The following is a 53,826-nucleotide window of genomic DNA, read 5'->3' as shown; positions in this document are numbered from 1 at the left end:
GGCCTGCAAAGCCTGGCGTTCAGCGCCCTGCTGGACCCGACGCTGAGCAGTGTCAACGCCGAGATCCGCTTGCGCATGGTCACCGCCCTGGCCGTCGCCGCTGGCCCCGCCGGGATGGTCGGCGGTCAAGCCATCGACCTCGGTTCGGTCGGCCAGAAGCTGGATCAACAGGCCCTGGAATACATGCACCGCCACAAGACCGGCGCACTGATCGAAGCCGCCGTGCACCTCGGCGCCCTGGCCAGTGGCCGCGCTGAGGCCGAACAGCTGGCGGCGCTGAAGACGTATTCCCGCGCCATCGGCCTGGCGTTCCAGGTGCAGGACGACATCCTCGACGTCGAAAGTGACACCGCCACCCTGGGCAAACGCCAGGGCGCCGACATCGCACGGGACAAACCGACTTATCCGGCATTGCTCGGGCTTGAAGCCGCCAAGGCCTATGCCCTGGAACTGCGCGACCTGGCCCTGGACGCCCTGCGACCTTTCGACGCGGCGGCCGAGCCACTGCGCGACCTGGCGCGGTATATCGTCGAACGCCGGCACTGATCAGGGCGGCCATTGCAGCCGCATATCAGCCAAGTTCGGCGCTCTGCGTGGGCAGTTTGCGATGCTTGAGGTAAACTGCCGCCTCTTCTTATACCTATAACGATTCGCCTGATGCCCACGACGTTTCAAGAGATTCCCCGCAAGCGCCCGTCCACGCCCCTGCTCGACCGTGCTGCCACGCCGGCCGGCCTGCGTCGTCTGGGTGAAGCCGAGCTGGAAACCCTGGCCGATGAGTTGCGCCTGGAATTGCTCTACACGGTCGGCCAGACCGGTGGGCATTTCGGTGCCGGCCTGGGCGTCATAGAGCTGACTATCGCCCTGCATTACGTCTTCGACACCCCGGACGACCGGCTGGTGTGGGACGTGGGCCATCAGGCGTATCCGCATAAAATCCTCACCGGCCGCCGTGAACAAATGGGCAGCCTGCGCCAGAAGGACGGCATTGCCGCCTTCCCGCGTCGCTCCGAGAGCGAGTACGACACCTTTGGCGTCGGCCACTCCAGCACCTCCATCAGCGCCGCGCTGGGCATGGCCATCGCCGCCCGCCTGCAAGGCAGTGATCGCAAGGCGATTGCGGTGATCGGCGATGGCGCGCTGACCGCCGGCATGGCCTTCGAAGCGCTGAACCATGCGCCGGAAGTGGACGCCAACATGTTGGTGATCCTCAACGACAACGACATGTCGATCTCGCGCAACGTCGGGGGCCTGTCCAATTACCTGGCCAAGATCCTCTCCAGCCGCACCTACGCCAGCATGCGTGAAGGCAGCAAGAAGGTGCTCTCGCGTCTGCCTGGCGCGTGGGAAATTGCCCGGCGTACCGAAGAATATGCCAAGGGCATGCTGGTGCCCGGCACCCTGTTCGAAGAGCTGGGCTGGAACTACATCGGCCCGATCGACGGCCACGACCTGCCCACCCTGATCGCCACGCTGCGCAACATGCGTGACCTCAAGGGCCCGCAGTTCCTGCACATCGTCACCAAAAAAGGCAAAGGCTTCGCCCCGGCGGAAGTCGACCCGATTGGCTACCACGCCATCACCAAGCTGGAACCCGTGGACGCCCCCGCCGCCGCGCCGAAAAAGGCCAGCGGACCGAAGTATTCCGGTGTGTTCGGCGAATGGCTGTGCGACATGGCCGCCGCCGACCCGCGCCTGGTGGGCATTACCCCGGCGATGAAGGAAGGCTCCGACCTGGTGGCGTTCAGCGAGCGTTTCCCGCTGCGTTACTTCGACGTGGCGATTGCCGAACAACATGCGGTCACGTTCGCGGCGGGCATGGCCTGTGAAGGCGCCAAGCCGGTAGTGGCGATCTACTCCACCTTCCTGCAACGCGGCTACGACCAGTTGGTGCATGACGTCGCGGTACAGAACCTCGACGTCCTGTTCGCCATCGACCGTGCAGGCCTGGTGGGCGAAGACGGCCCGACTCACGCCGGCAGCTTCGACCTGTCCTACCTGCGCTGCATCCCCGGCATGCTGGTGATGACACCGAGTGACGAAAACGAACTGCGCAAGATGCTCAGCACCGGCCACCTGTACAACGGCCCGGCCGCCGTGCGCTACCCGCGCGGCAATGGCCCGAATGCGGTGATCGAGAAGGACCTGGAGCCTATCGAGATCGGCAAGGGCATCGTGCGCCGCCAAGGCAGCAAGACCGCCTTCCTGGTGTTTGGCGTACAACTGGCCGAAGCCTTGAAAGTCGCCGAGAAGCTCGACGCCACCGTGGTCGATATGCGCTTCGTCAAACCGCTGGATGAAGCCCTCGTACGCGAAATCGCCGCCGGCCACGAGCTGCTGGTGACGGTCGAAGAAAACGCCATCATGGGTGGTGCGGGCGCGGCAGTCAGCGAATTCCTGGCGCGGGAGAACATCCTCAAGTCGGTGTTGCACCTGGGCTTGCCGGATGTGTACGTCGAACACGCCAAGCCGGCGCAGATGCTGGCGGAATGCGGGCTGGATGAAGCCGGGATTGAAGCGTCGGTCCGCGAGCGCATGGCGCTGCTGGGCCTGTAACCCAATCCCCCGGCAGAAACCGGATCTAAAATGTGGGAGCGGGCTTGCTCGCGAAGACGGAGTGTCAGTCACTGGAGTTGTCGACTGACCCACCGCCTTCGCGAGCAAGCCCGCTCCCACATTTGTTTTGTGTCGCCTTCAAACTCTATGGACAGACCATGAAACGCCTGCACCTCGCCCTGCTGCTTCTACCCGCCCCCGAACTGCTCGCCGACACCCTCGACCAAGCCCTGAACCTCCCCGACGTTGTCATAAGCGCCAACCGCCAGGTCCAGGCGCGCAACGACAGCAGCGCCGCCAACACAGTTTTCACCCGCGACGACATCGACCGTCTGCAGCCCACCAGCCTTACGGACCTGCTCAGCCGTGTGCCTGGCGTGCAAATCGCCCCCACCGGCGGGCGTGGCAGTTTGCCCGGGGTTTATATTCGCGGCACAAAATCCGCCCAGAGCCTGGTGCTGGTGGACGGTCAGCGCATCGCCAACACCACCTCCGGCGACAGCGGCCTGCAATACCTGAATGTCGATCAGATCGAACGGGTGGAAGTCTTGCGCGGCTCACGCTCGGTGATCTACGGCAGCGACGCGATTGGCGGGGTGATCCAGGTCTTCACCCGGCGCAATGCCGAGCAAGGTGTACAGCCGCGCTTGAAGCTGGGCTTTGGCAGCAACCAGACCTGGGAGCGCAGCCTCGGGCTGTCCGGGGGTGATGAACGCACGCGGTTCAACCTGGGCGCGAGCCTGGATGAAACGGCGGGCATCAACTCGACACATACGTCATTCCCCAGCGATGGCGACCATGATGCCTATCGCAACCAGTCCATCAGCTTGAACCTCAGCCACGCCTTCAGCGATGAGTTGGCGGTGGGCTTCAACCTGCTGGATAGCCGTGGCAAGTCCGAATACGACAACAGCTTCGGCCGCTATGACTTCGCCAGCGGGCAAAGCGTTGGGCAAAAACCCTACACCGACTACACCGTGAGCAGCGCCAGCGGCTATATCGATGCGAGCCTCAGTAAGCGCTGGCAATCGCGCCTGGAACTGGGCCACAGCGAGAACCGCGACACCAAGCGCGACACCCTCAGCGATGAGTTCAGCGTGTTCAACACCTACCGCGACTCGGTCAACTGGCAGAACGACCTGACCCTGAACGAGCAGAACAGCCTGATACTCGGTGCAGACTGGTACGAAGACCGTTTCCATGGCTCCACCACTTTTACCGAAAACAGCCGCTGGAATCGCGCCGCGTTTGTGCAGCATCGCTTCCACGGCGCGTGGTTCTCGACGGAGTTGGGCCTGCGCCGTGACCAGAACCAGCAGTTCGGCGGGCAGAACAGCTGGAGCGGCACCCTGACCTTGCCGCTCAACCCCGATAACGACCTTCTGCTGAGCTACAGCGAGGGCTTTCGCGCGCCGACCTTCAACGACCTGTATTACCCGGACACGAAGTACAGCAACCCCAACCTGCAGCCCGAAACCTCGAAGAGCTATGAGCTGCAATGGCGTAGCCAATTGAGCGACAGCACGCGGCTGGAAGCCTCGCTGTACCGCACCGACCTGCGCGATGCGATCATCCTCGACAGCGCCAGCAAGCCGCAAAACGTCGCGTCGGCACGTATCAATGGTTTTGAGGCCGCGCTCAAGCAAGAGCTGTTTGGCTGGCAAGGCAACCTTGGGCTATCGCTTATCGACCCGCGTGACCGCGACAGCGGCCACACCTTGGCCCGTCGGGCACGACGTACGTTGAGCCTGGACCTGGACCGGCAGTTCGACCGGCTGGGCGTGGGCGCCAGCTGGCAGGCAATCAGCGGCAGCTATGACGCGCAGGACAACACACAGCGCCTGGGCGGCTATGCGCTGCTGGGGTTGCGCAGCAGTTGGGCATTGAATCGGGAAGTGGCGTTGTCGCTGAAGGTCGATAACCTATTGGACAAGTCGTTTGCGCGGGCGATGTACAGCTATGACGATATGGACTTCAAGAACAATCAGGCTTATCGGGAAGAAGGTCGGGTATGGATGGTTGGGGTGACCTGGACACCTGAGATTTGATCGGCGCCTGTACTGGCCTCTTCGCGAGCAAGCCCGCTCCCACATTTTGAAAGTATTCGCAAATCAAAGTGTGGGAGCGGGCTTGCTCGCGAAAGCGGTCTCACAGGTCAGGCGATATCACCTGACACAACCGCGCCACCGCCTCCACCATCTGCCCACTGGGCCGCTCCAGCCCTTTATCCGGCACCAACCGCACGCGCGCGGCCATGTTTGGCCAGACACGCCAGGCATCCTTCTGCGCCTGATCGCCCACCAGAATCACCTCGGGATCACGCTGCAACACCGACTCGATGCTCACCTGTGGCGCGGGCAATATGAGGTCATCAAACACATTACGTGCGCCGCAAACGCTTAGCGCATCGCTGATGATCTGCCCGCCACCCACGGTGTACAGCGGCTGGTTCCACACTTGATAAAACACCCGCAGCGGCTCATCCCGATGGTAGCGCTGGCGCAGTTCGCCCAAGCGCTGGCGCAACTGCGCGGCCAGTTGGCTACCGGCATCGGCACGGCCCAACCGATCTGCAATGGCCTGGACCTGGCTGGCGAGCTGTTCAAGGCTGTGAGGTTCGGCGACATAGACCGGGATATTCAAGCGCCGCAACTGCTCACGCTGAGCCGGGCCGACGCTGCCGGGCCAGAGCAGGATCAGGTCGGGCTTGAGGCTGAGCAGGCCCTCGATGTTCAACTGACCGTAGTGCCCGACCGACGGCAGCGTCGCCAGGGCTGGTGGGCGTTCGCCGCCATCGAGCACGCCCACCAGCAAGTCGGCAGCGCCCAGTTCAACCACGATTTCAGAAAGGGATGGCGCCAGGCTGACCACGCGTTCGGCCGCCAGCGCCTGGACGCTGCATGCCAGCAGCAGGAGCGCCAGCCAGCGATGCCTCATCCCAGTTGACGGGGGATGCGATACAGGTAGAACAGCACCAGGGTCGACAGCGCCAATAGAAACAACGGCACCGCTTCCAGGCCGACAAATACCGCCAGCGCACCGATCCAGGCAGGCACGGCGGCAATCAACAATGCGGTACGCCGACGGGCCGCCAGGGTGATCCAGGCGGCCGGTTCTTCAGGAGTATCGAGGGCTTTCGAGGTGGCGATCAGCGCGTGTTTATAGCCATGAAAATAGCGCAGGCTCAGAAACATCGAGGCCACGCCGGCGATAAAGAACGGCATGGCCAGCACGGGCAGCAAGGATTCGGCTTGGCCGAACACCAGGTTGATCACAAACAAGGGCAGCAGTGCCAGGGCCAGGTACTGCCACCAGTTGAAGGACAGTCGCCGTTTCACCTGGCCACGGGTCACGCGCGGTCAACCTCGCCCTGATGCTCGTTGCCCATCATGTGGTCGAGCTTGCTGGCCTTGGTGGCCAGGTAGAGTTTGTTGTGCGGGTTGTGCCCGGTGTGCAGCGGCACTCGCTCGGCGACGGTGATGCCCATCTCGGTCAAGGCTTTGACCTTGCGCGGGTTGTTGGTCATCAGGCGCAGGGATTTGACCCCCAGGTGTTCGAGCATCGGCAGGCAGATCGCGTAGTCGCGCTGGTCGGCGGCAAAACCCAGGCGCTCATTGGCCTCGACGGTATCGGCGCCGCCATCTTGCAGCTCGTAGGCGCGGATCTTGTTCATCAGGCCAATGCCACGGCCTTCCTGACGCAAGTACAGCAGCACACCACGGCCTTCACGGGCGATGGCGCGCATCGCCGCTTCCAGTTGCGAACCGCAGTCGCAACGCTGGCTGAACAGTGCATCACCGGTCAGGCACTCGGAATGCACGCGGCCCAGCACCGGAGCGCCGTCAGCGATATCGCCGAGGCTGAGCACGACGTGCTCGCGCCCGGTGGCTTCTTCAAGAAAGCCGTTCATGGTGAACGTGGCAAAAGGGGTAGGCAGCTTGGAAGCGGCGACGAAAACGACGGGCACCGTGTGCTCCTGATTTCAGTTTTTACAAAGGCGGCCATTGTAACAGCACGTTCCTACAGACGCTTAAGCTGAATTATCGCTGATAAAGATCAATAGGTTCGATTGGCCTTCATCCTGGTTCTATGCAGGTCAGAACGGATACGGCTGGTTCCAGCGCTCGAAGATCGCCTTCAGTTCGCCGCTTTTCACCAAGGTTGCGACGCGCTGGTCGTACACGGCCATCAACGCTCGCCCTCGTTCGGTATCGGCAAAACCGATATACAGCGGCAGCTCGGCAATATGGGTGAGCTGGAACTTCGAGGGGTCGCTGGACTGGGCAAGGACGTACTTCGCTTCGGTCAACGCATCGATATAGAAGTCGGCCCGACCGTGTTGCAGCATCGGCAGAATGCCATCGCGGCGTTCGATCTGGTTGAAGCGGCGCACGTTGGGCAAGTACTCCTCGTACTTGTAGCCACGCACCCAGGCCAGGCGGTAATTGCCCAGCGTGGCCACGGTCGGCGCCGGCGTGCCGGCCAGGCCGAGGGCGTAGATGTGATCGGAGTCGAAATTCCAGTGGGGGTAGAGCACGCCAGTGGCTTCGTCCCGGTAGGAGCCGACCCAGCCATCTACCTCGCCGCGCTGGGCCAGGCCTACCGAGCGGGTATACGGCACAGTACGGGTTTGCAGCTTGATGCCGGCCGGCTCGAACACTAGGCGCAGCACGTCCCAGGCCAGGCCGCTGCCATCGGCGTTGGTGTAGTCGTTCCAGGCTTCACTGGCCAGCATGACCTTGCCCGGCGCCTCATCGGCGTGCACCAGAGGTGTGAGGGCGCACAGCAGGATCAACAGCCAGTGGCGCACATCCATGGTGACAAGCTCCTACTCCGGAATGACTTTGTAGAGGGTAGCGCAGGTCGCCGACTTACGGCGCTTCGCGAAAGTGCTGATAGCCACGCACGGCCGGGGTGATGTCCTGGCCGTTGGCGTCCAGCAGCGTCACGCCCTGCCCCGCCTCGACCCGGCCGATCACGTGGATCGGCCAACCGTCCGCCAGCAGCGGCGCCAGTTCGCCAGGCGGCAGGGTGAACGCCAGCACGTAGTCGTCGCCCCCGCTCAAGGCCGCCACGCGCGCGTCGTCGTCACCGACAAACGCCAGCAGCGCCTGGGACAATGGCAACCGCTGGCGTTCGATCAACAGGCTGACAGCCGACGCCTTGGCGATATGCCCGCAATCGGCCAGCAACCCGTCGGAGATATCCATCGCCGAGGTCGCCTTGCCCCGCAACGCCAGCCCCAACGCCAACTGCGGTTGCGGCGACCAATAGTGCGCCAGCAACGGTTCGGCAATCGCCGCCTCGGCGCTGCGCTGGCCCAAGACCAATGGCAAGGCGCCAGCGGCATTGCCCAACTCGCCGCCCACACACAATAAGTCGCCCGGCTGCGCCCCGCTGCGCGTCAACGCTTGCCCGGCGGGCACCCGACCAAACACGGTCAGGGTCAGGCTCAGCGGGCCGCGTGTGGTGTCACCGCCGACCAGGCACACGCCGCAGCTTTGCGCCATGGCGTTCAAACCCTGGGCATAGCGTTGCAGCCAATCGGCATCGACCGTCGGGGTGGTAAGGGCAAGGGTGAATGCAAGGGGATGGGCGCCCATGGCGGCCAGGTCGCTCACGGCCACGGCCAACGAGCGCTGGCCGAGCAGGAACGGGTCGCAGGGGTCGGAAAAATGCACCCCGGCCACCAAGGTATCGGTGGAGATTGCCAACTGCTCCCCGGCGGGGAGCGCCAGCAAGGCGCAGTCGTCGCCGATCCCCAGGGCAATGCCTTCGCCGCCCTGCGCACAAGGCGCGGCGGCGAAGTATTTGCGGATCAGCTCAAACTCGCCCATTGCGAACTCAAGCGCAGGTTAGCGCTTGTACGCCTTCACTTCGGCTTCACGCAGGCGCGGGGCCAGCTTGTCGAGCACGCCGTTGACGAACTTGTGACCGTCGGTCGAACCGTAGACTTTCGCCAGCTCGATGCCTTCGTTGATCACTACGCGGTACGGCACGTCGACGCGGTACAGCAGTTCCCAGGCAGACAGGCGCATCACGCACAGTTCAACCGGGTCCAGCTCTTCGATGGTCAGGTCCAGGCAAGGTGCCAGGGCCGTGTCGATCTCGGTCAGGTGCGCATGCACACCGTGCAGGATGTCGTGGAAGTACGGCAGGTCGGCGAAGGTAAAATCGTTGTCGACGCGAAACTGCGCTTCGATTTCGTTCAGCGAAGTACCGGCCAGGTGGCGCTGATACAGTGCCTGGGTCGCCAACTGACGAGCAGCGCGACGCTTCTCGTTCTTCGATGGCTTGCCAGCGTCGGCCGGACGCTCGTCACGCGGGTTGAAACGATCGCTCTCGTCGGAAATCACTTGGCCTCCAACTGCGACAGCAGGCTAACCATTTCCAGGGCGGACAAGGCAGCTTCAGCGCCTTTGTTGCCGGCCTTGGTGCCGGAACGCTCGATGGCTTGCTCGATGGAATCAACGGTCAGTACGCCGAACGCGACGGGTACGCCGAACTCCATGGACACCTGGGCCAAGCCCTTGGTGCATTCGCCTGCCACGTATTCGAAGTGCGGGGTACCGCCACGAATGACCGCGCCCAGGGCGATGATCGCCGCGTACTCACCCTGCTGAGCAACTTTTTGCGCAACCAGTGGAATTTCGAAGGCGCCAGGCGCACGGATAATGGTGATGTCGCTCTCGCTCACACCGTGGCGAACCAGGGCGTCCACGGCACCGCTTACCAGGCTTTCAACCACGAAGCTGTTGAAGCGGCCAACTACCAGGGCGTAGCGGCCTTTGGGGGCGATGAAGGTACCTTCGATGGTCTTCAGGGTCATTCGACAAATCTCTTAAAGAGCCGGGACGCACAAACGGCGTCCCTTAGTGATGATTTAACCGCGAACAAGGGGCAGGAATCGCCGGCCTTTATTCGGAGGGCACGTATTCTACTACTTCCAGGTCGAAACCGGATATGGCATTAAATTTCATGGGTGCACTCATCAGGCGCATTTTGCGCACACCGAGGTCACGCAGGATCTGCGAACCGGCACCGACAATGCTGTAGGTGGTCGGTTTTTTCACCGGCGCGTGGTCGGCGGTTTCGCGGATATGCGCCAGCAACACATCGCCATCCAGTGGGTGGCCGAGCAACAGCACCACGCCACTGCCTGCCTCGGAAACCGCAGCCATGGCGGCGCGCAGGCTCCAGCGGCCCGGCTGCTTGACCATCAGCAGGTCGCGCAGCGGGTCCATGTTGTGCACGCGCACCAGGGTCGGCTCTTCGGCGCAAATGGTGCCCAGGGTCAGGGCCATGTGCACGTCGCCTTCCACTGAATCACGGTAGGTCACCAAATTGAATTGGCCCAGTTCGCTATCCAGTGGCTGCTCGGCAATCCGCTGAACGGTACGTTCGTGGATCATCCGGTAGTGGATCAGGTCGGCAATGGTGCCGATCTTGAGGTTGTGTTCGGCGGCAAAGGTTTCCAGTTCCGGGCGACGGGCCATGGTGCCGTCGTCGTTCATCACTTCGCAGATCACGCCGCTTGGCTCGAAACCGGCCATGCGCGCGAGGTCGCAGGCGGCTTCGGTGTGGCCAGCGCGGGCCAGGGTTCCACCGGGCTGGGCCATCAGCGGGAAGATGTGACCGGGGCTGACGATGTCTTCAGCCTTGGCGTCCTTCGCGGAAGCGGCTTGCACGGTGCGCGCGCGGTCAGCGGCGGAGATACCGGTGGTAACACCCGTCGTGGCTTCGATGGACACGGTGAACTTGGTGCCAAACCCCGAACCATTGCGCGGTGCCATCAACGGCAGCTTGAGCAGTTCGCAGCGCTCGCGGCTCATGGGCATGCAGATCAGCCCGCGGGCGTGCTTGGCCATGAAGTTGATGTGCTCAGCCTGGCACGCTTCGGCGGCCATGATGATGTCGCCTTCGTTCTCGCGGTCTTCGTCATCCATCAGGATGACCATCTTGCCTTGGCGGATGTCTTCAACCAGTTCTTCGATGCTATTGAGCGCCACGCGGCACCCCCTTGGTCAGGATTTCAGGTAGCCGTTAGCGGCCAGAAAACTTTCGGTGATGTTCCCGGCACTCGGCTCTGCGGCCTTATCGCCCAACAACAGGCGCTCCAGGTAACGGGCAAGCAAGTCCACTTCCAGGTTCACCCGGCGACCAGGCTGGTAAGACGCCATGATGGTTTCGCTGAGGGTGTGGGGAATGATGGTCAGTTCGAATTCGGCGCCGTTCACGGCGTTCACGGTCAGGCTGGTGCCATCGACGGTGATCGAGCCTTTGTGGGCGATGTACTTGGCCAGCTCTTTGGGCGCGCGAATGCGGAATTCCACGGCCCGCGCGTTTTCGCTGCGCGCGACCACTTCGCCGACGCCATCCACGTGGCCGCTGACCAGGTGGCCGCCCAGACGGGTGGTCGGGGTCAGGGCTTTTTCCAGGTTCACCGGGCTGCCGGCCTTGAGGTCGTTCATCGCGGTGCAGTCCAGGGTTTCCCGGCTGACATCGGCGGCAAAACCGTTGCCTGGCAACTCGATGACGGTCAGGCACACGCCGTTGATGGCAATACTGTCGCCCAATTTGACGTCGCCGAGGTCCAGCTTGCCGGTTTCAACCGACAGGCGTACGTCGCCGCCTTTTGGGGTCATTGCACGGATGCTGCCGATGGATTCGATGATGCCGGTGAACATGGCCTTCTCCTGGAAAACGTTACCGCGCTGGGCGCAGGCAGAAAATTATACGCTCGCTGCAGGAACAGGGATGGCAGTGACTCGCCAGTCATCGCCTACAGCGCGCATTTCAGTGATCTTGAGTTGGGGGGCGTCTGCCAGTTTCTCAAGCGGCCAGTCCAGCAAAGGCCGCGCGGCGGAGCCGAGGAACTTGCCGGCGATGAAAATCACGTACTCATCCACCAGGCCTTGCTGGGCAAAGGCGCCCGCCAGGCTTGGCCCGGCTTCCACCAACACTTCGTTGACGCCACGGGCCGCCAGGGCGACCAGCGCCGAACGCAGGTCAACCTGGCCCTCGACGCCCGGCACCACCAGGCACTCGGGGCCACGGGGGAACTGGTTTTCCGCGGTCACGCAGGTGATGACCAACGCCGGGCCGGCCTTGAAGAACGGCGCGTTGAGCGGCACGCGCAGGCGGCCGTCGATGAGCACGCGCAACGGCGGGCGCGACATGGCGAGCGCGGTGGTTTCCGGGTCCAGGCCCAGCTCGGCGGCGCGTACGGTCAGGCGCGCACCATCGGCCAGCACCGTGTCGGCGCCGGTCAGCACCACGCTGGCCTCGGCACGCAGGCGCTGCACGGCGGCGCGGGCGGCGGGGCCGGTGATCCATTGGCTCTCGCCGCTGGCCATCGCGGTGCGGCCGTCCAGGCTCATCGCCAGCTTGACCCGCACAAACGGCAGGCCGTGCTCCATGCGCTTAAGGAAACCGGGGTTCAATGCGCGCGCTTCGCTTTCCAGCACGCCGCTGCGGATCTCGATCCCCGCCTGGGCCAGGCGCTGCATACCGCGCCCCGCCACTTCCGGGTTCGGGTCCTGCATGCCAGCCACCACGCGCGCCACGCCGGCACTCACCAGCGCATCGGCGCAGGGCGGCGTGCGGCCGTGGTGGCTGCACGGTTCGAGGGTCACGTACACCGTGGCGCCACGGGCCTTGTCACCGGCGGCGCGCAGGGCGTTGGGCTCAGCGTGGGGCTCGCCGGTGCGCTCATGCCAACCTTCGCCGACAACCTGCCCATCGCGCACGATCACGCAGCCGACCCGGGGGTTGGGATGGGTGGTGTACAGGCCTTTGCGCGCCAATTCGAGGGCGCGGGCCATGTAATGGGCGTCGAGGACAGCTTGTTCGGCAGACGGTGGGATCATTGTTTGGCAGGCTCACGGGCCAGGCGGTCGATTTCTTCGCGGAACTCGTTGAGGTCCTGGAAGCGTCGATACACCGAGGCGAAACGGATATAGGCGACTTCGTCGAGCTTTTGCAGCTCGCCCATCACCAACTCTCCAACCACCAGGCTCTTGACCTCGCGCTCGCCGGTCGCCCGCAGCTTGTGCTTGATATGCACCAGCGCGGCTTCCAGGCGCTCGACACTCACCGGGCGTTTTTCCAGGGCGCGCTGCATACCGGCGCGCAGTTTGTCTTCGTCGAAGGGCTGGCGGCTGCCGTCAGACTTGATCAGGCGCGGCAATACCAGTTCGGCGGTTTCGAAGGTGGTGAAACGCTCACCGCAGGCCAGGCATTCGCGCCGGCGACGCACTTGATCGCCCTCGGCGACCAGACGTGAGTCAATGACCTTGGTGTCGTTGGCACCGCAGAAGGGACAGTGCATGGTGGCAGGCAACAAAAAAAGGGAGGGCCATGGTAGCGCATCCCCGTGGCAAGACAAGCCATAGCCTTTACGGTATATAGACTGGCTATTATGTTTCTTGATTTTAACGCCACGGATTTTGCCCTTTCTGGAGCCGTACATGCAGTTACGACCACTTGTCTTGCTCACCGTGTTCAGTTTCCTGGTCGCCTGCAGCAGCGAAGCCCCCAAACCGTCCACGCCTCAGCCGGTGCCGGCGCAAGAGAAAAAGGTCCCGGGCATTGAAGACCTCGGCCCACTGCCCGCCTACCAGCGTGAAATCAACGGCAGCCTGACCAACGTGCCCGCTGGCGCCGAAGTCGAGATGGCCCTGCTGGTGATCGACGAGCGCTCGCGCCCGCAACAATTGCTCGCCAGCAGCGTGCTGACGGGCAACGGCAAGCCCCTGGCCTTCCGCCTGCGCTTCAACCCCGAGGCTTTTCCGGCCGGTGCCCGCGTTGAAGTGCGCGGCCGCGCCAGCCAGTCCGGCCAGTTGATCCTGCACCTGCCCGCCGTGCGTATCACCCAGGCGATCACCCAGACCACCGGCCCCCTGCAACTCGTCAAGGCACCATGACACCACCGCTGGCCCTGCAAGCGGCGCTGAGCGAGCTGATCGGCGACGCGCAACTGGTGCCCTGCCCACTGCCGGGCACCGCGTTGTCGTTGTGGCTGTTGGATGCGGACAACATGGACCGCGCTTTCAGCCCCGAAGAAACCCGGCGCATCCTGCATGAACCGCCCTACTGGAGCTTCTGCTGGGCCAGCGGCCTGGCGCTGGCGCGGTACCTGGCGGCGAACCCCGAGTGGGTGGCCTGCAAGCGCGTGCTGGATTTTGGCGCCGGCTCCGGCGTGGCCGGGATCGCTGCCGTCAAAGCCGGGGCGCTGGAGGTCGTGGCTTGCGATCTTGATCCCCTGGCGCTGGCGGCGTGCCGGGCGAATGCCGAACTCAACGGTGTGACGCTGGGTTATTCGGCGGACTTCTTTGCCGAGGCCGACCGCTTCGACCTGATCCTGGTGGCCGACGTCCTCTACGACCGCGCCAACCTGCCGTTGCTGGATCACTTCCTCACCCGTGGTCGTGAAGCGTTGGTGGCGGATTCGCGGGTAAGAGACTTTCAGCATGCGGATTATCAGCGGCTGGAGATCCTTGATGCGCTGACGCTGCCGGACCTGGCCGAGCCTTGGGAGTTTCGCAAGGTGAGCCTGTACCACTCGCGGCGTTCTTGAGGCCATCGCGGGCAAGCCCGCTCCCACATTCGGGCTGCATTGTCCTGTTGAAATGCACTCCCCTGTGGGAGCGGGCTTGCCCGCGATAGCGATCTTGAACCCGCCGCGCTTTCAGCCGCCAGCGCCAGCCCTTATAGTTGCCCCATTCCCGCTTTCTTCGAGACGCCCCATGAGTGAGCCCACGCCGTACATCTTCGATGCCACCACCGCCACGTTCGATCAAGCCGTCATCGAGAATTCGTTCCACAAGCCCGTGCTGGTGGATTTCTGGGCCGAGTGGTGTGCGCCGTGCAAGGCGTTGATGCCGCTGCTGGCGCAGATTGCCGAGAGTTATCAGGGCGAGTTGCTGTTGGCCAAGGTTGATTGCGAGGCCGAGCAGGACATTGTCGCGCGCTTTGGCATTCGCAGCCTGCCGACGGTGGTGCTGTTCAAGGATGGCCAGCCGGTGGACGGCTTTGCCGGGGCGCAACCGGAGTCAGCGGTGCGGGCGATGCTGGAGCCCCATGTACAGATGCCACCACCGGCAGCCGCAGATCCATTGGAGCAGGCCCAGGCGTTGTTTGCCGAAGGCCGCATCAGCGACGCCGAGGCCCTGTTGGTAGCGCTGCTGGGCGAGGACAACACCAACGCCGCCGCGCTGATCCTGTATGCACGCTGCCTGGCCGAGCGCGGCGAATTGGGTGAAGCCCAGACCGTACTCGACGCCGTGAAAAGCGACGAGCACAAAGCCGCCCTCGCCGGCGCCAAGGCGCAAATCACCTTCCTGCGCCAGGCCGCCGACCTGCCAGACGCCGCTGATCTGAAAAGCCTCCTGGCGCAAAACCCGCAGGACGACGAAGCGGCCTATCAATTGAGCATCCAGCAACTGGCGCGCCAGCAGTACGACGCAGCGCTGGAAGGTTTGCTCAAGTTGTTTATCCGCAACCGCAGCTACAGCGAAGGCTTGCCGCACAAGACCTTGCTACAGGTGTTCGAACTGCTGGGCAACGATCACCCGCTGGTCACGGTGTACCGCCGCAAGCTGTTCGCTGCGCTGTACTAATCACCGATCCAGCTGTACAGCGGCGTATCCCCGCCGCTGGCGACCTTGACCTTGGCACTATGGCGCAGGCGCACCAGCAGGCGCTTGCCCGCCGAGGCATCGCCGGCCAAACCTTCCAATTGATCGAGCAATTCCAGGCCGTTGAGCTGCCCGGCTTTGCGCAATAGATCCTGGGCGTTCTGCCACTGATCCTCATCCTGTTTGACCGGCGCCGCTGCCGGTGCGCTTGGCACCGGGGCTGCCTGCAATTGCGCGCCCAGGCGTGCCCAATCGCCGTCGTCCAGCTCCAGGGTCAAATCCACCGGCAGGTCGCCGACGGTTCCTCGAATTCGCAACATCGTCCGTACTCCTGCACTTTTCTGACAAGCATGCTCCCATGCGGCTTGCGCAACGCCAAGCAGGCGGTCAAACTCTCGCGACTATTGTTATAAGATCACATAACAAAACTTTCATGTCCTGGAGCCGCCCCATGCGCCGTCTGTTGCTTGCTTTGCCGTTTGCCCTGCTGCCACTGGCGGTTGCCCATGCTCATGAAGAGCACGACCACGAACACGGCAGCCTCGGCGCCCATGAACATGGTGTGGGTCGCCTCAACGCGGTGCTGGATGGCCAGGCCCTGGAGCTTGAACTGGACAGCCCGGCGATGAACCTGGTGGGTTTTGAACACGTCGCCACCACCGCCGCCGACAAAGCCAAGGTCGCCGCCGTGCGCAAACAGCTGGAAAACCCGCTGGCCCTGTTCAACCTGCCCAAAGGCGCGGGTTGCGTGGTCAGCAGCCAGGAACTCAACAGCCCGCTGTTCGGCGACAAGCCCGAAGCCGATCACGACGATGATGACGACCACGATCACGACGCCAAAGGTGGCGAGCATCATCACGACCACAGCGAAATCCACGCCCACTACCAATTCACCTGCGCCACGCCTACCGCGCTGAGCAACCTCGACCTGACCCAGGTGTTCAAGACCTTCCCCGCCACCCAGAAAATTCAGGTACAACTGATCGGGCCGAGCGGTCAGCAAGGTGTTGATGCGACCGCGTCGGCAGCCACCGTTAAATTCTGATGTGGCCCATGTGGGAGCTGGCTTGCCTGCGATTCAGACGCCGCGGTACAGCAGACACACCGCAGCGATGCCATCGCAGGCAAGCCAGCTCCCACAGGGGTCCAACCTAGCCAGCAGGCGACACTGATTTCCCATGACCCAAGCATTAATCGAACTGTCCGACCTGGGCTTCAACTGGCCCGGTCACCCGCAGTTGCTGGACATCCCCGCGTTCCGCCTGGAAGCGGGTGAAACCCTGTTCCTCAAGGGCCCCAGCGGCAGTGGCAAAACCACGCTGCTGGGCCTGCTTGGCGGTGTGCAGAAGCCCAGCCAGGGCAGCATTCGCCTGCTCGGCCAGGAACTCACCGAGCTGTCGGCCGGCGCCCGCGACCGTTTCCGCGTGGACCACACCGGCTATATCTTCCAGCAGTTCAACCTGCTGCCGTTCCTCTCGGTGCGTGAGAACGTCGAGTTGCCGTGCCACTTCTCCAAGCTGCGCGCACAACGGGCCAAGCAGCGCCACGGCAGTGTCGATCAAGCCGCCGCGACCTTGCTCGCGCACTTGGGCTTGAAGGACAAGGATTTGCTGGAGCGCCGCGCCGACTCACTGTCCATCGGCCAGCAACAACGGGTCGCTGCTGCCCGGGCGTTGATCGGCCAACCGGAACTGGTGATCGCCGACGAACCCACCTCGGCCCTGGACTACGACGCCCGCGAAGCTTTCCTTCAGTTGTTGTTCGCCGAATGCCGCGACGCCGGCGCCAGCCTGTTGTTTGTGAGCCATGACCAAAGCCTGGCTGCGCTGTTCGACCGCCACCTGTCGCTGGCCGAACTCAATCGCGCCGCCACGCCCGCAGAGGTTTGAGATGTATCTGTTCCGTCTAGCCATGGCCAGCCTGGCTAACCGCCGCTTTACCGCGATCCTCACCGCGTTCGCCATCGCGCTTTCGGTCTGTTTGTTACTGGCTGTGGAACGCGTACGCGTCGAGGCGCGCAACAGTTTTGCCAGCACCATCAGTGGCACCGACCTGATCGTCGGCGCCCGTTCCGGTTCGGTAAACCTGCTGCTCTACTCGGTGTTCCGCATCGGCAACGCCACCAACAATATCCGCTGGGACAGCTACGAGCACTTCGCCGCCAACCCGCAGGTGAAGTGGGCGATCCCGATTTCCCTCGGCGACTCCCATCGCGGCTACCGTGTGATGGGCACCAACGAGTCCTACTTCGAGCACTACCAGTACGGGCGCAAGCAAAACCTCGAACTGGCCAGCGGCCGTGCCTTCGCCACCGACCCGTTTGAAGTGGTACTCGGCGCCGAAGTCGCCGAAGCGCTGCACTACAAGCTTGGCGACAAGCTGGTGCTGGCCCATGGCGTAGCCGTGGTGAGCCTGGTCAAACACGATGACAAACCCTTCACCGTGGTCGGCATTCTCAAGCGCACCGGCACGCCGGTGGACCGCACGCTGCACATCAGCCTCGGCGGCATGGAAGCGATCCATATCGACTGGCACAACGGCGTACCGGCCCAGGGCAAAGGCCGCATCAGCGCGGATCAGGCGCGCAACATGGACCTCACCCCGCAGGCCATCACCGCGTTTATGCTGGGCCTGAACAACAAGATTTCCACCTTCGCCCTGCAACGGGAGATCAATGAATTCCGTGGCGAACCGATGCTGGCGATCCTGCCGGGCGTGGCGCTGCAAGAGCTGTGGAGCATGATGGGCACTGCCGAAAAAGCGCTGTTCGTGATTTCCCTGTTCGTGGTGCTGACCGGTCTGATCGGCATGCTCACGGCGATTCTCACCAGCCTAAACGAGCGCCGCCGCGAAATGGCGATCCTGCGTTCGGTGGGCGCCCGCCCGTGGCATATCGCGACATTGCTGATCTTCGAAGCCTTTGCCCTGGCGCTGTCTGGCGTGCTCGCGGGGGTTGGCTTGCTGTACGTGTGCATCGCCGCCTCGCGCGGCTATTTGCAGGCCAACTACGGCCTGGACTTGCCGATGGCGTGGCCGAGCGAATATGAATGGACGCTGCTCGCCGGTATCCTGGCCGCCGCGCTGTTGATGGGCAGCGTGCCCGCGTGGCGCGCCTATCGACAATCCCTGGCCGACGGCCTGTCCATACGTTTATGAGGAAGGCTTCGATGCGTCGTGCCCTGTTTGCGCTGTTGCTGCTGGTGAGCGCGCCCGTGTGGGCCGGCGACCAGCCCAAGGATTTGTCGTGGCAGGAGATGATCCCAGCGGACGCGCCGCCGGAAGTGCCGAACATGAAACCGCTGCACGATCTGTCAGGCATGGCCGACGCGTTGTCGGCCGAAGCGGCGCCAGCGGCCAAGCAGGACCTGCCCAACGCGCCGGTAGTACAGGCGCTCAACGGTCAGCATATTCGCTTGCCGGGTTATATCGTGCCGCTGGAAGTCAGCGAAGAAGGCCGCACCACCGAGTTCTTGCTGGTGCCGTATTTCGGCGCGTGCATCCATGTGCCACCGCCGCCGTCGAACCAGATCGTGCATGTGAAAAGCGAAGTCGGCGTGAAGCTCGATGAGCTGTACCAGCCATATTGGATAGAAGGTGCGATGCAGGTCAAGCCGTCCACCAGCGAGCTGGCCGATGCCGGTTACCAGATGGATGCCGAGAAGATTTACATGTACGAACTGCAGGAATAACGCTGATCACCCTTTCATTGAGCTGAATCAAAAGACCGCACGGAACGATCTTTACCATTGGACCTACAACTTTTAAACGTCCTTTGGAGCTCCCATGAACAAGTCCCTGCTCGGCGCGTCCCTCTTCGCGCTCGCCCTCGTCGCCCCGGTTGCCCACGCTCACGAAGCGGGCGACATTCTGGTTCGCGCCGGTGCAATTACCGTGAACCCGAAGGCCGACAGCGGTACCGTAAAAGTTGACCAAGGCCCATTGGCCGGGGCCAACCTGGGCGGCAAGGCGACCATGAGCAGCGACACCCAACTGGGTCTCAACTTCGCTTACATGCTGACCAACCACGTCGGTATCGAACTGCTGGCCGCCACGCCGTTCGAACACGACGTGAAGATCAAGGGCACCGCCCTGGGCGCCGCCAACGGTAAGCTCGGCACCTTGAAACACCTGCCGCCCACCTTGAGCGTCGTGTACTACCCGCTGGACAACAAGTCCGCCTTCCAACCGTACGTGGGCGCCGGTATCAACTACACCTGGATCTACGACGAACACGTCGGCAGCCGCGCCCAGGGTGCAGGTTTCAGCAACTTCAAGGCGGAAAACTCCTGGGGCTGGGCCGCACAGATCGGTGCGGACTACATGATCAACGACAAGTGGATGATCAACGCCCAGGCGCGCTACATCGACATCAGCACCAAGGCCACCGTGGACAACAACGCCCTGGGCCAAGGCACGCGCGCCAAGGTCAATGTGGACGTGGACCCGATGGTTTACATGGTGGGTATCGGTTACAAGTTCTGACCCTGATTTAAGCGACACTGCATAAACCATGTGTGAGCGGGCTTGTGTGGGAGCGGGCTTGCTCGCGAAAGCGGTGGATCAGTCACGCATCTGTTGACTGACACGCCGTCTTCGCGAGCAAGCCCGCTCCCACATAAGCCCGCTGCCACATTTGGATCTATGTTTCTTCAAGTATGCCGGTAGAACCGGTCCAGCAACGCCGGTAACCCCGCCCGCCACGCCCGTGGCTTGATGCCAAAGGTGTGCAGGATCTTCTTGCAGGCCAGCACCGCGTGTTGTGGCTCATCACTCGCATCCGGCCGCGCGGCGTGGGCCTGGGCGGTGGGTGATTCAATCGCCAGCGGATGAAAATTACGCGCTTCCGTGAGGATCGCCTGGCCCAGCGCCAACGGCGTGGTCGCCTCCTGACCCGCGTAGTGATAGGTGCCCCACAACGGCGCCGCACAATCGAGTTGCTTGAGCACCGAGATGATCACCCGCGCCGCATCATCCACCGGCGTCGGGTTGCCGCGACGGTCGTCCGCCATCAGCAATTCATCCGGCTTCTCGGCCCGAGCGAGGAAGCGCCCGAGGGTGCCATCGACGCTGTCATCCAGCAGCCAACCAAAACGTAGCAACACATGTTGCGGGCACGTCGCGCGCACACTCTGCTCGATGCGCCACAACGCCTGGCCGCGCAGGCCCAGGGGCACCGGCTCGTCCTTTTCGCTGTAGGCGGTGGCACGGGAGCCATCGAACACGCGGTAGCTGGACGGTTGCAGCAAGGTAATGGTGTGGTGCTGGCACAGTTCGGCCAGGCGCTCGATGGCGAACTCCTGGGCGGCCAAACGGGTTTCGCTGACGGCTTCGGCCTGGAACCAGTCGAAGTAGTAGGCGAGGTTGATCAACGCATCGGGACGGGTGTCGTCGAGCAATTGGGTAAGGCTCGCGGCATCCCAGCCGTCTTGGGGCGGTTTGGGGGCGAGGAAACCGATGTCTTCCTCTGCACCGAGGCGAATCAGCGCCTGCCCGAGGGCATTCCCGCCGCCCAATAACATAAGGCGCATTCGCATAGATTGAGCAGGCCCGGTCAGTGTGGAACGATGGCTAATAGGTATTTGTCAGAATCGTTGCATTTTGCGGGTTTGTAGCGCAACCGTCACGGATTAACTGTCTTCGCGCCGGCCTCTGGCGGCTCATGCTCAAGGGCCGCCTTGACGGGCACCATCACCTGCTGTGGATAAGTCTGCGCGAACTGCACCTCGGCGCAGTTATCCACAAGCTTCTTCAAACGTTGGTTAAACGCGCGGCTCACCGCATATTGCCCACCCGACACGGTACGGAACTGTGCCGTGAGCACCACGCCGTTGAGGTCCATCTTATCCACGCCAAACACCTCCAGCGGCCCTTGCAGGTTGTACTTGAGGAACCCATCGTCACGAATCGACTGGCCCGCCTCGCGGATCAATTCCACGGCCTTGTCCACATCGGTGTCGTAGGTGAACTGCACCGAGAAGAACGCGTAGGCAAATTGCCGCGACTGGTTGGTGACCGCCTTGATCTGCCCGAACGGCACCGAATGCACAAACCCCTTGCCGTCGCGCAGGCGCAGAGTGCGGATGGTCAGGCCTTCGACGGTGCCGGCGTGGCCGGAGTCGAGCACCACCCAATCGCCGATGGACAAGGTGTCTTCGATGATGATGAACAGCCCGGTGATCACATCCTGCACCAATTGCTGCGAGCCAAAACCAATCGCCAACCCCACCACCCCGGCGCCCGCCAGCAGCGGCGCGACGTTGATGCCCAGGTTGGCCATGGTGGTGATTGCGCAGATCACCACCAGGATGATTTTCACCGCGTTGCGCACCAGCGGCAGGATGGTTTTCACCCGCGTGCTCGGCTGGCGGCTGGAGCGTTTGTTGACGGGAGGTTTCAAGGCTTCCTGGATCGCCGTGTCGAGCACCACCCAGAACAGCCACGTCATCAGCAGGATGAGGCCGATGCTACTGAGGGAATCGCTGATCGCCCGGCCGATGGAATTGCGCTCGGCAAACTCGAACAACGACACGCCCCAGATCCGCCCGAGGATCTCGATAAACCCGATGGCCATGGCGATACGCAAAATCGCGTGCAGCAGGCTGAGGAAACGTTCCTTGTAGGCACTGCTGCGCTGGATCGCCACCTGGCTGCGGGACTTGAACAGGTGTTGCAGCACCGTGCTGAGGAACACCGTGCCGATCAGCAGGATCGTCGTGAACAACGCGCAGCGCAGAGCCTTTTGATTGTCGTCACCGGCGCCAATCAAATTGATCGCCGAGACCAGTACCATCAACAGGATCGGCCAGTACCACAACCCGGAAAACACCCGCAGCGATTGTTGCAACGCCGGGTGTTTAAGGCGCTGGGCCAACGGCCGGTTACGGATCAAGTGGGCGACTGGCCGGCGCAGGCGCACCACCAGCACGCCGAAGATCACCGCAGCAAACAGGCCGGTAAACACCGCGATACTGCTGGTGATATTGCCGCCCAGCTGGCGGGCGATTTGCGGGCTGGTCAGGGCATCGCTGAGGGCGGCGAGAAAGCCGATCAGGAACAGCGGCTTGGGGCAATAACTGCGAATAATCCCCACGGCTGGCCGCTTGTGGCCGAGGTTGAACATGACGATCACACACAACAGCATCGACGTGGAAAAGATCCCGCTGCTGGTGGCGTAGGCAAAACACAGCGCCAGCGCTCGCCCTACTGAAGTGGGTAAAAAATGGCTGACGTATAGCGTCAAGGGCAGGCAAACAAGTGCCGGGATCGTGTAGGGCACCACGTAACCGAGTACGGCCTGCAGGCGCCCGCGTTGTTCGACAAAGGCGCGCCGGCTCAGGCGCAGCACGAACCAGCGGCCCAACAGCGTGAGCAACGCAAACGCACCGATCCACACCCCGGATAACAGCAGAAAGTCCCCAGCGACACTCCATGGCGAACGTTCTGACGTCTGGTCCACCAGCCGCCCTACTTCGTCTGCCGCCCGATCCGCACGCAGGCGCCAGGCATCGACCAGGTTCTGATTGAGGTCGAGCTTGTCCTGCACATCATCGATGCTGGAGCTGATGGCGCCCAGCAAGCCGCCTTCCACCAGCAGTTCCGGCTTGGCCGGCGCTTCGGGTTGCGGGTCGGCGGCTTGCAGTGCGCCGCTGCCGCACAACAGCAGCGCACCGAGCAGTAGTGCAGTCTTTGAGTTCAGCAAAACACCGGGCTCCTTCAGCAGGGTCTGTAAGGAACTGACGGGTTTGAGCCTTGATCGTTCCCCCGCCCGGCCATGTTTATGCCGTCCGTAGGACGCTGGAAACTTTCCGCCGCCCCTTGGAGTCAGCCTTAAACGGGGGGATAAGGCCCCACTCTTCTTCAGGAGCAACCATGGCTGCGACTCCCGACTGGGTGCCCATCACCCCCAGCGTCGCCATCACCCGCTTCACGGTGCTGACGGTCAATATCCATAAGGGGTTTACCGCCCTGAACCGGCGTTTCATCCTCCCCGAGCTGCGCGAAGCGGTGCGCAGTGTGGGCGCGGACATGGTGTTCCTGCAGGAAATCCACGGCACCCACGAACGCCACCCGCAGCGCTACAGCGACTGGCCGAACATGCCGCAGTACGAATTCCTCGCTGACAGCATCTGGCCGCAGTTCGCTTACGGGCGCAACGCGGTCTACCCCCACGGTGACCACGGTAATGCGCTGCTGTCGAAATTCCAGATCGTGCGCTACGACAACCTGGATATTTCCCAGAGTGGCCATGAAAACCGTGGCCTGCTGCATTGCGTACTGCGCCTGCCGGGCACCGGCCAGGAGGTGCATGCGATCTGCATCCACCTGGGACTGCGCGAGGTGCATCGCCAGCAGCAACTGCGCTTGCTGGAGCAACGCATCCGTGAGATTCCGGCCGATGCACCGCTGGTGGTGGCCGGAGATTTCAACGATTGGCGCCAGAAGGCCGACTTGAGCCAGAGCGGCCTCACCGAAGTGTTCATGCAGGCCCACGGCAAACCGGCACGCACCTTCCCGGCGCGCCTGCCGCTGTTACCGCTGGACCGCATCTACGTGCGCAACCTCAAGGTGCATAACCCCCGGGTGTTGACCACGCGGCCCTGGTCCCATCTGTCAGACCACGTGCCGCTGTCGGTGGAGATCGAGCTATGAGCGTCGCCGTCGAACACATCGCCACCGACCAGCCGCCGGACGCAGCCAAGGCCCGCGACCTGGACTACGGCTGGCACAGCGATAACCAGGTGCAGTTGCTGGAAAACGGCGAGGCGTACTTCCCCAAGGTCTTCGAGGCCCTGCGCGAGGCGCGGCGGGAAATCCTGCTGGAGACCTTTATCCTGTTCGAAGACAAGGTCGGGCATGAGCTGCAACACATCCTGATCGACGCGGCGCAGCGTGGCGTGAAGGTGGTGGTCAGCCTCGACGGCTTTGGCTGCGGCGAGCTGAGCCCGTCCTTTCTCGGTGAGCTGGCGGACGCCGGGGTGACGGTGCAGATGTTCGACCCGGCGTCCAAAACCCTGGGCGTTCGCACCAACTGGTTTCGCCGCCTGCATCGCAAGATCGTCGTGGTGGACGCCGCCGTGGCGTTTATCGGAGGGATCAATTTTTCGGCCGACCATCTGGGGGATTTCGGCCCCGAGGCCAAGCAGGATTATGCGGTGCAGGTGACGGGCCCGGCGGTGGCCGACCTGCATCATTTCGCCCTCGCCCAAAGCGGCCGTCAGGCACGCGCCCGGCGCGGTTGGCGGCGGCGCCAGCAGCCGCCTTGCGCAGGCTCCACCGAGGGCGAGGGCTTGGTGCGCTTGATTTATCGCGACAACGTGAGACACCGCGATGACATCGAAGAGGCCTATATCCACGCCCTGGGCCAGGCACAAAAGCGTGTGGTGATCGCCAACGCCTATTTCTTCCCTGGCTACCGCCTGCTGCGGGAAATCCGCAATGCGGCGCGCCGGGGCGTACAGGTGCAGCTGATCATGCAGGGCCAACCGGATGTGCTGCTGGCCAAGCTGGCCGCGCGCATGCTCTACGACTACCTGCTCAAGGATGGCGTGGTGATCCACGAATATTGCCAGCGCCCGCTGCATGGCAAAGTCGCGCTGGTGGATGACGACTGGAGCACCGTGGGCTCGAGTAACCTGGACCCGCTGAGCCTGGCACTGAACCTGGAAGCCAACGTGCTGATACGCGATCGCGCATTCAACCAACAGCTCTACGAGCGCCTGGAAATACTCGCCCGCGATCACTGCCAGACCATGCCGGAAAACCGCAAGCCGCGTTTGTGGCTGTGGCGATTGACCGTAGGTTTCCTGGTGTTTCATGTGATGCGCCACTTCCCCGCGATGACCGGTTGGCTGCCCGCCCATAAACCGCGGCTGAAACCGTTTGAGGGCCAGGCCAATGACCACTGAATCGCGCTTCAAACGCTGGAAAAAACCGCTGACCGTAGTGTTTTTCCTGGCGCTGATCGTGTTGTTCACCCTGCTCGCCCGGCGCATCGACTGGAGCGAAGTGCTACAGACCCTGGGGGACTTCAAGCTGCGTACCTTGCTGATCGCAGGCGCGGTGACGCTGTGCAGTTTTTTGGTGTACGCCAGCTTTGATTTGATCGGCCGCACCTATATCCGCCAAGACCTGGGCTGGAAGCAGATCCTGCCGGTGGGCATCATCAGCTACGCCTTCAACCTCAACCTCAGCGCGTGGGTGGGGGGGATTGCCATGCGCTATCGCCTGTACTCCCGGCTGGGGGTGAGCAGCGGCAATATCGCCAAGATCCTGGGGCTGAGCCTGGCGACCAATTGGTTCGGCTATATGGCGCTGGCCGGGGTGATTTTCAGCAGTGGCCTGGTGACGATGCCGCCAGGGTGGAAAGTCAGCACCGGCGCGTTGCAGGGCATTGGGGTTGTGTTGGTGCTGCTCAGCCTTGGTTACCTGGCCGCCTGCCAATTCTCGAAAAAACGCGAGTGGTCTATTCGCGGCATGGAGATCAACCTGCCGTCGGTGCGCATGGCGTGCTTGCAGTTGGCATTGGGCGCATTGAATTGGTCGCTGATGGCGGCGGTGATTTTTACCCTGCTGCCGGCCAAACTGGACTACCCATTGGTACTGGGGGTGTTGCTGATCAGCGCCATTGCTGGCGTGATCACCCATATCCCGGCGGGGCTTGGGGTGTTGGAGGCCGTGTTTATTGGGTTACTGCAACATGAGGCATCGCGGGGCAGCTTGCTGGCGGGGCTGATTGCTTATCGGGCGATCTACTTTATTTTGCCACTACTGATCGCGCTGGTGATGTACCTCGGGGTGGAGGCCAAGGCGAAGGCGTTGCGGGTGAAGAAGGCGCCGGCTTGAGCTTGTGTTGATCGGTCTACCGTCTTCGCGAGCAAGCCCGCTCCCACAGTTGAAATGCATTCCAATGTGGGAGCGGGCTTGCTCGCGAAGACGGCTTAGAGAACACCAGGTGCTTAAACGCCAAATCGGCTGCGGTAATCACTGGGTGCAAGCCCGGTGATTTTCTTGAAGGTGGCGCGGAAGGCGCTGGGGTCCTGGTAGCCCACGGTCCAGGCGATGTGATCAATGGTGCCGTTGGTGAATTCAAGCATTTGCCGCGCCTTGCCCACACGCAGGTGCTGGCAGTATTCGGTGGGCTTCAAGCCGGTGGCGCTGCGAAAACGCCGTAGGAAGGTGCGCTCCTCCAGTCCCGCCTCTTGCGCCATGGCGGCGACAGAAACATCTACCGCCCCGCTGGCTTGCAGCCAATGCTGAACCTTGAGGATGGCGCCATCGCCATGCCCAAGGATCGGCGCGAAATTGCTGCCGCATTGGCTGGCGCTGTCGCTGTGCTCGATCACCAGGAAACGTGCCGTGTCGGCGGCGATGCTCGGGCCCATCAGCCGATCCACCAGGCGCAGGCCCAGTTCCGACCAGGCCATCAGCCCGGCGGTGGTGATCAGGTCGCCGTCATCGACAATGGGCTTGTCCGCCTCCAGGCGCACCGCCGGATAGCGGGCCGCGAAGGACTGGGCCGAGGACCAGTGGGTCGTGGCGCTGCGCCCATCCAGCAGGCCACTGCGCGCCAGCATGATCGAGCCAATACACACGCCGCCAAGCACCGTGCCCGTCGCATGTTGCTCGCGCAACCACGCCAACAGCGCCGGCGGCGTTTGTTCTTCGGTAAACTCGCCGATGGACGGCGGCACCAGCACAGCCATCATCGGCTGTTCGGGGCCGGGGTGGCTGTCGAAAACGCGCAGCGGTTGGCCCTGTGCGTCAACCTGCCAATGACTGACCCGCAGCAATGGCAATTGCGCAGATTGATGCTCGGCGGCGATCCGGTTGGCCACGCCGAACAAGTCCGTCAAACCATGCACGGCGGCCAGTTGCGCACCCTGGTAGATCAACACACCCAACTCAACAACGACCATTGTCAGTTTTCCCCCTGTTATTGTCGGTGCAGCCAATCCCAGGTGCAGGCGCCAGCGAAGATACTGGGCCCATCAACCCATCACGAGGCAATACCCATGGCCAAGCAAGCACTCATCCTAATCGATATCCAGAACGACTACTTCCCTCAGGGCAAGTGGCCACTCGACGGCGTGGACGCCGCAGCGGACAAGGCTGCGCAGGTGCTGCAAGCGTTTCGCCAGGCCGGTGATGCGGTGATTCATGTGCGTCATGAGTTCACCGCCGAGGACGCACCGTTCTTCACGCCAGGTTCCGAGGGTGCGCATTTGCATCCCAAGGTGCTGAACGAGGGCAACGAGCCGGTGGTATTGAAGCATTTCGTCAATGCGTTTCGCGAAACCAATCTGCGTGCTCTGCTGGAGCAACGCAGCATCACCGAACTGGTAGTGGTCGGCAGCATGAGCCATATGTGCATTGATGCCGTGGTGCGGGCAGCGGCGGATTTGGGCTACAAGGTCACGGTCATTCACGACGCCTGCGCAACACGGGAACTGGAATTCAATGGCCAGGTGATTCCGGCCGCGCAGGTGCATGGGGCGTATATGGCCTCACTGGCATTTGGCTATGCGGGCGTGGTGTCGGCGGATGAATACTTGCAGGCGCAAGCGGCGGCGGCCTGACCGCCACTTGCCTACACGACGTTAGCGGGTCGCGATGATGAACAGGCGCGGGAATGTCAGCAACACGCTGCCATCGGCCAGCGCTGGGTAAGCCTGGGTAATCCGCACTTGGTATTCCTGTAGGAAGGCGGTCTTTTCGCTATCGGTCAACGGCGCGAGGAACGGTCTCAGGGCCGATGCCTTGAACCACTCCACTACCGCGGCGTGGTCTGCCAGCGGGTGCAGGTAAGTGGTACGCCACACATCGACGGTGCTGCAGTGTTTGCTCAGCAGTTCGTAGTAGTAGCTCGCGGCGTGGCGCTCATTGTGTTTGACCGCACCGATCTTGGCGGCCCATGGGCCCTCGGCAGCGACTTCGCGGGCTAGCCGGTGGGCGGGTTCGTCGAGGTTGTCCGGGGTTTGCACCGCCAGCGTGCCGCCGGGTGTCAGTTGGTTGACCAGGTGCGGGTACAGCGTGGCGTGATTCGGTAGCCATTGCAGGGATGCGTTGGCCAGGATCACGTCAAAGGCTTGCGCTGGGTTCCAGTCGCCAATGTCCGCCAGTTCGAACTTCAGTGCCGGCAGGCGTTTGCGAGCGTCGGCGAGCATGTCGCCGGAGCTGTCCATGCCGGTGACGTGGGCGTGCGGGAAGCGCTCGGCCAGTACTTCGGTGGAGTTGCCGGGGCCGCAACCCAGGTCGACGGCGGTACGCACGTCGGTGTTCGGAACTGCCGCAACCAAGTCACGAACGGGACGGGTGCGCTGTTGTTCAAAAATCGTGTATTGCTTGGCAGACCAGGTCATCGCAGCATTCCTTCATGTTAAAGGTTGGCCACAGCCTAAATCCTGTAGGCCATGAGAACAAATGCCCGGACGATCGGGCAATAAAAAACCCCCGAAGCCTGGGCTATCGGGGGTTTTGTGCGTTCCGGGTCTTGGACCTTAGAACGGGATATCGTCATCAAAGCTGTCGAAATCCGGTGCCGGTTGCGGAGCGGCCTGCTGTGGCGCTGGACGCGACTCGCGCTGAGGCTGCTGGCTTGGCTGCGGACGCGACTGCTGTGGACGCGGTGCCGAGTTGGACATGCCGCCCTGGCCCTGTTGGTCGCCCTGTGGACGGCCGCCCAGCAGTTGCATGGTGCCTTGCATGTCGACCACGATTTCGGTGGTGTAACGCTTGATACCGTCTTTTTCCCACTCGCGGGTTTGCAGCTTGCCTTCGATGTAGACCTGCGAACCTTTGCGCAGGTACTCACCGGCGATCTCTGCCACCTTGCCGAACATCGACACACGGTGCCATTCGGTTTTCTCGACCTTCTGGCCGGTTTGCTTGTCGGTCCACTGTTCGCTGGTCGCCAGACTCAGGTTGGTCACGGCGTTACCGTTAGGCAAGTAGCGAACTTCGGGATCCTGGCCGCATGTACCGACCAATATGACTTTGTTAACCCCACGGGCCATAACGTTCTCCTAGGCTGGGCGCGCTGTCGGCACTGGGTTGACCAGTTGCTCAAGCGTCGCGCGATCCAATAATTCGGTGTCCAATTTGATGTAGATGGCGGCTTCTTCGGCGATCACTACCGCATCTGTTACCCCAACAACGGCCTTTAGGCGCTCTACCAGGCCGGCTTCACGAATTGCTTCGGGCGACAACGGCAGGCGCAGGCTTGTGACGTATGGAGGTTCGCGCATGGTAACAGCAAAGACTAGCCAAAGTGCAGCCAGCCCGGCGCAACCGAGGAACACAACCGACAAACCGCCATGCTGGAACATCCAGCCGCCCATGATGCCGCCCAGTGCGGAGCCGAGGAACTGGCTGGTGGAATACACTCCCATCGCCGTGCCCTTGCCACCGGCCGGTGAAACTTTACTGATCAACGACGGCAACGAGGCTTCCAGCAGGTTGAACGCGGTGAAGAACACCACTGTGCCGATCACCAGCGCTCGCAGGCTGTCGCCGAACTGCCAGAAGAATAGCTCAGTGAGCATCAGCGTCGCGACGGCGCCCAGCAGAACTCGTTTCATTTTGCGTTTTTTCTCGCCATAGATAATGAACGGGATCATGGCGAAGAACGAAATCAACAGCGCAGTGAGATAGACCCACCAGTGCTGCTCCTTGGGCAGGCCGGCTTTTTCCACCAACGCCAGGGGCAAGGCGACGAAGCTGCACATCAGCATCGCGTGTAATACGAAGATACCTAAATCCAGGCGCAGCAGGTCGGGGTGCTTGAGCGTCGGCAACAACGCCTTGCGCGCAACCCCAGACTCGCGGTGCTGCAACGTGCCGGTGGAGCGCGGCACCATGAAGGCCACGATCACGATGCCAAACAGCGCCATGCCGCCCGTGGCGAGGAACAGGCCATGCAGGCCGAAAGCACGGGTCAGCAAGGGCCCCACCACCATGGCCACGGCAAACGACAGGCCGATGGTCATGCCGATCATGGCCATGGCCTTGGTGCGGTGTTGTTCGCGGGTCAGGTCCGACAGCAGTGCCATGACAGCGGCAGAAATCGCCCCGGCGCCCTGTAGGACACGGCCGGCAATCACGCCCCAGATCGAATCCGACTGGGCCGCGAGCACACTGCCGAGGGCGAACACGATCAGCCCCAGGTAAATCACCGGGCGGCGGCCAATGCGGTCGGAAATGATTCCGAATGGAATCTGGAAAATCGCCTGGGTCAGGCCATAGGCGCCAATCGCCAGGCCGATCAGGGCGGGGGTCGCGCCTGCGAGATCCATCCCATAGGTCGCCAGTACCGGCAACACCATGAACATGCCAAGCATACGGAAGGCGAACACCAGGGCCAGACCGCTTGCTGCTCGGGTCTCGCCGCTACTCATGCGTTCGCTGTGGGGATCGTGCATGGAAAAACCTCGTGTGAACCGGCGGCGATTCTACCAGTCCCATCGATTGAGAGGGTATATGCGGCGCTTTGCCGCGCAGCTTTCATGTAAGGCTGCAAGCGGCCATTTGACAGTGTATATTCATCCAGTCTTTAGCCGTATACTCCTGCATTATTTACGCCCGCCGTGCGAGGCCATATTGGACAAGATCCTGATTCGTGGGGCTAGAACCCACAACCTGAAGAACATCGACCTGACCCTGCCCCGGGACAAACTGATCGTCATCACCGGTTTGTCGGGGTCCGGCAAATCGTCCCTGGCATTCGACACGCTGTACGCCGAAGGCCAGCGGCGCTATGTGGAATCGCTGTCGGCCTATGCCCGGCAGTTCCTGTCGATGATGGAAAAGCCCGACGTCGACACCATTGAAGGCCTGTCGCCGGCGATCTCCATCGAGCAGAAATCGACCTCCCACAACCCCCGCTCCACCGTGGGCACCATCACCGAAATCTACGATTACTTGCGCCTGTTGTATGCACGCGTGGGCATTCCGCGTTGCCCCGACCACGATATTCCACTGGAAGCGCAGACCGTCAGCCAGATGGTTGACCTGGTGCTGGCCCAGCCTGAAGGCGCCAAGCTGATGTTGCTGGCGCCCGTGATTCGCGAGCGCAAGGGCGAACACCTTTCCGTCTTCGAAGAGCTGCGCGCGCAAGGTTTTGTACGCGCGCGGATCAACGGCAAGCTCTATGAGCTGGACGAAGCGCCAAAGCTCGACAAGCAGAAGAAGCACTCCATCGATGTGGTGGTGGACCGCTTCAAGGTACGGGCTGACCTGCAACAGCGCCTGGCGGAATCGTTCGAGACGGCCTTGAAGCTGGCGGACGGCATTGCCCTGGTGGCGCCGATGGACGACGAGCCGGGTGAAGAAATCATCTTCTCCGCGCGCTTTGCCTGCCCGATCTGTGGCCACGCCATCAGCGAGCTGGAACCCAAGCTGTTCTCCTTCAACAACCCGGCCGGCGCCTGCCCGACGTGCGATGGCCTCGGGGTGAAGCAGTTCTTCGACATCAAGCGCCTGGTCAATGGCGAGCTGACCTTGGCCGAAGGGGCGATACGTGGTTGGGACAGGCGCAATGTCTATTACTTCCAGATGCTGGGGTCGTTGGCATCCCACTACAAATTCAGCCTGGAAGTGCCGTTCAACCAACTGCCGGCGGATCAGCAGAAAGTCATCCTCCATGGCAGCGGTTCACAGAATGTCGACTTCAAATACCTGAACGACCGCGGCGACATCGTTAAACGCTCCCACCCGTTCGAAGGCATCGTGCCCAACCTGGAGCGCCGCTACCGCGAGACCGAATCGGCCAGCGTGCGTGAAGAGCTGGCGAAATTCCTCAGCACCCAACCCTGCCCGGATTGTCGCGGCACGCGCCTGCGTCGTGAGGCGCGGCATGTGTGGGTGGGTGAGAAGACCTTGCCGGCGGTGACCAACCTGCCTATCGGCGACGCCTGTGAGTACTTTGGTGTACTCAAGCTGACCGGCCGTCGCGGCGAGATTGCCGACAAGATCCTCAAGGAAATTCGCGAGCGCTTGCAGTTCCTGGTCAACGTGGGCCTGGACTACCTGTCGCTGGATCGCAGCGCAGATACGCTGTCCGGCGGTGAGGCCCAGCGGATTCGCCTGGCCAGCCAGATTGGCGCGGGTCTTGTGGGGGTGCTCTATATCCTCGACGAACCGTCGATCGGTTTGCACCAACGCGATAATGACCGCCTGCTCGGCACGCTGAAACACCTGCGGGACATCGGCAACACCGTGATCGTGGTCGAGCACGATGAAGATGCGATTCGCCTGGCGGATTATGTCGTCGATATCGGCCCGGGCGCTGGCGTCCATGGTGGGCATATTGTCGCCGAGGGCACACCCGCTGAAGTCATGGCGCACCCGGACTCGCTGACCGGCAAGTACCTCTCTGGCCGCGTGAAAATTGAAGTGCCGGCCAAGCGCACACCACGCAACAAGAAGCAGGCACTGCACCTCAAGGGTGCTCGCGGCAACAACTTGCGCAATGTGGACCTGGAAATCCCCTTGGGCCTGCTGACCTGTGTGACGGGTGTTTCCGGCTCAGGCAAGTCGACGCTGATCAACAACACCCTGTTCCCGTTGAGTGCCACGGCCTTGAACGGCGCGACCACTCTGGAAGCGGCAGCGCATGACAGCATCAAGGGCCTGGAGCTCTTGGACAAAGTGGTCGATATCGATCAGAGCCCGATTGGCCGTACGCCGCGCTCGAACCCGGCGACCTACACCGGGCTGTTCACGCCGATTCGCGAGTTGTTTGCAGGTGTTCCGGAGTCCCGCTCACGGGGCTACGGGCCTGGTCGGTTCTCGTTCAACGTCAAGGGCGGGCGCTGCGAAGCGTGCCAGGGCGATGGCTTGATCAAGGTGGAGATGCACTTCCTGCCGGACATCTACGTGCCCTGCGATGTGTGCAAGAGCAAGCGCTACAACCGCGAAACCCTGGAGATCAAGTACAAGGGCAAAAGCATCCACGAAACCCTGGAGATGACCATCGAGGAAGCGCGGGTGTTCTTCGACGCGGTTCCGGCGTTGGCGCGCAAGCTGCAAACGTTGATGGATGTGGGCCTGTCGTACATCAAACTGGGGCAGTCGGCGACCACACTGTCCGGCGGCGAGGCGCAGCGGGTCAAGCTGTCGCGCGAACTGTCCAAGCGTGATACCGGCAAGACCCTGTATATCCTCGATGAACCGACCACGGGTCTGCACTTTGCGGATATCCAGCAATTGCTGGATGTACTGCACCGTTTGCGCGACCACGGCAACACGGTAGTCGTGATCGAGCACAACCTGGATGTGATCAAGACCGCCGATTGGCTGGTGGACCTTGGGCCGGAGGGCGGCTCCAAGGGCGGGCAGATCATCGCGGTGGGCACACCGGAGGAAGTCTCCGAGATGCCGCAGTCGCACACCGGTTACTACCTGAAACCACTGTTGGCGCGCGACCGGGCCTGATTTATCGGGCCCAACAAAAAGCCCCTGTCACCGTTAAGGCGACAGGGGCTTTTTTGTAACCGGGAATCAGAACTGCGATTGCAGGTAATTCTCCAGGCCGATCAGCTTGATCAGGCCCAACTGCTTTTCCAGCCAGTAGGTGTGATCTTCTTCGGTGTCGTTCAACTGCACACGCAGGATTTCACGCGTGACATAGTCGTTGTGCTTCTCGCAGAGCTCAATGCCCTTGCAGAGTGCGGCACGCACCTTGTATTCCAGGCGCAAATCACTGGCGAGCATCTCAGGCACCGTGGTGCCGGTGTCCAGGTCGTCGGGACGCATGCGCGGCGTGCCTTCGAGCATCAGGATACGGCGCATCAGCGCGTCGGCGTGCTGTGCCTCTTCTTCCATCTCATGGTTGATACGTTCGTAGAGCTCGGTGAAGCCCCAGTCTTCGTACATACGCGAATGGATGAAATATTGGTCACGAGCTGCCAGTTCGCCCGTCAGCAACGTGTTGAGGTAATCGATTACGTCGGGGTGACCTTGCATCGCCCTACATCTCCCTGCTTGAAAGTCTGTAGTTTGAACCATGATGACCCGGAGGTCACGGGATCAACGGCAGAAAAGTGAAGATTTCCGGAGAAAAGTAGCTGAAATAACGCAAAAACCGCCCAAATGAGGGCGGTTCTGCTTATCGTTTAGAGTCAGTTAAGCGATACACCCAGTGCCTTTGCGATTGCTTCTCCGTACGCTGGATCGGCCTTGTAGAAGTGCGCCAGTTGACGCTGAACCACCTCATTGGAAACCCCAGCCATTGCACCGGCGATGTTGTTGGTGAGCAATGCTTTTTGCTCATCGCTCATCAGACGGAACAGCGCACCGGCGTGGCTGTAGTAGTCAGTGTCTTCGCGGTGATCGTAACGATCGGCGGCACCGCTCAGGGCCAGCGCAGGCTCAGCATATTGAGGCGCTTGTTTAGGCGCGTCGGCGTAGCTGTTGGGTTCGTAGTTAGGAGCGGCACCACCGTTGGGGCCAAACGCCATCGAACCATCACGCTGGTAGCTGTTCACCGGGCTCAGAGGCGCATTCACCGGCAGTTGCTGGTGGTTTGTACCGACACGGTAGCGGTGGGCATCGGCATAGGCGAATACGCGACCTTGCAGCATGCGGTCTGGTGACAGGCCGACACCTGGAACCATGTTGCTCGGGCCGAATGCAGCCTGTTCAACTTCAGCGAAGTAGTTCTGCGGGTTACGGTTCAGTTCCAGTTCGCCGACTTCAATCAGCGGGAACTCCTTCTGCGACCAGGTTTTGGTCACATCGAAAGGGTTTTCATAGTGAGCAGCGGCTTGAGCCTCAGTCATGACCTGGATGCAGACACGCCATTTCGGGAAATCACCACGCTCAATTGCGCCGAACAGGTCGCGTTGGGCGTAATCAGGATCAGTCCCGGCCAGGCGCGCAGCTTCAGCTGGCGCCAGATTCTTGATGCCCTGCTTGGTTTTGTAGTGCCACTTCACCCAGTGACGCTCACCCTTTGCGTTGATCAGGCTGTAAGTGTGGCTACCGAAGCCGTGCATGTGGCGGTAGCCATCCGGGATGCCGCGATCCGAAAACAGAATGGTGACCTGATGCAGCGCCTCTGGAGAGTGCGACCAGAAATCCCACATCATCTGCGCGCTCTTCAGATTGCTCTGGGGCAGACGCTTTTGAGTGTGGATGAAGTCAGGGAATTTCAACGGGTCACGGATGAAGAACACGGGGGTATTGTTACCCACGATGTCCCAGTTGCCTTCTTCGGTGTAGAACTTCAACGCGAAGCCACGTGGATCACGCTCGGTGTCAGCCGAACCGCGCTCGCCACCCACAGTAGAAAATCGCAGAAAGGTTGGGGTCTGCTTGCCCACAGACTCGAACAGCTTGGCACTGGTGTACTGGGTAATGTCTTTAGAGACCGTGAAGGTACCGTAAGCCCCCGAACCCTTGGCGTGCACACGCCGCTCAGGAATATTTTCACGGTTGAAGTGAGCGAGCTTCTCGATCAGATGGAAATCGTCGAGCAGCAACGGACCACGCGGCCCAGCGGAACGGGAATTCTGGTTGTCCGCGACAGGGGCGCCGCTGGCGGTGGTAAGAACTTTACTCTGGCTCATGTGCATATTCCTCAGGTCGGACTTGAAACTGCCGGCTAATCGGCTTGGTGGAGAGTATTGATCATGAAGATGACACCCACAAATTCATTAAATTGCGGACTTCAATAGAAAATTACTACCAACAACTCCGAGACCGATAGTGCATGCCACTGCCCTGGGAAGCTTGTATGGGTGGTGCTTTTGTTACGCGCACAAAAAACCGGGCACTAGGCCCGGTTTTTCGTTACAGCTTGACGTCTTACTCGGCGCTTACAGCTTCGCCGGCAGTAGCACGATCAACCAACTCGACGTACGCCATAGGCGCGTTGTCGCCAGCGCGGAAACCGCACTTGAGGATGCGCAGGTAGCCACCCTCACGGGTAGCGTAACGCTTGCCCAGGTCGTTGAAGAGCTTACCAACGATAGCTTTCGAACGAGTACGGTCGAAAGCCAGACGGCGGTTAGCCAGGCTGTCTGTCTTGGCCAAAGTGATCAGCGGCTCAGCAACGCGACGCAGTTCTTTAGCTTTCGGCAGTGTAGTTTTGATCAGCTCGTGCTCGAACAGCGACACCGCCATGTTTTGAAACATGGCCTTGCGGTGCGAGCTGGTACGGCTCAGGTGACGACCACTTTTACGATGACGCATGGTTCATTCCTTACCAAACTCACGTTCGGTGATTACGACGATCAGGCAGTCGCCTTGTCGTCCTTCTTAAGACTTGCAGGCGGCCAGTTGTCGAGGCGCATGCCGAGGGACAGACCGCGGGAGGCCAGAACGTCCTTGATTTCAGTCAAGGATTTCTTGCCCAGGTTCGGAGTCTTCAACAGTTCTACTTCGGTACGCTGAATCAGGTCGCCGATGTAGTAAATGTTTTCCGCCTTAAGGCAGTTAGCCGAACGTACAGTCAGTTCCAGATCGTCAACCGGGCGAAGCAGGATCGGATCGATCTCGTCTTCCTGCTCGATTACCACTGGTTCGCTGTCACCTTTGAGGTCGACGAACGCAGCCAACTGCTGTTGCAGGATGGTTGCAGCGCGGCGGATAGCCTCTTCAGGATCCAGAGTACCGTTGGTTTCCAGATCAATAACCAGCTTGTCCAGGTTAGTACGCTGTTCGACACGGGCGTTTTCCACCACGTATGCGATACGGCGAACCGGGCTGAACGAAGAGTCAAGCTGCAAGCGACCAATGCTGCGGCTTTCGTCTTCATCGCTCTGACGCGAGTCGGCCGGTTCATAACCACGACCACGAGCTACGGTGAGCTTCATGTTCAGGGCGCCGTTAGACGCCAGGTTAGCGATTACGTGATCGGGATTAACGATCTCGACATCATGATCCAGCTGAATATCGGCAGCGGTAACCACCCCCGAACCCTTCTTCGACAAGGTCAGCGTAACTTCGTCACGGCCGTGCAGCTTGATAGCCAGACCTTTAAGGTTCAACAGGATTTCAATTACGTCTTCCTGTACACCTTCGATGGCGCTGTACTCGTGGAGCACACCGTCAATCTCGGCCTCGACTACTGCACAGCCGGGCATTGAGGACAACAGGATGCGGCGCAGCGCGTTGCCCAGGGTGTGGCCAAAACCACGCTCGAGAGGCTCGAGAGTGATCTTGGCGCGGGTTGGACTGACAACCTGCACATCAATGTGGCGGGGTGTCAGGAACTCATTTACCGAAATCTGCATGGATGCACCTATTTTCTAGCCCTTACTTGGAGTAGAGCTCGACAATCAGGCTTTCGTTGATGTCGGCGGACAGATCACTGCGAGCAGGAACGTTCTTGAAAACGCCCGACTTCTTCTCAGTGTCTACTTCTACCCATTCTACGCGGCCACGTTGGGCACACAGATCGAGAGCTTGGACAATGCGAAGTTGGTTTTTTGCTTTCTCGCGAATCGCGACCACGTCACCAGCACGAACCTGGTAAGACGGGACGTTAACGGTTTGGCCGTTTACGCTGACGGATTTGTGCGATACCAGCTGACGGGATTCGGCACGAGTCGAACCAAAGCCCATACGGTATACAACGTTGTCCAGACGGCATTCGAGCAGTTGCAGCAGGTTTTCACCGGTTGCACCTTTCTTGCCAGCAGCTTCTTTGTAGTAGCCGCTGAACTGACGCTCGAGAACGCCGTAGATACGACGGACCTTCTGCTTTTCACGCAGTTGGGTGCCGTAGTCGGACTGGCGACCGCGGCGTTGGCCGTGGATACCAGGTGCTGCTTCGATGTTGCACTTCGATTCGATCGCGCGCACGCCGCTCTTCAGGAAGAGATCGGTGCCTTCGCGACGAGCGAGTTTGCATTTTGGACCAATGTAACGAGCCATTCTTTACAATCTCCTGGATTACACGCGGCGCTTCTTCGGCGGACGGCACCCGTTGTGCGGGATTGGCGTCACGTCGGTGATGCTGGCGATCTTATAGCCACAGCCGTTCAAAGCACGGACAGCAGACTCACGACCTGGACCTGGACCTTTGACGTTAACGTCGAGGTTTTTCAGGCCGTATTCCAGCGCAGCTTGACCAGCACGTTCAGCAGCTACTTGAGCAGCGAACGGGGTGGACTTGCGGGAACCGCGGAAACCCGAACCACCAGAGGTAGCCCAAGACAGCGCGTTACCTTGACGGTCGGTGATGGTCACGATTGTGTTGTTAAAAGAAGCATGGATGTGGGCGATGCCATCAACCACTGTCTTTTTAACTTTTTTACGAGGACGAGCAGCAGGTTTTGCCATGATAATTTTCCTGTCGATTCGCTGGGGCGATTACTTGCGGATCGGCTTACGCGGACCTTTACGGGTACGCGCGTTAGTCTTGGTACGCTGACCGCGTACTGGAAGACCACGACGATGACGCAGACCGCGATAGCAACCGAGGTCCATCAAACGCTTGATTTTCATGTTGATTTCGCGACGCAGGTCACCTTCAGTGGTGAACTTCGCCACTTCGCCACGCAGCTGTTCAATCTGCTCGTCGCTCAGATCCTTGATCTTAGCGGCTGGGTTTACCCCAGCGACCGCGCAAATCTTCTGCGCAGTTGTGCGACCAACACCATAGATGTAGGTCAGCGAGATAACAGTGTGCTTGTTATCTGGAATGTTAACGCCTGCAATACGGGCCATTCAGTGGGACTCCAATTGACAGCTACCTACGCCCCGGAAGCCAAGAAATAGGGCGCGAGATAATATCGCTGTAATAACAAATAATCAACCCGGCAGCGCACTAGCTGCCGGGCTTCAAGCGGATCACACTCAGCCTTGGCGCTGTTTGTGACGCGGTTCCGCGCTGCAAATTACTCGAACAACACCTTCGCGGCGAATAATCTTGCAGTTACGGCACAGCTTTTTCACCGATGCACGAACTTTCATCACCAACTCCTCGAACCTTATGGGGTACTCAGCGCAACATGCCGCTGCCGTAGCCCTTCAGGTTGGCTTTCTTCATCAGGGATTCGTACTGGTGCGAAACGAGGTGCGATTGTACTTGGGACATGAAGTCCATCACAACCACGACGACGATCAGCAACGAGGTCCCGCCAAGGTAGAACGGAACGTTTGCTGCAACCACCAGGAACTGGGGCAACAAGCACACGGCCGTCATATATAGAGCACCGAACAGGGTCAAACGAGTCAGAACGCCATCAATGTAGCGTGCCGACTGCTCACCTGGACGGATGCCCGGAATAAAGGCACCGGACTTCTTCAGGTTTTCCGCTACGTCTTTCGGATTGAACATCAACGCCGTATAGAAGAAGCAGAAGAAAATAATCCCTGCACTAAACAGCAGAATATTCAACGGCTGACCAGGAGCGATCGACTGAGAGAGGTCCTGCAGCCAGCCCATATTTTCAGACTGACCAAACCAGGTACCCAACGAAGCCGGAAACAGCAAAATGCTGCTCGCGAAAATTGCCGGAATAACACCGGCCATATTCACTTTCAGCGGCAAGTGGCTGGTCTGCGCAGCGAAGACCTTACGGCCCTGCTGACGCTTGGCGTAGTGAACAGCAATACGACGCTGGCCACGCTCAATGAACACCACAAAACCGATAATCGCTACTGCCAGCAAACCGATGGCAACCAGGGCGAAGATATTGATATCACCCTGACGCGCAGACTCGAAAGACTGCCCAATTGCTCTCGGAAGACCGGCGACGATACCTGCGAAAATCAACATCGAGATACCGTTACCAACACCACGCTCAGTAATCTGCTCACCCAGCCACATCATGAACATCGCACCAGCCACAAACGTGGATACCGCGACGAAATGGAAGCCAAAGTCACCAGTGAACGCAACACCCTGCCCAGCCAGGCCAACGGACATGCCGATAGCTTGGACCAGGGCGAGGGCTACAGTGCCGTAGCGGGTGTACTGGCTAATCTTGCGACGGCCAGCTTCACCTTCCTTCTTCAACTGCTCCAGCTGCGGGCTGACGGCGGTCATCAGTTGCATGATGATCGATGCCGAAATGTACGGCATGATCCCCAGTGCAAAGATGCTCATCCGTTCCAGCGCGCCGCCGGAAAACATGTTGAACAAGCTAAGAATGGTCCCCTCATTCTGTCGAAACAGGTCTGCGAGTCGGTCCGGGTTGATACCTGGAACCGGGATGTGTGCGCCTATTCGGTAGACGATAATCGCCAGGAACAGAAAACGCAGACGAGCCCAAAGTTCAGACATACCGCCTTTGCCGAGCGCTGAGAGAGCACCTTGCTTAGCCATTTATTCCTCGAACTTGCCGCCAGCTGCTTCGATAGCCGAACGCGCACCTTTGGTGGCGCCGATTCCCTTGCCGATAGTGACAGCGCGAGTCACTTCACCGGACAGCATGATTTTCACACGCTGTACGTTGACGTTGATCACGTTGGCATCTTTCAGGGTCTGCACAGTAACGATGTCGCCTTCCACTTTAGCCAGCTCGGACAGACGCACTTCTGCGCGATCCATGGCTTTCAGGGATACGAAACCGAACTTAGGCAGGCGACGATGCAGCGGCTGTTGACCGCCTTCAAAGCCTGGAGCGATGGTGCCACCGGAACGGGAGGTCTGACCTTTGTGGCCACGGCCACCAGTCTTACCCAAACCGCTACCGATACCACGGCCCGGACGATGCTTTTCGCGACGGGAACCCGGCGCTGGACTCAGATCATTGAGTTTCATCGATTAACCCTCTACACGCAGCATGTAGTAAGCCTTGTTGATCATCCCGCGATTCTCGGGAGTATCAAGTACTTCTACAGTGTGACCGATGCGACGCAGACCCAGACCCTTAACGCACAGTTTGTGGTTAGGGATGCGGCCGGTCATGCTCTTGATCAGCGTTACTTTAACGGTAGCCATGATCAGAAGATCTCCTTGACAGTCAGACCACGCTTAGCAGCGATGGACTCAGGAGATTGCATAGCTTTCAAACCTTTGAAAGTGGCGTGAACCACGTTTACCGGGTTAGTCGAGCCGTAGCACTTGGCCAGAACGTTCTGAACGCCAGCAACCTCGAGGACAGCACGCATAGCGCCGCCAGCGATGATACCGGTACCTTCAGAAGCAGGCTGCATGTACACCTTCGAAGCGCCATGGGCGGACTTCATTGCGTACTGCAGAGTGGTCCCGTTCAGGTCAACTTGGATCATGTTGCGGCGAGCAGCTTCCATTGCCTTCTGGATCGCAGCAGGCACTTCACGCGACTTGCCACGGCCGAAGCCAACACGCCCTTTACCATCACCAACCACGGTCAACGCGGTGAAAGTGAAGATACGGCCGCCTTTAACGGTTTTGGCTACGCGGTTAACTTGAACCAGCTTCTCAATGTAGCCTTCGTCGCGCTTTTGGTCGTTATTTGACATAACTTAGAACTCCAGCCCAGCTTCACGAGCGCCATCAGCCAGCGCTTTCACGCGACCGTGGTACTTGAAGCCAGAGCGGTCGAAAGCCACTTGCGAGACGCCAGCGGCCTTAGCACGCGTAGCGACCAGCTGGCCAACCTTTGTGGCCGCGTCGATGTTGCCAGTGGCACCATCACGCAGTTCTTTATCCAAAGTCGAGGCGCTTGCCAGGACTTTGTTGCCGTCGGCCGAGATGACCTGGGCGTAGATGTGCTGCGACGAGCGGAACACGCAGAGACGCACGACTTCGAGTTCGTGCATTTTCAGGCGTGCTTTGCGAGCGCGACGCAGTCGAGTAACTTTTTTGTCGGTCATTTGCTATGCCCTACTTCTTCTTGGCTTCTTTACGACGGACGACTTCGTCCGCGTAGCGCACACCTTTGCCTTTGTACGGCTCTGGTGGACGGAAGTCGCGGATCTCAGCAGCCACTTGACCTACCAGTTGCTTATCGATGCCCTTGATCAGGATATCGGTCTGGCTAGGAGTCTCAGCGGTGATGCCTTCCGGCAGTTCGTAATCCACTGGGTGCGAGAAGCCAAGGGCCAGGTTCAAAACCGTGCCTTTTGCTTGCGCTTTGTAACCAACACCGACCAGCTGGAGCTTACGCTCGAAGCCTTGGCTTACGCCTTGGACCATGTTGTTTACCAACGCACGCGTGGTACCGGCCATTGCGCGAGTTTGTTGATCGCCATTGCGAGCAGCGAAACGCAGCTCACCAGCTTCTTCAACGATCTCAACGGACGAATGGATGTTCAGTTCAAGAGTACCCTTGGCACCCTTCACCGAAAGCTGTTGGCCTGCGAATTTGACTTCGACACCGGCTGGCAGCTTAACGGGGTTCTTAGCGACGCGAGACATGCTTATCCCCCCTTAGAACACAGTGCAAAGAACTTCGCCGCCGACACCGGCAGCGCGCGCAGCACGATCCGTCATCACACCTTTGTTGGTGGAGACGATAGACACGCCCAGACCGCCACGAACTTTCGGCAGATCTTCAGCGGACTTGTACTGACGCAGGCCTGGACGGCTAACGCGCTTCACTTCCTCGATGACCGAACGGCCTTCGAAGTACTTCAGCTCGATGGACAGCAGTGGTTTGATTTCGCTGCTGATCTGATAACCCGCAATGTAGCCTTCGTCTTTCAGGACTTTGGCAACAGCTACCTTCAACTTGGAAGATGGCATGCTTACGACGGACTTTTCAGCCATCTGGGCATTACGGATACGAGTTAGCATGTCCGCTAACGGGTCCTGCATACTCATGGGCTAGACGCTCCTAATACAAAAAAATTAGCCTTGCGGCTACATATGTCGCCGAGAATCTCCGGGTAAAAAACACGGGCTCAGGCGAGCCGCGTATTTTAGACACACTCCGGAAATGAAACAAGCCCCAAAAGGGGCTTGTTCCAGATTCAAGGTCACCGGCGGTCAGTATCTTGCGATTCAGACCACCTGGACGCTGAAAGTACTTACCAGCTGGCTTTAACCAGACCTGGTACGTCACCACGCATTGCCGCTTCACGCAGTTTGTTACGGCCGAGGCCGAACTTGCGGTAAACGCCGTGTGGACGACCGGTCAGGCGGCAGCGGTTACGCATGCGCGAAGCGCTTGCGTCACGTGGCTGCTTCTGCAGAGCAACTGTAGCTTCCCAACGCGCTTCTGGACTTGCGTTCAGATCAACGATGATTGCTTTCAGTGCTGCACGCTTCTTGGCGTACTTGGCAACCGTGAGCTGACGCTTCAGCTCGCGGTTTTTCATGCTCATCTTGGCCATGGTCCTACTCCAATCAGTTGCGGAACGGGAATTTGAAAGCACGCAACAGGGCGCGACCTTCATCATCGTTCTTGGCAGTGGTGGTCAGGGTGATGTCCAGACCGCGGAGAGCATCGATCTTGTCGTAGTCGATTTCCGGGAAGATGATCTGCTCTTTCACGCCCATGCTGTAGTTACCACGACCATCGAAGGACTTGGCATTCAGGCCGCGGAAGTCGCGAACCCGAGGCAGGGAGATCGACAGCAGACGATCCAGGAATTCATACATACGCTCACGGCGCAGGGTCACTTTGACGCCGATCGGCCAACCTTCACGGACTTTAAAGCCAGCGATGGATTTCCGAGCGTAGGTCACAACGACTTTCTGGCCGGTGATCTTTTCCAGGTCAGCAACAGCGTGCTCGATGACTTTTTTGTCGCCGATCGCTTCGCCCAGACCCATGTTCAGGGTGATTTTGGTAACGCGCGGAACTTCCATCACGTTCCCAAGCTTAAGTTCTTCCTTAAGCTTAGGGGCGATTTCCTTCCGGTAAATCTCTTGTAGTCGTGCCATGGTCTAATCTACCTAGCAGTGTTCAAGCATCAACCGCTTTTTGGGTCGACTTGAAGACACGAATTTTCTTACCGTCTTCTACTTTGAAACCAACGCGGTCAGCCTTGTTGGTTTCGCCGTTGAAGATGGCGACGTTAGAAGCATCCAGCGGAGCTTCTTTCTCGACGATACCGCCCTGCACGCCCGACATCGGGTTAGGCTTGGTATGACGCTTAACCAGGTTCAGACCACCGATAACCAGACGGTTATTAGCGAGAACCTTAAGCACCTTACCGCGCTTACCTTTGTCTTTGCCGGCGATCACGATGATCTCGTCGTCACGACGAATCTTTTGCATGTCGGATCTCCTTACAGCACTTCTGGGGCGAGCGAGACGATCTTCATGAACTTCTCAGTACGAAGTTCACGGGTCACTGGCCCAAAGATACGGGTGCCGATCGGCTCTTGCTTGTTGTTCAGAAGAACAGCAGCGTTGCCATCAAAGCGGATAATGGAGCCATCAGCACGACGTACGCCGTGACGAGTGCGGACTACAACAGCAGTCATCACTTGGCCTTTTTTCACTTTACCGCGAGGAATTGCTTCCTTCACGGTAACTTTGATGATGTCACCGATACCAGCGTAACGACGATGGGAGCCACCCAGCACCTTGATGCACATAACACGGCGAGCGCCGCTGTTATCGGCCACATCGAGCATGGATTGAGTCTGAATCATATAATTTCTCCGACCCCTAGTCCTTAGACTTCCACAGCGCGTTCGAGAACATCAACCAGTGCCCAAGACTTGGTCTTGGCCAGCGGACGAGTTTCACGAATAGTGACTTTGTCGCCGATGTGGCACTGATTGGTTTCGTCGTGCGCGTGCAGCTTAGTCGAACGCTTAACATATTTACCGTAGATCGGGTGCTTAACGCGACGCTCGATCAAAACGGTGATGGTTTTGTCCATCTTGTCGCTGACAACACGGCCAGTCAGCGTACGGACAGTCTTTTCGGCTTCAGCCATGATCACTTACCTGCCTGCTGGTTGAGCACAGTCTTCACGCGAGCGATGTCACGCTTAACTTGCGAGAGCAGATGAGACTGCCCCAACTGGCCAGTTGCTTTCTGCATACGCAGATTGAACTGGTCGCGCAGCAAGCCGAGCAGTTGCTCGTTCAGCTGCTGTGCGGATTTTTCACGAAGTTCATTCGCTTTCATCACATCACCGTCCGTTTAACAAAGGAGGTGGCGAGCGGCAGCTTTGCAGCAGCCAGGGCGAAAGCCTCACGCGCCAGCTCTTCAGTAACACCCTCGATTTCATACAGGACTTTGCCTGGCTGAATCTGGGCAACCCAATATTCCACGTTACCCTTACCTTTACCCATCCGCACTTCGAGAGGCTTCTTGGAGATCGGCTTGTCCGGGAATACACGGATCCAGATCTTGCCGCCACGTTTAACGTGACGGGTCAGAGCACGACGCGCTGACTCGATCTGACGAGCGGTGAGACGACCACGAGCTACAGACTTCAGCGCGAACTCGCCGAAGCTGACTTTGCTACCGCGCTGAGCCAGACCACGGTTGTGGCCTGTCATCTGCTTGCGGAACTTCGTACGCTTAGGTTGCAACATTTGGCGTACCCCTTACTTAGCAGCTTTTTTACGAGGCGCTGGTGCTTGTGGTTTCAGTTCTTCTTGGCGACCACCAATTACTTCGCCTTTGAAGATCCAAACCTTTACACCGATCACACCGTAAGTGGTGTGAGCTTCGTAGTTGGCATAGTCGATGTCGGCACGCAGGGTGTGCAGTGGCACACGACCTTCGCGATACCATTCAGTACGTGCGATTTCAGCACCGCCGAGACGACCGCTCACTTGGATTTTGATGCCTTTGGCACCAATGCGCATGGCGTTCTGTACGGCGCGCTTCATAGCGCGACGGAACATTACGCGACGCTCCAGCTGCTGAGCTACGCTCTGCGCAACCAGCATACCGTCGAGTTCCGGCTTACGGATCTCTTCGATATTGATGTGCACAGGCACACCCATTTGCTTGGTCAGGTCCTGACGCAGTTTCTCAACATCTTCACCTTTCTTCCCGATAACGATACCTGGACGAGCAGTGTGGATGGTGATACGTGCAGTTTGTGCCGGACGATGGATATCGATACGGCTTACGGACGCGCTTTTTAGTTTGTCTTGGAGATACTCACGCACCTTCAGATCAGCGAACAAGTAGTCCGCATAAGTCCGACCGTCTGCGTACCAGACGGAGGTGTGCTCCTTGACGATTCCCAGGCGAATGCCAATGGGATGTACTTTCTGACCCATCTCTTCGACTCCGTTACTTGTCAGCAACCTTGACAGTGATATGGCAAGACCGCTTGACGATGCGATCAGCACGGCCTTTGGCACGTGGCATGATGCGCTTCAGCGAACGCCCTTCGTTGACGAAAACGGTGCTGACCTTCAGGTCATCAACGTCTGCGCCTTCGTTATGCTCGGCGTTGGCTACGGCCGACTCCAGCACTTTCTTCATGATCTCGGCGGCTTTCTTACTGCTGAAAGCCAACAGGTTGAGCGCTTCGCCCACCTTCTTCCCGCGGATCTGGTCGGCGACCAAGCGGGCTTTCTGGGCGGAGATTCGAGCGCCCGACAACTTAGCGGCTACTTCCATTTCCTAACCCCTTAACGCTTGGCTTTCTTGTCTGCCACGTGCCCACGATAAGTGCGGGTACCGGCAAACTCGCCCAGTTTGTGGCCGACCATGTCTTCGTTAACGAGAACTGGGACGTGTTGACGACCGTTGTGTACTGCGATGGTCAGACCGACCATTTGTGGCAGGATCATCGAACGACGCGACCAGGTTTTCACCGGTTTGCGATCATTCTTTTCCGCCGCCACTTCGATCTTCTTCAGTAGGTGAAGATCAATAAAAGGACCTTTTTTCAGAGAACGTGGCACTGTCGTATCCCTCTATTTACTTGCGACGACGGACGATCATTTTGTCGGTACGCTTATTACCACGAGTCTTCGCGCCCTTAGTCGGGAAGCCCCATGGCGATACCGGATGACGACCACCAGAGGTACGACCTTCACCACCACCGTGTGGGTGGTCAACCGGGTTCATGGCAACACCACGAACGGTTGGGCGAACGCCACGCCAGCGTTTGGCACCAGCTTTACCCAGCGAACGCAGGCTGTGCTCGGAGTTCGAGACTTCGCCCAGGGTCGCGCGGCATTCAGCCAGCACTTTACGCATCTCACCAGAACGCAGACGCAGGGTCACGTAGACACCTTCACGAGCGATCAGCTGAGCCGAAGCACCAGCGGAACGAGCGATCTGTGCGCCTTTACCTGGCTTCAATTCGATGCCGTGTACGGTGCTACCAACTGGAATGTTACGCAGTTGCAGAGCGTTGCCCGGCTTGATCGGTGCCAGGGCACCTGCGATCAGCTGGTCGCCAGCGCTCACGCCTTTAGGGGCGATGATGTAGCGACGCTCGCCATCTGCGTACAGCAGCAGAGCGATGTGAGCAGTACGGTTTGGATCGTATTCAATACGCTCGACAGTGGCAGAGATGCCATCTTTGTCGTTGCGACGGAAATCGACCAGACGATAATGCTGCTTATGGCCACCACCGATGTGACGAGTGGTAATACGACCATTGTTGTTACGACCACCAGTCTTCGATTTTTTCTCGAGCAGCGGTGCGTGAGGAGCGCCTTTATGCAGCTCCTGGTTGACCACCTTGACCACAAAACGGCGGCCAGGGGAAGTCGGTTTGCATTTAACGATTGCCATGATGCACCCCTTCCTTACTCAGCACTGCTGCTGAAATCGAGATCTTGGCCTGGCTGAAGGGAGATAACTGCCTTCTTCCAGTCATTACGCTTGCCCAGACCGCGAGCAGTGCGCTTGCTCTTACCCAGAACATTCAGGGTAGTAACACGCTCTACTTTCACGCTGAACAGGCTTTCGACGGCCTTCTTGATTTCCAGCTTGGTTGCGTCAGTTGCAACCTTGAAAACGAACTGGCCTTTCTTGTCAGCCAGAACCGTAGCCTTTTCGGAAACGTGCGGGCCAAGCAGAACTTTAAATACGCGTTCCTGGTTCATCCCAGCAGCTCCTCGAATTTCTTCACGGCCGACACGGTGATCAACACCTTGTCGTATGCGATCAGACTAACTGGATCGGAACCTTGCACGTCACGTACATCAACGTGTGGCAGGTTGCGAGCAGCCAGGTACAGGTTCTGATCAACAGCTTCAGACACGATCAAAACGTCGGTCAGGCTCATGTTGTTCAGCTTGCCCAGCAGATCTTTGGTTTTTGGACTTTCAACAGCGAAGTCCTGAACCACGACCAGACGATCAGTACGCACGAGTTCAGCAAGGATGGAGCGCAGTGCTGCGCGGTACATCTTCTTGTTGAGCTTCTGAGAGTGATCCTGTGGACGAGCTGCGAAAGTGGTACCGCCGCCACGCCAGATTGGGCTACGGATAGTACCGGCACGAGCACGGCCAGTGCCTTTCTGACGCCAAGGGCGCTTACCGCCACCACGTACGTCGGAACGGGTCTTTTGCTGCTTGCTACCTTGACGGCCGCCGGCCATGTAGGCCACGACTGCTTGGTGAACGAGCGTCTCGTTGAATTCGCCGCCAAATGTCAGTTCGGAAACTTCGATCGCTTGAGCGTCATTTACATTTAATTGCATGTCAGCTTCCCCTTAACCGCGAGCCTTGGCCGCTGGACGTACAACCAGGTTGCCGCCAGTAGCGCCAGGAACAGCACCCTTGACCAACAACAGATTGCGTTCAGCGTCGACGCGCACTACTTCGAGGGACTGCACGGTCACGCGCTCAGCGCCCATATGACCGGACATTTTTTTGCCCTTGAATACACGACCAGGAGTCTGGCACTGGCCAATAGAGCCCGGGACGCGGTGGGAAACGGAGTTACCGTGAGTGTTGTCTTGGCCACGGAAATTCCAACGCTTGATCGTACCCTGGAAGCCTTTACCCTTGGACTGACCGGTTACATCAACCAGTTGACCAGCGGCGAAGATTTCAGCGTTGATCAGATCGCCAGCCTGGTAGTCGCCATCTTCAAGACGGAACTCCATAACAGTACGACCAGCTGCAACGTTTGCTTTTGCGAAGTGACCTGCTTGAGCAGCAGTCACGCGCGAAGCACGACGCTCGCCGACAGTGACTTGCACTGCACGATAGCCATCGGTTTCTTCAGTTTTGAACTGGGTGACGCGATTCGGTTCGATCTCAATGACCGTGACCGGAATGGAGACACCTTCTTCGGTGAAAATACGGGTCATACCGCATTTACGACCGACTACACCAATAGTCATGTTGTAAACCTCATGAGTGTACGGGGCTTTCACCCGCTATGGCCGCCCATTTCAGAGCGTTACACGACTAAGACCCAAGTCTTAGCCGAGGCTGATCTGTACTTCCACACCGGCCGCCAGATCAAGCTTCATAAGTGCATCAACGGTTTTATCCGTTGGCTGGACGATGTCCAGAACGCGCTTATGAGTACGGATCTCGTACTGGTCACGCGCGTCTTTGTTGACGTGCGGGGAGACCAGAACGGTGAACCGCTCTTTACGGGTAGGCAGTGGAATTGGACCACGCACTTGTGCACCAGTACGTTTCGCGGTTTCCACGATTTCCTGGGTGGATTGGTCGATCAGGCGATGGTCAAAAGCCTTCAACCTGATACGGATTTGCTGATTTTGCATTGGATTTCAGACTCCGGCTGCTATTCCCAGCGAGCGCAATACGCCCGTTAAAAGGAGGCGCAATTCTATAGACGCCCCAGATAGGTGTCAACCCAATAAAAAAAGCCCCCGCTGAGCGGGGGCCTTTTTCAAAGCATCAAGCTAACTCAAAAAAGAGCTTACTCGATGATTTTAGCTACAACACCAGCACCAACGGTACGGCCGCCTTCACGGATAGCGAAGCGCAGACCGTCTTCCATTGCGATGGTTTTGATCAGGGTAACTTCCATTTGGATGTTATCACCTGGCATTACCATTTCAACGCCTTCTGGCAGCTGGCAGTTACCAGTCACGTCAGTAGTACGGAAGTAGAACTGAGGACGGTAGCCTTTGAAGAACGGAGTGTGACGACCGCCTTCTTCTTTGCTCAGAACGTAGACTTCTGCGGTGAACTTGGTGTGCGGCTTAACCGAACCTGGCTTAACCAGAACCTGGCCACGCTCAACGTCGTCACGCTTGGTACCACGCAGCAGAACGCCGCAGTTCTCGCCAGCACGACCTTCGTCGAGCAGTTTGCGGAACATTTCAACACCGGTGCAGGTGGTGACGGTGGTGTCACGCAGACCAACGATTTCCAGTGGGTCTTGAACGCGAACGATACCGCGCTCGATACGACCAGTCACAACAGTACCGCGACCGGAGATCGAGAATACGTCTTCGATTGGCATCAGGAACGGCTTGTCGGTCAGACGAACTGGTTCTGGGATGTAGCTGTCCAGAGTTTCAACCAGTTTACGAACGGCAGTGGTGCCCATTTCGTTGTCGTCTTTACCTTCCAGAGCCATACGAGCAGAACCGATGATGATCGGAGTGTCGTCGCCTGGGAAGTCGTAAGTGCTCAGCAGATCGCGCACTTCCATCTCAACCAGTTCCAGCAGCTCAGCGTCGTCTACCAGGTCAGCCTTGTTCAGGAAAACCACGATGTACGGAACGCCTACCTGACGGGACAGCAGGATGTGCTCACGGGTTTGTGGCATCGGACCATCAGCGGCCGAGCAAACCAGGATCGCGCCGTCCATCTGGGCAGCACCGGTGATCATGTTCTTCACATAGTCAGCGTGACCTGGGCAGTCAACGTGAGCGTAGTGACGGATCAGCGAGTTGTATTCAACGTGCGCGGTGTTGATGGTGATACCACGAGCTTTTTCTTCTGGTGCGCTGTCGATCTTGTCGAAGTCAACACGAGCCGAACCGAAAACTTCGGAGCAGACGCGAGTCAGAGCAGCGGTCAGAGTGGTTTTACCGTGGTCAACGTGGCCGATAGTGCCAACGTTTACGTGCGGTAGGGAACGATCAAATTTTTCTTTAGCCACGACAATTAACTCCTTGCCTAAAGGACTGAATCAGCCTTGTTTTTTGGATACAGTTTCAGCGATGTGCGCCGGAGCTGTGTTGTATTTTTTGAATTCCATAGAGTAGCTTGCGCGACCCTGGGACATGGAGCGAACGTCGGTCGCATAACCGAACATCTCACCCAACGGAACCTCGGCGCGAATCACTTTGCCGGAAACCGTGTCTTCCATACCCAAGATCATGCCGCGACGACGGTTAAGGTCGCCCATGACATCACCCATATAGTCTTCAGGTGTAACAACTTCTACCGCCATGATCGGCTCAAGCAACTCACCACCGCCCTTCTGGGCCAGTTGCTTGGTTGCCATGGAGGCAGCCACCTTAAACGCCATCTCGTTGGAGTCGACGTCGTGGTAAGAACCGTCAAAAACGGTTGCTTTCAGGCCGATCAGCGGATAGCCGGCAACAACACCGTTCTTCATCTGCTCTTCGATGCCCTTCTGGATAGCCGGGATGTATTCCTTAGGAACCACACCACCAACTACTTCGTTCACGAATTGCAGACCTTCCTGACCTTCGTCAGCAGGAGCAAAACGGATCCAGCAGTGACCGAACTGACCACGACCGCCGGACTGACGAACGAACTTGCCTTCGATTTCGCAATTCTTCGTGATGCGCTCACGATAGGAAACCTGAGGCTTACCGATGTTGGCTTCGACGTTGAACTCACGGCGCATCCGGTCAACCAGGATGTCCAGGTGCAACTCGCCCATGCCGGAGATGATCGTTTGACCAGTCTCTTCATCAGTTTTAACGCGGAAAGATGGATCTTCCTGAGCAAGCTTGCCCAGAGCGATACCCATTTTTTCCTGGTCATCCTTGGTCTTAGGCTCTACGGCAACCGAAATAACCGGCTCCGGGAAGTCCATGCGAACCAGGATGATTGGCTTGGCAGCGTCGCACAAAGTCTCACCAGTGGTGACGTCCTTCATGCCGATCAGGGCCGCGATGTCACCAGCGCGCACTTCCTTGATCTCTTCACGGGCGTTTGCGTGCATTTGCACCATACGACCCACGCGCTCTTTCTTGCCTTTAACCGAGTTGATCACGCCGTCGCCGGATGCCAACACGCCCGAGTAAACGCGGACGAAGGTCAAGGTACCCACGAATGGGTCGGTAGCGATCTTGAACGCCAAAGCCGAGAACGGCTCGTTGTCGTCTGCATGACGCTCCATCTCTTCTTCCTCGTTATCAGGGTTGGAACCCTTGATAGCAGGAATGTCGGTTGGAGCCGGCAGGTAGTCGATAACGGCGTCGAGAACCAGGGGAACACCCTTGTTCTTGAAGGAAGAACCGCAAACAGCCAAGACGATTTCGCCAGCGATAGTACGCTGACGCAGAGCAGCCTTGATTTCCACGTTGGTGAGTTCTTCACCTTCGAGGTATTTGTTCATCAGCTCTTCGCTGGCCTCGGCAGCAGCCTCAACCATGTTGTTGCGCCACTCGTCAGCCAGCTCCTGAAGCTCTTCAGGGATAGGCTTACGAACAGGAACCATACCTTTGTCGGAATCATTCCAGTAAACAGCTTCCATGTTGATCAGATCGATCTGACCCTGGAAGTTGTCTTCGGAACCGATAGCCAATTGGATTGGCACCGGAGTGTGACCCAGACGCTGCTTGATCTGACCGATCACGCGCAGGAAGTTGGCACCAGCACGGTCCATCTTGTTTACGTAAACAAGACGTGGAACGCCGTACTTGTTGGCTTGACGCCATACGGTTTCCGACTGAGGCTCAACACCCGAGGTACCGCAGAACACAACGACAGCGCCGTCGAGTACGCGCAGGGAACGTTCAACTTCAATGGTGAAGTCTACGTGGCCCGGGGTATCGATTACGTTGAAGCGGTGCTCGTCTTTGTACTGCTTCTCGGAACCTTTCCAGAAGGCGGTAATAGCAGCAGAAGTAATGGTAATACCACGCTCCTGCTCCTGAACCATCCAGTCTGTGGTCGCGGCGCCGTCATGCACCTCGCCCATTTTGTGACTTTTGCCGGTGTAAAACAGTACGCGCTCGGTGGTGGTGGTTTTACCAGCATCCACGTGAGCAACGATACCGATGTTACGGTAGCGGCTAATCGGAGTAGTACGAGCCATAAAGCCCTCGCAAAATTAGTGAAGCTAAGATTAGAAGCGGTAGTGCGAGAAAGCTTTGTTAGCTTCAGCCATACGGTGCACGTCTTCACGCTTCTTAACAGCAGCACCTTTACCTTCAGCAGCGTCCAACAGTTCGCCAGCCAAACGCAGAGCCATAGACTTCTCGCCGCGCTTACGGGCGAAGTCTACCAACCAGCGCATTGCCAGAGCGTTACGACGGGACGGGCGAACTTCGACCGGAACCTGGTAAGTAGCACCGCCTACACGGCGCGACTTCACTTCGACCAGCGGAGCGATGGCGTCGAGAGCTTTCTCGAAGATTTCCAGGGGGTCGCTGTTCTTGCGTTCTTTAACCTTTTCCAGCGCGCCATAAACGATACGCTCGGCAACGGCTTTCTTGCCGCTTTCCATCACGTGGTTCATGAACTTGGCCAGGATTTGGCTTCCGTATTTTGGATCGTCAAGCACTTCGCGCTTGGCTGCTACGCGTCTTCTTGGCATGGATAAGCCCTCAAACGGTCTTCAGGTTCGCTCGGAATCGGTGCCCTTTCGGGACGCCTCCGACCTTACTCTTATCGACTCAGAAAATAAGATGATTCAGTTTTACAAAAAGCCGCTACTACTTAGGCTTCTTGGTACCG

67 protein-coding genes (1 of these 67 cut by a window edge) are annotated in these 53,826 nt (G+C 59.5%); 16 read left to right on the top strand and 51 right to left on the bottom strand.

Annotated elements, in window-relative coordinates:
• The 3 genes from ispA to DBR46_RS04095 form a co-directional block, all read left to right on the top strand.
• On the top strand, positions 1–546 hold the 3' portion of the coding sequence (gene ispA / locus DBR46_RS04105) for a (2E,6E)-farnesyl diphosphate synthase (protein WP_124525105.1). It extends 342 nt beyond the left edge of the window; 546 of the gene's 888 nt are visible here — the last part of the coding sequence; its start codon lies off the left edge, out of view; its stop codon occupies positions 544–546.
• A gap of 111 nt (positions 547–657) precedes the next feature.
• Positions 658–2,556, top strand: a complete 1,899-nt coding sequence (dxs, locus tag DBR46_RS04100) for a 1-deoxy-D-xylulose-5-phosphate synthase (RefSeq protein ID WP_124525104.1) — start codon at positions 658–660, stop codon at positions 2,554–2,556.
• A gap of 158 nt (positions 2,557–2,714) precedes the next feature.
• Positions 2,715–4,604, top strand: coding sequence for a TonB-dependent receptor (locus tag DBR46_RS04095; RefSeq protein ID WP_124525103.1), 1,890 nt, complete (start codon positions 2,715–2,717; stop codon positions 4,602–4,604).
• 100 nt (positions 4,605–4,704) lie between these two features.
• Here DBR46_RS04095 and DBR46_RS04090 read toward each other — a convergent pair whose 3' ends face one another.
• The 11 genes from DBR46_RS04090 to nrdR all read right to left on the bottom strand — a co-directional run bounded on the left by DBR46_RS04090 (position 4,705) and on the right by nrdR (position 12,886).
• Entirely contained in the window at positions 4,705–5,493 is a 789-nt protein-coding gene (locus DBR46_RS04090) for a cobalamin-binding protein (protein WP_124525102.1), read from the bottom strand.
• Entirely contained in the window at positions 5,490–5,909 is a 420-nt protein-coding gene (locus tag DBR46_RS04085) for a nuclear FMR1 interacting 1 family protein (protein ID WP_017736633.1), read from the bottom strand. Before DBR46_RS04085 ends, DBR46_RS04090 begins: the two co-directional genes overlap by 4 nt.
• Complete coding sequence (gene ribA / locus DBR46_RS04080; RefSeq protein WP_016978544.1) at positions 5,906–6,523, bottom strand: GTP cyclohydrolase II; 618 nt, start codon at positions 6,521–6,523, stop codon at positions 5,906–5,908. Before ribA ends, DBR46_RS04085 begins: the two co-directional genes overlap by 4 nt.
• 129 nt (positions 6,524–6,652) lie before the next feature.
• Positions 6,653–7,372 (bottom strand): ABC transporter substrate-binding protein, encoded by a 720-nt coding sequence (locus DBR46_RS04075; protein ID WP_124525101.1) that lies wholly within the window; start codon positions 7,370–7,372, stop codon positions 6,653–6,655.
• Positions 7,373–7,427: 55 nt separating this feature from the next.
• A complete protein-coding gene (thiL, locus tag DBR46_RS04070; protein ID WP_124525100.1) occupies positions 7,428–8,393 on the bottom strand; it encodes a thiamine-phosphate kinase in 966 nt (321 codons plus the stop codon).
• 18 nt (positions 8,394–8,411) lie between these two features.
• The gene (gene nusB / locus DBR46_RS04065) at positions 8,412–8,912 is read right to left on the bottom strand and encodes a transcription antitermination factor NusB (protein WP_124525099.1); all 501 of its coding nucleotides are present in this window, start codon (positions 8,910–8,912) and stop codon (positions 8,412–8,414) included.
• Positions 8,909–9,385: a 6,7-dimethyl-8-ribityllumazine synthase gene (gene ribE / locus DBR46_RS04060; RefSeq protein ID WP_003176356.1), complete on the bottom strand. Its 477-nt coding sequence runs from the start codon at positions 9,383–9,385 to the stop codon at positions 8,909–8,911. The genes nusB and ribE overlap by 4 nt, the downstream gene beginning before the upstream one ends.
• Before the next feature lie 88 nt (positions 9,386–9,473).
• Positions 9,474–10,565 (bottom strand): bifunctional 3,4-dihydroxy-2-butanone-4-phosphate synthase/GTP cyclohydrolase II, encoded by a 1,092-nt coding sequence (gene ribBA, locus DBR46_RS04055; RefSeq protein WP_017736637.1) that lies wholly within the window; start codon positions 10,563–10,565, stop codon positions 9,474–9,476.
• A 15-nt stretch (positions 10,566–10,580) separates the two neighbouring features.
• Positions 10,581–11,243: a riboflavin synthase gene (locus DBR46_RS04050; protein WP_124525098.1), complete on the bottom strand. Its 663-nt coding sequence runs from the start codon at positions 11,241–11,243 to the stop codon at positions 10,581–10,583.
• A gap of 45 nt (positions 11,244–11,288) precedes the next feature.
• Entirely contained in the window at positions 11,289–12,425 is a 1,137-nt protein-coding gene (gene ribD, locus DBR46_RS04045) for a bifunctional diaminohydroxyphosphoribosylaminopyrimidine deaminase/5-amino-6-(5-phosphoribosylamino)uracil reductase RibD (RefSeq protein ID WP_124525097.1), read from the bottom strand.
• Positions 12,422–12,886, bottom strand: a complete 465-nt coding sequence (gene nrdR / locus DBR46_RS04040; RefSeq protein ID WP_017736640.1) for a transcriptional regulator NrdR — start codon at positions 12,884–12,886, stop codon at positions 12,422–12,424. Before nrdR ends, ribD begins: the two co-directional genes overlap by 4 nt.
• 139 nt (positions 12,887–13,025) lie before the next feature.
• Here nrdR and DBR46_RS04035 point away from each other — a divergent pair, with 139 nt between their 5' ends.
• From DBR46_RS04035 to trxA, 3 genes are all read left to right on the top strand, one after another.
• On the top strand, positions 13,026–13,481 hold the full coding sequence (locus DBR46_RS04035; protein ID WP_124525096.1) for a YbaY family lipoprotein: 456 nt from the start codon (positions 13,026–13,028) through the stop codon (positions 13,479–13,481).
• The gene (locus DBR46_RS04030) at positions 13,478–14,134 is read left to right on the top strand and encodes a methyltransferase (protein ID WP_124525095.1); all 657 of its coding nucleotides are present in this window, start codon (positions 13,478–13,480) and stop codon (positions 14,132–14,134) included. Before DBR46_RS04035 ends, DBR46_RS04030 begins: the two co-directional genes overlap by 4 nt.
• A gap of 169 nt (positions 14,135–14,303) precedes the next feature.
• Complete coding sequence (trxA, locus tag DBR46_RS04025) at positions 14,304–15,176, top strand: thioredoxin (RefSeq protein ID WP_124525094.1); 873 nt, start codon at positions 14,304–14,306, stop codon at positions 15,174–15,176.
• Here the strand turns inward: trxA and DBR46_RS04020 are convergent.
• Positions 15,173–15,514 carry a hypothetical protein gene (locus DBR46_RS04020; RefSeq protein WP_124525093.1) on the bottom strand — a complete coding sequence of 114 codons (342 nt, stop codon included), beginning with the start codon at positions 15,512–15,514 and terminating at the stop codon, positions 15,173–15,175. The genes trxA and DBR46_RS04020 overlap by 4 nt on opposite strands.
• Positions 15,515–15,645: 131 nt before the next feature.
• Here DBR46_RS04020 and DBR46_RS04015 point away from each other — a divergent pair, with 131 nt between their 5' ends.
• The 5 genes from DBR46_RS04015 to DBR46_RS03995 all read left to right on the top strand — a co-directional run bounded on the left by DBR46_RS04015 (position 15,646) and on the right by DBR46_RS03995 (position 19,676).
• Complete coding sequence (locus DBR46_RS04015; RefSeq protein ID WP_124525092.1) at positions 15,646–16,239, top strand: DUF2796 domain-containing protein; 594 nt, start codon at positions 15,646–15,648, stop codon at positions 16,237–16,239.
• Between the two features lie 133 nt (positions 16,240–16,372).
• The gene (locus DBR46_RS04010) at positions 16,373–17,083 is read left to right on the top strand and encodes an ABC transporter ATP-binding protein (protein WP_017736647.1); all 711 of its coding nucleotides are present in this window, start codon (positions 16,373–16,375) and stop codon (positions 17,081–17,083) included.
• Between the two features lies 1 nt (position 17,084).
• The gene (locus DBR46_RS04005; RefSeq protein ID WP_124525091.1) at positions 17,085–18,350 is read left to right on the top strand and encodes an ABC transporter permease; all 1,266 of its coding nucleotides are present in this window, start codon (positions 17,085–17,087) and stop codon (positions 18,348–18,350) included.
• Between the two features lie 11 nt (positions 18,351–18,361).
• Positions 18,362–18,883 carry a DUF3299 domain-containing protein gene (locus DBR46_RS04000; protein ID WP_124525090.1) on the top strand — a complete coding sequence of 174 codons (522 nt, stop codon included), beginning with the start codon at positions 18,362–18,364 and terminating at the stop codon, positions 18,881–18,883.
• Positions 18,884–18,977: 94 nt separating this feature from the next.
• On the top strand, positions 18,978–19,676 hold the full coding sequence (locus DBR46_RS03995) for an OmpW family protein (protein WP_017736650.1): 699 nt from the start codon (positions 18,978–18,980) through the stop codon (positions 19,674–19,676).
• A 167-nt stretch (positions 19,677–19,843) separates the two neighbouring features.
• Here the strand turns inward: DBR46_RS03995 and DBR46_RS03990 are convergent, their stop codons facing one another.
• Both DBR46_RS03990 and DBR46_RS03985 read right to left on the bottom strand, forming a co-directional pair.
• Entirely contained in the window at positions 19,844–20,728 is an 885-nt protein-coding gene (locus DBR46_RS03990; RefSeq protein ID WP_124525089.1) for a sugar nucleotide-binding protein, read from the bottom strand.
• A gap of 86 nt (positions 20,729–20,814) precedes the next feature.
• A complete protein-coding gene (locus DBR46_RS03985) occupies positions 20,815–22,893 on the bottom strand; it encodes a mechanosensitive ion channel family protein (protein ID WP_124525088.1) in 2,079 nt (692 codons plus the stop codon).
• A gap of 170 nt (positions 22,894–23,063) precedes the next feature.
• On the opposite strand from DBR46_RS03985, the gene DBR46_RS03980 reads away from it, so the two are divergent.
• From DBR46_RS03980 to DBR46_RS03970, 3 genes are read left to right on the top strand one after another with little or no spacing between them, the layout of a single operon-like run.
• Positions 23,064–23,843 carry an endonuclease/exonuclease/phosphatase family protein gene (locus DBR46_RS03980; protein WP_124525087.1) on the top strand — a complete coding sequence of 260 codons (780 nt, stop codon included), beginning with the start codon at positions 23,064–23,066 and terminating at the stop codon, positions 23,841–23,843.
• Positions 23,840–25,099, top strand: a complete 1,260-nt coding sequence (gene clsB / locus DBR46_RS03975) for a cardiolipin synthase ClsB (protein ID WP_124525086.1) — start codon at positions 23,840–23,842, stop codon at positions 25,097–25,099. Before DBR46_RS03980 ends, clsB begins: the two co-directional genes overlap by 4 nt.
• Complete coding sequence (locus DBR46_RS03970) at positions 25,089–26,036, top strand: lysylphosphatidylglycerol synthase domain-containing protein (protein WP_124525085.1); 948 nt, start codon at positions 25,089–25,091, stop codon at positions 26,034–26,036. Before clsB ends, DBR46_RS03970 begins: the two co-directional genes overlap by 11 nt.
• Positions 26,037–26,149: 113 nt before the next feature.
• Here DBR46_RS03970 and DBR46_RS03965 read toward each other — a convergent pair whose 3' ends face one another.
• A complete protein-coding gene (locus DBR46_RS03965; protein ID WP_124525084.1) occupies positions 26,150–27,109 on the bottom strand; it encodes a GlxA family transcriptional regulator in 960 nt (319 codons plus the stop codon).
• Between the two features lie 96 nt (positions 27,110–27,205).
• On the opposite strand from DBR46_RS03965, the gene DBR46_RS03960 reads away from it, so the two are divergent.
• Positions 27,206–27,769 carry a cysteine hydrolase family protein gene (locus DBR46_RS03960; protein ID WP_124525083.1) on the top strand — a complete coding sequence of 188 codons (564 nt, stop codon included), beginning with the start codon at positions 27,206–27,208 and terminating at the stop codon, positions 27,767–27,769.
• 21 nt (positions 27,770–27,790) lie between these two features.
• Here the strand turns inward: DBR46_RS03960 and tam are convergent, their stop codons facing one another.
• The 3 genes from tam to DBR46_RS03945 all read right to left on the bottom strand — a co-directional run bounded on the left by tam (position 27,791) and on the right by DBR46_RS03945 (position 30,610).
• Positions 27,791–28,552 carry a trans-aconitate 2-methyltransferase gene (gene tam, locus DBR46_RS03955; protein ID WP_124525082.1) on the bottom strand — a complete coding sequence of 254 codons (762 nt, stop codon included), beginning with the start codon at positions 28,550–28,552 and terminating at the stop codon, positions 27,791–27,793.
• Positions 28,553–28,690: 138 nt separating this feature from the next.
• On the bottom strand, positions 28,691–29,206 hold the full coding sequence (locus DBR46_RS03950; RefSeq protein ID WP_003232445.1) for a single-stranded DNA-binding protein: 516 nt from the start codon (positions 29,204–29,206) through the stop codon (positions 28,691–28,693).
• A gap of 9 nt (positions 29,207–29,215) precedes the next feature.
• Positions 29,216–30,610: an MFS transporter gene (locus DBR46_RS03945; RefSeq protein ID WP_124525081.1), complete on the bottom strand. Its 1,395-nt coding sequence runs from the start codon at positions 30,608–30,610 to the stop codon at positions 29,216–29,218.
• Between the two features lie 178 nt (positions 30,611–30,788).
• On the opposite strand from DBR46_RS03945, the gene uvrA reads away from it, so the two are divergent.
• Positions 30,789–33,623, top strand: a complete 2,835-nt coding sequence (gene uvrA / locus DBR46_RS03940) for an excinuclease ABC subunit UvrA (RefSeq protein WP_124525080.1) — start codon at positions 30,789–30,791, stop codon at positions 33,621–33,623.
• Positions 33,624–33,689: 66 nt separating this feature from the next.
• On the opposite strand, the gene bfr is transcribed toward uvrA, so the two are convergent.
• From bfr to rpsG, 33 genes are all read right to left on the bottom strand, one after another.
• Positions 33,690–34,154, bottom strand: a complete 465-nt coding sequence (gene bfr / locus DBR46_RS03935; RefSeq protein WP_029299402.1) for a bacterioferritin — start codon at positions 34,152–34,154, stop codon at positions 33,690–33,692.
• 155 nt (positions 34,155–34,309) lie between these two features.
• Complete coding sequence (locus DBR46_RS03930) at positions 34,310–35,758, bottom strand: catalase (RefSeq protein ID WP_124525123.1); 1,449 nt, start codon at positions 35,756–35,758, stop codon at positions 34,310–34,312.
• A gap of 238 nt (positions 35,759–35,996) precedes the next feature.
• The gene (gene rplQ, locus DBR46_RS03925; RefSeq protein ID WP_003176402.1) at positions 35,997–36,383 is read right to left on the bottom strand and encodes a 50S ribosomal protein L17; all 387 of its coding nucleotides are present in this window, start codon (positions 36,381–36,383) and stop codon (positions 35,997–35,999) included.
• Between the two features lie 41 nt (positions 36,384–36,424).
• Complete coding sequence (gene rpoA, locus DBR46_RS03920; RefSeq protein ID WP_003176403.1) at positions 36,425–37,426, bottom strand: DNA-directed RNA polymerase subunit alpha; 1,002 nt, start codon at positions 37,424–37,426, stop codon at positions 36,425–36,427.
• Positions 37,427–37,448: 22 nt separating this feature from the next.
• Entirely contained in the window at positions 37,449–38,069 is a 621-nt protein-coding gene (gene rpsD / locus DBR46_RS03915; RefSeq protein ID WP_003210056.1) for a 30S ribosomal protein S4, read from the bottom strand.
• 18 nt (positions 38,070–38,087) lie between these two features.
• Positions 38,088–38,477, bottom strand: coding sequence for a 30S ribosomal protein S11 (rpsK, locus tag DBR46_RS03910; protein WP_002555466.1), 390 nt, complete (start codon positions 38,475–38,477; stop codon positions 38,088–38,090).
• 30 nt (positions 38,478–38,507) lie between these two features.
• Entirely contained in the window at positions 38,508–38,864 is a 357-nt protein-coding gene (rpsM, locus tag DBR46_RS03905; RefSeq protein ID WP_003194635.1) for a 30S ribosomal protein S13, read from the bottom strand.
• Between the two features lie 129 nt (positions 38,865–38,993).
• The gene (gene rpmJ / locus DBR46_RS03900) at positions 38,994–39,110 is read right to left on the bottom strand and encodes a 50S ribosomal protein L36 (protein ID WP_002555468.1); all 117 of its coding nucleotides are present in this window, start codon (positions 39,108–39,110) and stop codon (positions 38,994–38,996) included.
• A 28-nt stretch (positions 39,111–39,138) separates the two neighbouring features.
• A complete protein-coding gene (gene secY / locus DBR46_RS03895) occupies positions 39,139–40,467 on the bottom strand; it encodes a preprotein translocase subunit SecY (RefSeq protein ID WP_017736663.1) in 1,329 nt (442 codons plus the stop codon).
• On the bottom strand, positions 40,468–40,905 hold the full coding sequence (gene rplO / locus DBR46_RS03890) for a 50S ribosomal protein L15 (protein ID WP_003176407.1): 438 nt from the start codon (positions 40,903–40,905) through the stop codon (positions 40,468–40,470).
• Between the two features lie 3 nt (positions 40,906–40,908).
• A complete protein-coding gene (gene rpmD, locus DBR46_RS03885) occupies positions 40,909–41,085 on the bottom strand; it encodes a 50S ribosomal protein L30 (RefSeq protein ID WP_003186033.1) in 177 nt (58 codons plus the stop codon).
• A gap of 2 nt (positions 41,086–41,087) precedes the next feature.
• Positions 41,088–41,588 carry a 30S ribosomal protein S5 gene (gene rpsE, locus DBR46_RS03880; RefSeq protein ID WP_003176409.1) on the bottom strand — a complete coding sequence of 167 codons (501 nt, stop codon included), beginning with the start codon at positions 41,586–41,588 and terminating at the stop codon, positions 41,088–41,090.
• Positions 41,589–41,591: 3 nt separating this feature from the next.
• Positions 41,592–41,942: a 50S ribosomal protein L18 gene (gene rplR / locus DBR46_RS03875; RefSeq protein ID WP_017736664.1), complete on the bottom strand. Its 351-nt coding sequence runs from the start codon at positions 41,940–41,942 to the stop codon at positions 41,592–41,594.
• A 10-nt stretch (positions 41,943–41,952) separates the two neighbouring features.
• Positions 41,953–42,486 (bottom strand): 50S ribosomal protein L6, encoded by a 534-nt coding sequence (rplF, locus tag DBR46_RS03870; RefSeq protein ID WP_003176412.1) that lies wholly within the window; start codon positions 42,484–42,486, stop codon positions 41,953–41,955.
• Positions 42,487–42,498: 12 nt separating this feature from the next.
• Positions 42,499–42,891, bottom strand: a complete 393-nt coding sequence (gene rpsH / locus DBR46_RS03865; RefSeq protein ID WP_003176413.1) for a 30S ribosomal protein S8 — start codon at positions 42,889–42,891, stop codon at positions 42,499–42,501.
• A gap of 206 nt (positions 42,892–43,097) precedes the next feature.
• Complete coding sequence (rpsN, locus tag DBR46_RS03860; RefSeq protein ID WP_003176414.1) at positions 43,098–43,403, bottom strand: 30S ribosomal protein S14; 306 nt, start codon at positions 43,401–43,403, stop codon at positions 43,098–43,100.
• Between the two features lie 13 nt (positions 43,404–43,416).
• Positions 43,417–43,956, bottom strand: a complete 540-nt coding sequence (rplE, locus tag DBR46_RS03855) for a 50S ribosomal protein L5 (protein WP_003194642.1) — start codon at positions 43,954–43,956, stop codon at positions 43,417–43,419.
• Between the two features lie 22 nt (positions 43,957–43,978).
• Positions 43,979–44,293, bottom strand: a complete 315-nt coding sequence (gene rplX, locus DBR46_RS03850; protein WP_003176416.1) for a 50S ribosomal protein L24 — start codon at positions 44,291–44,293, stop codon at positions 43,979–43,981.
• 11 nt (positions 44,294–44,304) lie between these two features.
• On the bottom strand, positions 44,305–44,673 hold the full coding sequence (gene rplN, locus DBR46_RS03845) for a 50S ribosomal protein L14 (RefSeq protein ID WP_002555479.1): 369 nt from the start codon (positions 44,671–44,673) through the stop codon (positions 44,305–44,307).
• 23 nt (positions 44,674–44,696) lie between these two features.
• Positions 44,697–44,963 (bottom strand): 30S ribosomal protein S17, encoded by a 267-nt coding sequence (gene rpsQ / locus DBR46_RS03840; RefSeq protein WP_003176419.1) that lies wholly within the window; start codon positions 44,961–44,963, stop codon positions 44,697–44,699.
• A gap of 2 nt (positions 44,964–44,965) precedes the next feature.
• Positions 44,966–45,157, bottom strand: a complete 192-nt coding sequence (gene rpmC / locus DBR46_RS03835) for a 50S ribosomal protein L29 (protein WP_002555481.1) — start codon at positions 45,155–45,157, stop codon at positions 44,966–44,968.
• Positions 45,157–45,570: a 50S ribosomal protein L16 gene (gene rplP, locus DBR46_RS03830; protein ID WP_017736665.1), complete on the bottom strand. Its 414-nt coding sequence runs from the start codon at positions 45,568–45,570 to the stop codon at positions 45,157–45,159. Before rplP ends, rpmC begins: the two co-directional genes overlap by 1 nt.
• Before the next feature lie 12 nt (positions 45,571–45,582).
• On the bottom strand, positions 45,583–46,269 hold the full coding sequence (gene rpsC, locus DBR46_RS03825; RefSeq protein WP_003176422.1) for a 30S ribosomal protein S3: 687 nt from the start codon (positions 46,267–46,269) through the stop codon (positions 45,583–45,585).
• Between the two features lie 13 nt (positions 46,270–46,282).
• Complete coding sequence (gene rplV, locus DBR46_RS03820; RefSeq protein WP_003103908.1) at positions 46,283–46,615, bottom strand: 50S ribosomal protein L22; 333 nt, start codon at positions 46,613–46,615, stop codon at positions 46,283–46,285.
• An 11-nt stretch (positions 46,616–46,626) separates the two neighbouring features.
• Positions 46,627–46,902 (bottom strand): 30S ribosomal protein S19, encoded by a 276-nt coding sequence (gene rpsS, locus DBR46_RS03815; protein WP_002555486.1) that lies wholly within the window; start codon positions 46,900–46,902, stop codon positions 46,627–46,629.
• Positions 46,903–46,918: 16 nt separating this feature from the next.
• A complete protein-coding gene (rplB, locus tag DBR46_RS03810; RefSeq protein WP_003176423.1) occupies positions 46,919–47,743 on the bottom strand; it encodes a 50S ribosomal protein L2 in 825 nt (274 codons plus the stop codon).
• Positions 47,744–47,757: 14 nt separating this feature from the next.
• Positions 47,758–48,057 carry a 50S ribosomal protein L23 gene (gene rplW, locus DBR46_RS03805; RefSeq protein WP_002555488.1) on the bottom strand — a complete coding sequence of 100 codons (300 nt, stop codon included), beginning with the start codon at positions 48,055–48,057 and terminating at the stop codon, positions 47,758–47,760.
• On the bottom strand, positions 48,054–48,656 hold the full coding sequence (rplD, locus tag DBR46_RS03800; RefSeq protein ID WP_003176424.1) for a 50S ribosomal protein L4: 603 nt from the start codon (positions 48,654–48,656) through the stop codon (positions 48,054–48,056). Before rplD ends, rplW begins: the two co-directional genes overlap by 4 nt.
• A 12-nt stretch (positions 48,657–48,668) precedes the next feature.
• The gene (gene rplC / locus DBR46_RS03795; RefSeq protein ID WP_003194649.1) at positions 48,669–49,304 is read right to left on the bottom strand and encodes a 50S ribosomal protein L3; all 636 of its coding nucleotides are present in this window, start codon (positions 49,302–49,304) and stop codon (positions 48,669–48,671) included.
• 81 nt (positions 49,305–49,385) lie between these two features.
• Complete coding sequence (rpsJ, locus tag DBR46_RS03790) at positions 49,386–49,697, bottom strand: 30S ribosomal protein S10 (protein ID WP_003186070.1); 312 nt, start codon at positions 49,695–49,697, stop codon at positions 49,386–49,388.
• A gap of 158 nt (positions 49,698–49,855) precedes the next feature.
• Entirely contained in the window at positions 49,856–51,049 is a 1,194-nt protein-coding gene (tuf, locus tag DBR46_RS03785; protein ID WP_124525079.1) for an elongation factor Tu, read from the bottom strand.
• A gap of 30 nt (positions 51,050–51,079) precedes the next feature.
• Positions 51,080–53,185, bottom strand: coding sequence for an elongation factor G (fusA, locus tag DBR46_RS03780; protein ID WP_003194651.1), 2,106 nt, complete (start codon positions 53,183–53,185; stop codon positions 51,080–51,082).
• A 30-nt stretch (positions 53,186–53,215) separates the two neighbouring features.
• Positions 53,216–53,686: a 30S ribosomal protein S7 gene (gene rpsG, locus DBR46_RS03775; protein ID WP_002555493.1), complete on the bottom strand. Its 471-nt coding sequence runs from the start codon at positions 53,684–53,686 to the stop codon at positions 53,216–53,218.
• Between the last annotated feature and the right edge of the window lie 140 nt (positions 53,687–53,826).

This window comes from Pseudomonas sp. KBW05 (genome assembly GCF_003852405.1).
Taxonomy (GTDB): Bacteria; Pseudomonadota; Gammaproteobacteria; order Pseudomonadales; family Pseudomonadaceae; genus Aquipseudomonas.
The sequence above is the reverse complement of the archived record's forward strand: the minus strand, read 5'-3'. Positions and strand labels throughout refer to the sequence as shown.

Bases quoted from the DNA above. Each gene is read 5' to 3' on its own strand.
- DBR46_RS04035 (WP_124525096.1), top strand. From the start codon at position 13,026: ATGCAGTTACGACCACTTGTCTTGCTCACCGTGTTCAGTTTCCTGGTC.
- fusA (WP_003194651.1), bottom strand. From the start codon at position 53,185: ATGGCTCGTACTACTCCGATTAGCCGCTACCGTAACATCGGTATCGTT.
- tam (WP_124525082.1), bottom strand. From the start codon at position 28,552: ATGACCTGGTCTGCCAAGCAATACACGATTTTTGAACAACAGCGCACC.
- rplV (WP_003103908.1), bottom strand. From the start codon at position 46,615: ATGGAAGTAGCCGCTAAGTTGTCGGGCGCTCGAATCTCCGCCCAGAAA.
- rplN (WP_002555479.1), bottom strand. From the start codon at position 44,673: ATGATTCAGACTCAATCCATGCTCGATGTGGCCGATAACAGCGGCGCT.
- bfr (WP_029299402.1), bottom strand. From the start codon at position 34,154: ATGCAAGGTCACCCCGACGTAATCGATTACCTCAACACGTTGCTGACG.
- DBR46_RS03970 (WP_124525085.1), top strand. From the start codon at position 25,089: ATGACCACTGAATCGCGCTTCAAACGCTGGAAAAAACCGCTGACCGTA.
- rpsG (WP_002555493.1), bottom strand. From the start codon at position 53,686: ATGCCAAGAAGACGCGTAGCAGCCAAGCGCGAAGTGCTTGACGATCCA.
- DBR46_RS04005 (WP_124525091.1), top strand. From the start codon at position 17,085: ATGTATCTGTTCCGTCTAGCCATGGCCAGCCTGGCTAACCGCCGCTTT.
- rplQ (WP_003176402.1), bottom strand. From the start codon at position 36,383: ATGCGTCATCGTAAAAGTGGTCGTCACCTGAGCCGTACCAGCTCGCAC.
- ribE (WP_003176356.1), bottom strand. From the start codon at position 9,385: ATGACCCTGAAGACCATCGAAGGTACCTTCATCGCCCCCAAAGGCCGC.
- rpoA (WP_003176403.1), bottom strand. From the start codon at position 37,426: ATGCAGATTTCGGTAAATGAGTTCCTGACACCCCGCCACATTGATGTG.
- DBR46_RS04090 (WP_124525102.1), bottom strand. From the start codon at position 5,493: ATGAGGCATCGCTGGCTGGCGCTCCTGCTGCTGGCATGCAGCGTCCAG.
- rplO (WP_003176407.1), bottom strand. From the start codon at position 40,905: ATGAAACTCAATGATCTGAGTCCAGCGCCGGGTTCCCGTCGCGAAAAG.
- rpsQ (WP_003176419.1), bottom strand. From the start codon at position 44,963: ATGGCTGAAGCCGAAAAGACTGTCCGTACGCTGACTGGCCGTGTTGTC.
- rpsH (WP_003176413.1), bottom strand. From the start codon at position 42,891: ATGAGTATGCAGGACCCGTTAGCGGACATGCTAACTCGTATCCGTAAT.
- DBR46_RS03930 (WP_124525123.1), bottom strand. From the start codon at position 35,758: ATGAGCCAGAGTAAAGTTCTTACCACCGCCAGCGGCGCCCCTGTCGCG.
- DBR46_RS03950 (WP_003232445.1), bottom strand. From the start codon at position 29,206: ATGGCCCGTGGGGTTAACAAAGTCATATTGGTCGGTACATGCGGCCAG.
- rplX (WP_003176416.1), bottom strand. From the start codon at position 44,293: ATGCAAAAGATTCGTCGTGACGACGAGATCATCGTGATCGCCGGCAAA.
- rpmJ (WP_002555468.1), bottom strand. From the start codon at position 39,110: ATGAAAGTTCGTGCATCGGTGAAAAAGCTGTGCCGTAACTGCAAGATT.
- trxA (WP_124525094.1), top strand. From the start codon at position 14,304: ATGAGTGAGCCCACGCCGTACATCTTCGATGCCACCACCGCCACGTTC.
- rplF (WP_003176412.1), bottom strand. From the start codon at position 42,486: ATGTCTCGCGTCGCTAAGAACCCCGTTAAGCTGCCAGCCGGTGTCGAA.
- rpsC (WP_003176422.1), bottom strand. From the start codon at position 46,269: ATGGGTCAGAAAGTACATCCCATTGGCATTCGCCTGGGAATCGTCAAG.
- rplE (WP_003194642.1), bottom strand. From the start codon at position 43,956: ATGGCACGACTACAAGAGATTTACCGGAAGGAAATCGCCCCTAAGCTT.
- rpsJ (WP_003186070.1), bottom strand. From the start codon at position 49,697: ATGCAAAATCAGCAAATCCGTATCAGGTTGAAGGCTTTTGACCATCGC.
- clsB (WP_124525086.1), top strand. From the start codon at position 23,840: ATGAGCGTCGCCGTCGAACACATCGCCACCGACCAGCCGCCGGACGCA.
- DBR46_RS03945 (WP_124525081.1), bottom strand. From the start codon at position 30,610: ATGCACGATCCCCACAGCGAACGCATGAGTAGCGGCGAGACCCGAGCA.
- ribD (WP_124525097.1), bottom strand. From the start codon at position 12,425: ATGATCCCACCGTCTGCCGAACAAGCTGTCCTCGACGCCCATTACATG.
- rpsK (WP_002555466.1), bottom strand. From the start codon at position 38,477: ATGGCAAAACCTGCTGCTCGTCCTCGTAAAAAAGTTAAAAAGACAGTG.
- rpmD (WP_003186033.1), bottom strand. From the start codon at position 41,085: ATGGCTACCGTTAAAGTAACGCTGATCAAGAGCATGACCGGCCGCATC.
- DBR46_RS03960 (WP_124525083.1), top strand. From the start codon at position 27,206: ATGGCCAAGCAAGCACTCATCCTAATCGATATCCAGAACGACTACTTC.
- rplP (WP_017736665.1), bottom strand. From the start codon at position 45,570: ATGTTGCAACCTAAGCGTACGAAGTTCCGCAAGCAGATGACAGGCCAC.
- DBR46_RS04000 (WP_124525090.1), top strand. From the start codon at position 18,362: ATGCGTCGTGCCCTGTTTGCGCTGTTGCTGCTGGTGAGCGCGCCCGTG.
- DBR46_RS03995 (WP_017736650.1), top strand. From the start codon at position 18,978: ATGAACAAGTCCCTGCTCGGCGCGTCCCTCTTCGCGCTCGCCCTCGTC.
- rpsE (WP_003176409.1), bottom strand. From the start codon at position 41,588: ATGTCAAATAACGACCAAAAGCGCGACGAAGGCTACATTGAGAAGCTG.
- DBR46_RS04015 (WP_124525092.1), top strand. From the start codon at position 15,646: ATGCGCCGTCTGTTGCTTGCTTTGCCGTTTGCCCTGCTGCCACTGGCG.
- DBR46_RS04010 (WP_017736647.1), top strand. From the start codon at position 16,373: ATGACCCAAGCATTAATCGAACTGTCCGACCTGGGCTTCAACTGGCCC.
- DBR46_RS04030 (WP_124525095.1), top strand. From the start codon at position 13,478: ATGACACCACCGCTGGCCCTGCAAGCGGCGCTGAGCGAGCTGATCGGC.
- DBR46_RS04020 (WP_124525093.1), bottom strand. From the start codon at position 15,514: ATGTTGCGAATTCGAGGAACCGTCGGCGACCTGCCGGTGGATTTGACC.
- rpsM (WP_003194635.1), bottom strand. From the start codon at position 38,864: ATGGCCCGTATTGCAGGCGTTAACATTCCAGATAACAAGCACACTGTT.
- rplD (WP_003176424.1), bottom strand. From the start codon at position 48,656: ATGCAATTAAATGTAAATGACGCTCAAGCGATCGAAGTTTCCGAACTG.
- dxs (WP_124525104.1), top strand. From the start codon at position 658: ATGCCCACGACGTTTCAAGAGATTCCCCGCAAGCGCCCGTCCACGCCC.
- nrdR (WP_017736640.1), bottom strand. From the start codon at position 12,886: ATGCACTGTCCCTTCTGCGGTGCCAACGACACCAAGGTCATTGACTCA.
- secY (WP_017736663.1), bottom strand. From the start codon at position 40,467: ATGGCTAAGCAAGGTGCTCTCTCAGCGCTCGGCAAAGGCGGTATGTCT.
- DBR46_RS03980 (WP_124525087.1), top strand. From the start codon at position 23,064: ATGGCTGCGACTCCCGACTGGGTGCCCATCACCCCCAGCGTCGCCATC.
- DBR46_RS03990 (WP_124525089.1), bottom strand. From the start codon at position 20,728: ATGCGAATGCGCCTTATGTTATTGGGCGGCGGGAATGCCCTCGGGCAG.
- rplB (WP_003176423.1), bottom strand. From the start codon at position 47,743: ATGGCAATCGTTAAATGCAAACCGACTTCCCCTGGCCGCCGTTTTGTG.
- DBR46_RS04050 (WP_124525098.1), bottom strand. From the start codon at position 11,243: ATGTTCACCGGCATCATCGAATCCATCGGCAGCATCCGTGCAATGACC.
- rpsN (WP_003176414.1), bottom strand. From the start codon at position 43,403: ATGGCCAAGATGAGCATGAAAAACCGCGAGCTGAAGCGTCAGCTCACG.
- rplR (WP_017736664.1), bottom strand. From the start codon at position 41,942: ATGACCGACAAAAAAGTTACTCGACTGCGTCGCGCTCGCAAAGCACGC.
- rpsD (WP_003210056.1), bottom strand. From the start codon at position 38,069: ATGGCTCGTTACATTGGTCCAAAATGCAAACTCGCTCGTCGCGAAGGC.
- DBR46_RS03965 (WP_124525084.1), bottom strand. From the start codon at position 27,109: ATGGTCGTTGTTGAGTTGGGTGTGTTGATCTACCAGGGTGCGCAACTG.
- DBR46_RS04075 (WP_124525101.1), bottom strand. From the start codon at position 7,372: ATGGATGTGCGCCACTGGCTGTTGATCCTGCTGTGCGCCCTCACACCT.
- rplC (WP_003194649.1), bottom strand. From the start codon at position 49,304: ATGACTATTGGTGTAGTCGGTCGTAAATGCGGTATGACCCGTATTTTC.
- thiL (WP_124525100.1), bottom strand. From the start codon at position 8,393: ATGGGCGAGTTTGAGCTGATCCGCAAATACTTCGCCGCCGCGCCTTGT.
- rpmC (WP_002555481.1), bottom strand. From the start codon at position 45,157: ATGAAAGCGAATGAACTTCGTGAAAAATCCGCACAGCAGCTGAACGAG.
- DBR46_RS04095 (WP_124525103.1), top strand. From the start codon at position 2,715: ATGAAACGCCTGCACCTCGCCCTGCTGCTTCTACCCGCCCCCGAACTG.
- rplW (WP_002555488.1), bottom strand. From the start codon at position 48,057: ATGAACCAGGAACGCGTATTTAAAGTTCTGCTTGGCCCGCACGTTTCC.